Annotated in this window: 38 protein-coding genes and 1 CRISPR repeat array; of the genes, 10 read left to right on the forward strand and 28 right to left on the reverse strand. The window is 44.9% G+C overall.

Annotation, left to right across the window (positions count from 1 at the left end):
• The 4 genes from H5073_RS12765 to H5073_RS12780 all read right to left on the reverse strand — a co-directional run.
• Positions 1-413, reverse strand: a 413-nt coding sequence (locus H5073_RS12765; protein ID WP_182679953.1) for a hypothetical protein, incomplete at its 3' end; no start/stop codon positions are given.
• Entirely contained in the window at positions 394-3,027 is a 2,634-nt protein-coding gene (locus tag H5073_RS12770; RefSeq protein WP_182679954.1) for a hemagglutinin repeat-containing protein, read from the reverse strand. The genes H5073_RS12765 and H5073_RS12770, both read right to left, overlap by 20 nt.
• Positions 3,028-3,118: 91 nt before the next feature.
• On the reverse strand, positions 3,119-4,135 hold the full coding sequence (gene sohB / locus H5073_RS12775; protein ID WP_182679955.1) for a protease SohB: 1,017 nt from the start codon (positions 4,133-4,135) through the stop codon (positions 3,119-3,121).
• Positions 4,136-4,249: 114 nt separating this feature from the next.
• Positions 4,250-6,751, reverse strand: a complete 2,502-nt coding sequence (locus tag H5073_RS12780) for a VolA/Pla-1 family phospholipase (RefSeq protein ID WP_182679956.1) — start codon at positions 6,749-6,751, stop codon at positions 4,250-4,252.
• A 260-nt stretch (positions 6,752-7,011) separates the two neighbouring features.
• On the opposite strand from H5073_RS12780, the gene H5073_RS12785 reads away from it, so the two are divergent.
• Positions 7,012-7,749: a YciK family oxidoreductase gene (locus H5073_RS12785; RefSeq protein WP_182679957.1), complete on the forward strand. Its 738-nt coding sequence runs from the start codon at positions 7,012-7,014 to the stop codon at positions 7,747-7,749.
• A gap of 173 nt (positions 7,750-7,922) precedes the next feature.
• Here the strand turns inward: H5073_RS12785 and H5073_RS18515 are convergent, their stop codons facing one another.
• From H5073_RS18515 to pspA, 6 genes are all read right to left on the reverse strand, one after another.
• Positions 7,923-8,330 (reverse strand): ComEA family DNA-binding protein, encoded by a 408-nt coding sequence (locus tag H5073_RS18515; RefSeq protein ID WP_182679958.1) that lies wholly within the window; start codon positions 8,328-8,330, stop codon positions 7,923-7,925.
• A 191-nt stretch (positions 8,331-8,521) separates the two neighbouring features.
• Positions 8,522-9,715 (reverse strand): TIGR01620 family protein, encoded by a 1,194-nt coding sequence (locus tag H5073_RS12795; protein ID WP_182679959.1) that lies wholly within the window; start codon positions 9,713-9,715, stop codon positions 8,522-8,524.
• Between the two features lies 1 nt (position 9,716).
• Positions 9,717-11,174 (reverse strand): YcjX family protein, encoded by a 1,458-nt coding sequence (locus H5073_RS12800; protein ID WP_182679960.1) that lies wholly within the window; start codon positions 11,172-11,174, stop codon positions 9,717-9,719.
• Positions 11,175-11,289: 115 nt separating this feature from the next.
• Positions 11,290-11,685, reverse strand: coding sequence for an envelope stress response membrane protein PspC (gene pspC, locus H5073_RS12805; protein ID WP_182679961.1), 396 nt, complete (start codon positions 11,683-11,685; stop codon positions 11,290-11,292).
• Positions 11,672-11,911 (reverse strand): envelope stress response membrane protein PspB, encoded by a 240-nt coding sequence (pspB, locus tag H5073_RS12810; RefSeq protein WP_182679962.1) that lies wholly within the window; start codon positions 11,909-11,911, stop codon positions 11,672-11,674. The genes pspC and pspB overlap by 14 nt, the downstream gene beginning before the upstream one ends.
• Positions 11,912-11,927: 16 nt before the next feature.
• A complete protein-coding gene (pspA, locus tag H5073_RS12815; RefSeq protein ID WP_182679963.1) occupies positions 11,928-12,611 on the reverse strand; it encodes a phage shock protein PspA in 684 nt (227 codons plus the stop codon).
• A gap of 176 nt (positions 12,612-12,787) precedes the next feature.
• Between pspA and pspF the strand changes: the two genes are divergently transcribed.
• From pspF to fabV, 7 genes are all read left to right on the forward strand, one after another.
• Entirely contained in the window at positions 12,788-13,903 is a 1,116-nt protein-coding gene (gene pspF, locus H5073_RS12820; protein ID WP_182679964.1) for a phage shock protein operon transcriptional activator, read from the forward strand.
• Between the two features lie 205 nt (positions 13,904-14,108).
• Entirely contained in the window at positions 14,109-15,878 is a 1,770-nt protein-coding gene (locus tag H5073_RS12825; protein WP_182679965.1) for an ABC transporter substrate-binding protein, read from the forward strand.
• Entirely contained in the window at positions 15,878-16,909 is a 1,032-nt protein-coding gene (locus tag H5073_RS12830; protein ID WP_182679966.1) for an ABC transporter permease, read from the forward strand. The genes H5073_RS12825 and H5073_RS12830 overlap by 1 nt, the downstream gene beginning before the upstream one ends.
• Positions 16,896-17,786 carry an ABC transporter permease subunit gene (locus H5073_RS12835; RefSeq protein ID WP_182679967.1) on the forward strand — a complete coding sequence of 297 codons (891 nt, stop codon included), beginning with the start codon at positions 16,896-16,898 and terminating at the stop codon, positions 17,784-17,786. Before H5073_RS12830 ends, H5073_RS12835 begins: the two co-directional genes overlap by 14 nt.
• A 3-nt stretch (positions 17,787-17,789) precedes the next feature.
• A complete protein-coding gene (locus H5073_RS12840) occupies positions 17,790-18,800 on the forward strand; it encodes an oligopeptide/dipeptide ABC transporter ATP-binding protein (protein ID WP_182679968.1) in 1,011 nt (336 codons plus the stop codon).
• Entirely contained in the window at positions 18,781-19,566 is a 786-nt protein-coding gene (locus tag H5073_RS12845; protein WP_182679969.1) for an ATP-binding cassette domain-containing protein, read from the forward strand. The genes H5073_RS12840 and H5073_RS12845 overlap by 20 nt, the downstream gene beginning before the upstream one ends.
• 105 nt (positions 19,567-19,671) lie before the next feature.
• Positions 19,672-20,874, forward strand: a complete 1,203-nt coding sequence (gene fabV, locus H5073_RS12850; protein WP_182679970.1) for an enoyl-ACP reductase FabV — start codon at positions 19,672-19,674, stop codon at positions 20,872-20,874.
• Between the two features lie 588 nt (positions 20,875-21,462).
• On the opposite strand, the gene H5073_RS12855 is transcribed toward fabV, so the two are convergent.
• The 11 genes from H5073_RS12855 to H5073_RS12905 all read right to left on the reverse strand — a co-directional run bounded on the left by H5073_RS12855 (position 21,463) and on the right by H5073_RS12905 (position 38,926).
• Entirely contained in the window at positions 21,463-21,876 is a 414-nt protein-coding gene (locus tag H5073_RS12855) for a GFA family protein (protein ID WP_182679971.1), read from the reverse strand.
• Positions 21,877-21,971: 95 nt separating this feature from the next.
• Positions 21,972-22,385 (reverse strand): GNAT family N-acetyltransferase, encoded by a 414-nt coding sequence (locus tag H5073_RS12860; RefSeq protein WP_182679972.1) that lies wholly within the window; start codon positions 22,383-22,385, stop codon positions 21,972-21,974.
• Between the two features lie 433 nt (positions 22,386-22,818).
• Positions 22,819-28,009: a CRISPR direct-repeat array (repeat unit 28 nt; unit sequence TTTCTGAGCTGCCTGTGCGGCAGTGAAC).
• 163 nt (positions 28,010-28,172) lie between these two features.
• Positions 28,173-28,823 (reverse strand): type I-F CRISPR-associated endoribonuclease Cas6/Csy4, encoded by a 651-nt coding sequence (gene cas6f / locus H5073_RS12865; RefSeq protein ID WP_182679973.1) that lies wholly within the window; start codon positions 28,821-28,823, stop codon positions 28,173-28,175.
• Positions 28,824-28,832: 9 nt separating this feature from the next.
• The gene (csy3, locus tag H5073_RS12870) at positions 28,833-29,828 is read right to left on the reverse strand and encodes a type I-F CRISPR-associated protein Csy3 (protein ID WP_182679974.1); all 996 of its coding nucleotides are present in this window, start codon (positions 29,826-29,828) and stop codon (positions 28,833-28,835) included.
• Between the two features lie 17 nt (positions 29,829-29,845).
• Positions 29,846-30,865, reverse strand: a complete 1,020-nt coding sequence (csy2, locus tag H5073_RS12875; protein ID WP_182679975.1) for a type I-F CRISPR-associated protein Csy2 — start codon at positions 30,863-30,865, stop codon at positions 29,846-29,848.
• A 1-nt stretch (position 30,866) separates the two neighbouring features.
• Positions 30,867-32,219 carry a type I-F CRISPR-associated protein Csy1 gene (gene csy1 / locus H5073_RS12880; protein ID WP_182679976.1) on the reverse strand — a complete coding sequence of 451 codons (1,353 nt, stop codon included), beginning with the start codon at positions 32,217-32,219 and terminating at the stop codon, positions 30,867-30,869.
• Positions 32,210-35,620, reverse strand: coding sequence for a type I-F CRISPR-associated helicase Cas3f (gene cas3f / locus H5073_RS12885; protein WP_182679977.1), 3,411 nt, complete (start codon positions 35,618-35,620; stop codon positions 32,210-32,212). The genes csy1 and cas3f overlap by 10 nt, the downstream gene beginning before the upstream one ends.
• A complete protein-coding gene (cas1f, locus tag H5073_RS12890) occupies positions 35,617-36,621 on the reverse strand; it encodes a type I-F CRISPR-associated endonuclease Cas1f (RefSeq protein WP_182679978.1) in 1,005 nt (334 codons plus the stop codon). The genes cas3f and cas1f overlap by 4 nt, the downstream gene beginning before the upstream one ends.
• 145 nt (positions 36,622-36,766) lie before the next feature.
• Entirely contained in the window at positions 36,767-37,597 is an 831-nt protein-coding gene (locus H5073_RS12895) for a WYL domain-containing protein (RefSeq protein ID WP_182679979.1), read from the reverse strand.
• 65 nt (positions 37,598-37,662) lie between these two features.
• Positions 37,663-38,385, reverse strand: coding sequence for an aspartate/glutamate racemase family protein (locus tag H5073_RS12900; protein WP_182679980.1), 723 nt, complete (start codon positions 38,383-38,385; stop codon positions 37,663-37,665).
• A gap of 91 nt (positions 38,386-38,476) precedes the next feature.
• Positions 38,477-38,926, reverse strand: a complete 450-nt coding sequence (locus H5073_RS12905; protein WP_182679981.1) for a GFA family protein — start codon at positions 38,924-38,926, stop codon at positions 38,477-38,479.
• Between the two features lie 142 nt (positions 38,927-39,068).
• On the opposite strand from H5073_RS12905, the gene H5073_RS12910 reads away from it, so the two are divergent.
• Positions 39,069-39,749: a trans-aconitate 2-methyltransferase gene (locus H5073_RS12910; RefSeq protein WP_182679982.1), complete on the forward strand. Its 681-nt coding sequence runs from the start codon at positions 39,069-39,071 to the stop codon at positions 39,747-39,749.
• 32 nt (positions 39,750-39,781) lie between these two features.
• On the opposite strand, the gene oleD is transcribed toward H5073_RS12910, so the two are convergent.
• The 5 genes from oleD to H5073_RS12935 form a co-directional block, all read right to left on the reverse strand.
• Positions 39,782-40,912, reverse strand: coding sequence for a 2-alkyl-3-oxoalkanoate reductase (gene oleD, locus H5073_RS12915; RefSeq protein ID WP_182679983.1), 1,131 nt, complete (start codon positions 40,910-40,912; stop codon positions 39,782-39,784).
• Positions 40,900-42,612 carry an olefin beta-lactone synthetase gene (gene oleC / locus H5073_RS12920; RefSeq protein ID WP_182679984.1) on the reverse strand — a complete coding sequence of 571 codons (1,713 nt, stop codon included), beginning with the start codon at positions 42,610-42,612 and terminating at the stop codon, positions 40,900-40,902. Before oleC ends, oleD begins: the two co-directional genes overlap by 13 nt.
• A 135-nt stretch (positions 42,613-42,747) precedes the next feature.
• Positions 42,748-43,623 (reverse strand): alpha/beta fold hydrolase, encoded by an 876-nt coding sequence (locus H5073_RS12925; protein ID WP_182679985.1) that lies wholly within the window; start codon positions 43,621-43,623, stop codon positions 42,748-42,750.
• A 28-nt stretch (positions 43,624-43,651) separates the two neighbouring features.
• A complete protein-coding gene (locus H5073_RS12930) occupies positions 43,652-44,701 on the reverse strand; it encodes a 3-oxoacyl-ACP synthase III (protein WP_182679986.1) in 1,050 nt (349 codons plus the stop codon).
• A 310-nt stretch (positions 44,702-45,011) separates the two neighbouring features.
• Positions 45,012-46,370 (reverse strand): methyltransferase, encoded by a 1,359-nt coding sequence (locus H5073_RS12935; protein ID WP_182679987.1) that lies wholly within the window; start codon positions 46,368-46,370, stop codon positions 45,012-45,014.
• Positions 46,371-46,465: 95 nt separating this feature from the next.
• Here H5073_RS12935 and H5073_RS12940 point away from each other — a divergent pair, with 95 nt between their 5' ends.
• Positions 46,466-46,690: a DUF1289 domain-containing protein gene (locus H5073_RS12940; RefSeq protein WP_182679988.1), complete on the forward strand. Its 225-nt coding sequence runs from the start codon at positions 46,466-46,468 to the stop codon at positions 46,688-46,690.
• A 33-nt stretch (positions 46,691-46,723) separates the two neighbouring features.
• Here H5073_RS12940 and H5073_RS12945 read toward each other — a convergent pair whose 3' ends face one another.
• Positions 46,724-47,086 carry a YajD family HNH nuclease gene (locus H5073_RS12945; protein ID WP_182679989.1) on the reverse strand — a complete coding sequence of 121 codons (363 nt, stop codon included), beginning with the start codon at positions 47,084-47,086 and terminating at the stop codon, positions 46,724-46,726.
• A 169-nt stretch (positions 47,087-47,255) separates the two neighbouring features.
• Positions 47,256-49,232: a choline BCCT transporter BetT gene (locus H5073_RS12950; protein ID WP_182679990.1), complete on the reverse strand. Its 1,977-nt coding sequence runs from the start codon at positions 49,230-49,232 to the stop codon at positions 47,256-47,258.
• Positions 49,233-49,830: the final 598 nt, after the last annotated feature.

Genomic DNA, 49,830 nt, shown 5'->3' on the forward strand with positions numbered 1-49,830 from the left:
CATGCATCACTTATATAAACATTCATCATCTTGTCGCTCTTTATTTCTTGCTCAGTTTTTATTCTATAAACCCGTTTTAAATAAGCTTCTTCATCTACCTGCATCTGATTTTGAGCCTTAAAAGATTTAAAACTAACAACAATAGTTGAAAGAGAATCTCTACTTTTTAAGACAATCCACTGGTTTTTCTTATTTTCGCTTTGTGTCCCGTGATATTCATATATCCAGTTAGCATTCATTAAGGCTAGCCAGTTATTCGGTGGACTAAAGCGGCCATACTCATTTTCAAATACGTCTGTGCTATCAACCTCTACAGAGGTAGAGCCACAGCCTACCAAGGCCAACACACACACTAGCAATATCAGCGCCTGTCTGGGCAACAAGGCAATAAACTTAAGGATTTGTTGGGCCACATTGTGCTCCTTTAAGGTCTGAACATTTATAATCACTGTGCGCTGCTCCGCTAAACCCTTTAAATCGATTGAGGTAGCCATCAATGGTATCATTTTGACCTGTGTTGCCACCCCAAATTTGTGCCACAGGATCACCTGGTTGACTATAATTCCCTCTAAATATAAATAGTTTATCATCTTTAAAGATTTTATTGCTTTCCACGCTTGCTGGTGAGCCAAAACCTGCAATCATCGGGCGTTTATCAATTTTCTTATCGCCATTTTTTATCATGAAGTAATCTTGATGTTTAAATCCGCCCGTTTCATAACCGCCTTTATTCGCAATGTACTTATAGCCTTGTAAGGTCAATAGGTTGCCTTGTGAGTGGTTAGCAAAGTTAGACCCTTCACTTCCTCTTGCGGTAGTGACAGTTCGTAAAAATTCGCCAGTATCTTTAGCCATACCTGTGGTGCCTCCGAAGTAGTCAATCATTGACTCCAATCCATCATTGATGCCGCCGCGGGTTGGATTATAATTCAATGATAGTAATACACTACCATAGCCAACTTTATCCTTATTATGGGTTTGCCCTAGTGCACTGAGTAAGCCATCTGCTTCTTGGTTCAACATACCATTGGTTGAATTTTGCAGTGTTGCAGATCCCTTGTTGATAACCACAGGCTCTATGGTTACATATAAGTTGTGACCTTTTAGTTTATCTTGTGTTTCAACCGAAACAGATTTGAAATAATCACTTTCTTCAATTGCTATAAATTCACTCTTCCTTTCTGGTGAAATATTGTCCGCCGTAGCCAGTTGAATCACCTTTTGCTTACTGTCACTTTGCCCTAAAAGCACTGGGATTTGAGCAATCAAGCCGCCATTACCCGCATCACTTGGCAATATCCCGCCAGTATAGGCTCCTAAGGTATCAATGACTGTGCCTAAACCTGCTAGGAATGCATTGTCGTTGAGTGCACTAGGCAATATCTCGTCAACCATTTGCATCACTTCACCTGTCACATCAGCAGCCACTGCGACCTGCTCATGATCCACGGTAATATCAATATTGCCCTGCTGGCGGTCGACGCTATAAAACGTCTTGTCGATATTATCTGTGTCGCGGTTAAGTCCTGCTAAGACGTTACTGGCCGTGCCTTGGGCTGGGTTTATACCATCAACATTTGCACCACTAATGTTTATACCATCAATACTCACGCCGCCCACCAGCACAGTGCCTTGTCCTAGGGTGGCTAAGGTCTTGCTCTTGTCATAGCTTGACTCATTACTGTAGCTATATTGGCTAGAGTTTACATCTAAGCTATTGCTGCTGGTTTCACCGTCACCTGTGACCTTGGTCGCGGGTAAAGTATTGGCTTTAGCATTGGCATCATTAGCCTGAGTCGTTTGTGTCGTGATGCCAATATTGGCACTTATTCCACCACTGACCTGGCTGTTAAAGCGGGTATTGGTGAGATCGGTAAAGCTCAATGAACCTGTGGCTAAGCTGAGCTTGCCATTGTCTTTACCATCGGCGCCTAAACTTGCTAGCAGCGCACCGACAATATTGGTATTGCCCGCAACATTCACGTTCACTTCAGCGCCTGTGAGGCTACTGAGCACAGTTTCTTTATTTTGATAACGCCCCGCGCTGGCATTTAAGCCCCCATTGACGCTGCCAACACCACCGCTGGTGTCGCCTATGTTAGTGGTCGCAACAGTTTTTCCAGCAAGACTTGATAAGGCACCGCCGACTGCACTTGAAACACTGTCCGGTGCTTCATTGCCAGCATTGAAACTAAACCCGCCACTGACGCCAAAGCCTTTATTGCTGCCGCTGGCCCTGTTTTGCTTAGACTCGAGTAATAAGTCACCGCCCACATCCAGATTAAGGCGATTGTCAGCGCTCAGATTAGCGCCTTCAATACGGGTATCCCCTTCGGTGATGATGTTGATATCCGCCGCTGTCAGGGTGGCGTTGTTATAGGTAGTGGTTTTATCCTTGGTTTGATTGCGATCATAACTTGCACTCACGGTTGGGCCACCTGCTGCGCCGCCAATGGTTTGTGCTATGGTGATATGACCGTTCTGGGTTTCACGGCTACTGCTACTGGTATCCCTTGAGGCCAACACGCTCAGTTCACCTGTGCTGATGTTGATGGCATTTTTGGCATTGAGATGACTGCCCTGAATTAAGGTCATCCCTAGCGCCGTACTCACCGCCCCTCGATCTCCACCCTGAGCTAACCCCGTCAGGATATTGATATTATTGCCACTGAGTGTTGAGGCCAGTGAGGTCGTTTGCTCCAACTCGTTCTTGGTATTACTGGCATCGATATCCAGCTGAATGCCGGCATTAAATCCATATACTGCTGCAGTTGTCACTCCTGCTAGCTCCTGCTGAACTAAATTGACGCCCTTCATGGTCGCATCGGCTGTCGCTAAGGCGATGCCCGCGATATACCAGTCCTCATCACTGTTGACATCTGCCAGCAACTCACGCATGTCTATGATATCGGCATAATTCACCCCAGGTGCGCCGCTGTTATAGTCCGCTTCCAATTGAGCAAGCTGGCTTTCAAGCTCACCGCGCTGTTTCTTATAGGTGCGGTAATCTTGCTCAGACTGCTTCACTTTATCAGTGGCTTCTTTGAGTGATTAAAGAAAGGGATATATAAAATAATGGCGGTAATAACAAGGTTATCACCGCCATTGGGGATCATATTTAGTATGAGTTTTTATTCATTTCCATAAGGCGATTAACGATTGAGCTGACAGAGAGTGACACTCCATGAGCCAACTTATCGCTGAGTTTTTTCTTGATTTGGTATTTTACCTTAATAACTCGGTGTTCTTTAGCTAAATTAAGCAACACATCATCACTGGTACTGATGGCATCAATCAAACCTAATTCTATCGCTTGCTGACCATACCAATGCTCACCCGTGGCCACTTTAGCGATATCCATTTCAGGGCGGTATTGACCTACAAAAGATTTAAATAATACATGGGTGTCTTCAAGCTCTTGTTGGAACTTGTCCCTGCCTTCTTGGGTATTTTGACCAAATAGAGTCAAGGTTCGCTTAAAGTCGCCTGCGGTATGCTGCTCATAATCGATATCATGTTTTTGCAATAAACGATGAAAATTGGGTAATTGCGCCACTACGCCAATGGAGCCCACAATCGCGAAGGGGGCTGCATAGATTTTATTCGCCACGCAGGCCATCATGTAACCGCCGCTGGCGGCAACCTTGTCGATACATACACTAAATTTGATATTGGCTTGACGCAGGCGGTCAAGCTGACTTGAAGCAAGGCCATAACCATGCACCATGCCGCCACCACTTTCTACATTAACGATAACTTCATCATCCGCTTCAGCTATGGTTAAAATCGCGGTAATTTCTTCTCGAAGCGAGCTGACTTCATTGGCATCGATACTGCCTTTGAAATCGATAACAAATACTGTTGCTTGTTTGACGTCATCTAGCTTCTCTTTCGCTTTCTCATCAGCCTTTAGCTGTTTCTCGTAGGCTTTAAACTGCTTTTTAGTGAGTAATTCTTGTTTAAGATCGTGCTTGAGCGCGGTAAGTTCTTCAGAAATATGGGTCAAACTTAACTCACCCTTATCTGATTTTTGCCTTACTGCAGTCATCAGCACCATGGTAATTACTGCCAGTACAGACAATAAAATTGTCACAGCTTTGGCTAAAAACAAACCGTATTCGTATAAAAATTCCAAAATTAACTCCAAAAAAAGCACAGGGCGAAATTGCCCGCTATTCTAGCAGGCATTGAATAAATTAAAAAACCCAGCTTGCGCTGGGTTTTTGTATCACTATGTAACTGGAATTAATTAACTACCACAAGAGGCTATTACACTAGGATTTGTAACTGCAATGGTTGGGGTCCCCATACCAGCAGACTGAGCAAAACCTGCCACTTGCATTTGCATTTCCACAGTTGCCGCAGCGGCCATACCATCGGTTGCTGAGGTTTCACTTGGATCCACAATCGAGCTGTGATGCCCTTTAGCGAAACGCACCGCACCTGATCCCTGAGTCGTTTCTGCAACACAGCCTAGACCTAAAGAGCGGATAAAAGGCTCAGTACCAGACAACGGGAAACCTGCTACTGAATTAGGTAAGGTTTGATCAGGCTTATTGTCCGCGCCATCTCCCACCACTTCAATCAAATGAACAGGCAAGCCTAATGATGCTAATTTAGCGCCGTGGTTGACAGGGTCAACTGAATCCACCGCAGTTTGAATCGCAAGCGCAAAGCTTGGAATAAAGCCCGCGTAAACTGCTTGCACCAGGGCTACGTACTCAGGTGTACCCTCGACATAACCTGCGGTGTTTTTCTCTGCCACTAATGCAATAAAGGTCGGGTCCTTAGTCACGTTAGTAAATAATGTTTGTGCAAAACTTGCTGAGCCTGCAAAAGAGCCCGCTAAACCGCCAGCTGGCGCCACTAATGATGCGGCATTTATTGCAAAAGGATTACCTAAATCAGCGCCTGTTGTAGGATCTTTAAGCCCCGTGCTGGCATAAGTTGATAAGGTTGACCCGACTATGCCGCCAAGACTTAAGCCTTGAACACTAATCTTTGACACATCAAAAACTTGTGGCTGTTTAGCATCGCTAAGTTGTTGCGCCATGCCCGTTAATAACAGACGTAAACTTAAGTGATCAAGCGTCGCTTGACGGAAGTTATCACGCACCATCAATGAGCTAGCAATATTGATAAAATCTAAGATAGTGCCTTTGTTAAACGCATCAGGCTTACCGACAACACTGCCGTAATCCTTTAGCGTTGCAGTCACTTCATAGATACCATCGTTATTTGCATCGAATGAGCGCTCACCGTGCAATGGCATATCCATGGCGATAGTCGCAATGCCCGCTGCCGCGTAAGTACCGGCATAAGACAATGCCATTTCCTTACCACCACCTAAGCCGTGCATAGCGATAGTCGTAGGCCAACCGGCAGCCGGCGGTACAAAGGTACCGCCCTTGCCCATAATATAAGCGGCAAGTTTAGGGCCATTTGGCAAGGTGATCTGCACCTTGATATTCTCATAGCCCTTAATCGCAGGAATGGGGTTGAATTTGGTTAAGTGCTTGGTTTTGTCCGCTGCGGTGCCATCATTTAAGGTAAAGGTTTTGCCGGCAAGGAGTGCTGGGTTAGTTTGCGCCTCAACTGGGTCGACCCCTTGTGCTATAGCTTGAGTCGCAAAATGGGCCGTACTCATGGTGCCATTTTGCACAGCAAGCAGCACTGACAAGGGACTATCAAACTGCGCTGCCCAGCGGCTGTTGTTTAAGCGCTTTTTCTGTTCTGGTTCAGCATTATCATCAAGTACACAAGCGGCCGATGAACAATTACCATAAATAGGTAATCGGATTGTGGCTGTGTATAAATCCGCTAAATCCGCAGTCTCATAACTTGGGTGAGCAGACGGTAATTGTAACGCTTGCGCAACCGTTATGCCCATTGGTGTAGGAGCCTGGACGAAAGAGGGTTTATAAGGCTCGCTCGATGCCATTAACAGCTTAGTTGTCTCATAAACATCAGCAACCGATTGCGTCGTAAACAGGCCTGAATAGGTGATTTCACTGGTGTCGACACCATGCTCACTGGCCATGCCTTTCTCATAGCTGTTGACTAAGGTTTGCAGCCCACGTTGAGCAGGCGTAGCAAGATAATTTGTTTCAATATCTAATTTCACTAAGGTATAGGTTTCAGATGGCTCGATAGCACGGCCCTTTGAATCTTGGATTAACTTAGTGGTGGCATAAATATAAGACTGCTTGGCTTTAAGCGGCTTAAGTGGAATGATGGCTATTTTACTGCCCGAGCCAACTGAAATGAAATCGACACCGTATACGAGCTCAGCCCCCACTTTACAAGCGGAAGATGCTGCTGCCGCTTTACACTCTGGATCGCCAGATAACGCACCGCCAACTGTGGCTTCAAATACGCGCACCGCCCCCGCTTGAGCGACCGATGCAGTATCTAATGTTAATACTGTGCCATCGTGATCTTTGGCAAATTTAATATCAATTGAGATGGGAGATGTGGTTGACCACCCATCTAATGCGCCGATAGCAATTTGTGGATTAACATAATTTCCCGCAGCCTCTACATTATTAGGCATGTTTATTGTGCCGTCATTAGTGCCACTAAAGAGTAAATCATTTGGCACTGGCAATTTGCCATTAGCTGGGTCAAACACCATATGCGAAACTGGAATTAACGGCGTAGCCTTTTCAATTAATTCGTTTGTGCTATCTTCACCACAGCCTGTGAGTCCAAGAGCAGATGTGATTGCAACACCCAAAATGAGTCTTTTCATCTTTTTTCCCCAAATCTTGTTGTAATAGTTTTGTTTTCCCCAAAAAATTGGTCACAATAGTCCAAACATATGACCATAAGGACTTATTTCTGTCCTTAACTCGTCTCAAGTTAACGTAAAATTATTGAGTTAGCTACAAATTTGTTACCTCAAAGTGGCTGGCTAGTTAACAAATATGAGTCAATTGTTTAAAACAATCGTTTACTTTAAGAGCGACTCTTGATTTGGTGGGCTTTGGCGCCCAGAGGAACTATTCAATCATGTTGGATTATCAAGCTGGAAAAGATTTACTTATTAACAAGACTATCTTAGTCACAGGCGCTGGTGACGGCATAGGAAAGGCAGCCGCTATAGAGTTTGCAAAATATGGCGCTACCGTCATTTTGCTGGGCAAGACGGTTAAAAAGCTTGAAAGCGTCTACGACATTATTGTCAATGCTGGCTACCCGACACCTGCCATAGTGCCACTGGATCTTAAAGGTGCTACCGAGCAGCATTATATCGACATGGCAGAAACCATAGCCGAGCAATTTACTTATTTAGATGGCCTATTACACAATGCCAGTCAATTAGGCGCACTAGGGCCTTTTGAACATATTGATTTAGCCTCACTTGAAGACATCATGAAGGTCAATGTTACTGCTCAAGTGTTACTAACCAAAGCCATGTTGCCCATCATGCGCAAGGCGCCAACGGCTTCAATCATCTTCACCTCAAGCGGTGTGGGTCGCCAAGGTAAAGCCTACTGGGGGCCTTATGCGTTCTCAAAATTTGCCACCGAAGGCATGATGCAGGTTTTGGCCCATGAATGTGATGGCACCAGTATCAGAGTCAACAGCATAAACCCTGGTGCTACTCGCACCGAAATGCGTGCTAAAGCCTATCCAGGTGAAGATCCTATGAGCCTTAAAACTGCTGAAGAAATTATGCCAAGCTATCTTTTCTTGATGGGTGAAGACTCAGTAAAAACCAATGGCGCTCAATTAAACGCTCAATAGTCAGTGGGTCATCATTGGAGCGCACTTAGCTAAAAATAAACTGCTCAATATAGGTTGAAAAGTTATCTTGAGTACAGTGAGTTGAATAAGGTGCATTCATATAAAAATAGGGAGCCAATGGCTCCCTATTTTTATATGAATGTTTTGACGTTTAACCACTCGGCTTAACCCATTTAAAAACTAACATTATCAGCATTGTGTTCAATAAACTTCTCACCAATGCCTGACACTTGTGTCAGCTCCTCTAAGCTACCAATTTTGCCGTTATTTTCACGGTACTCAATAATAGCCTTCGCTTTAGCAATGCCAATCCCTTTAAGTTGTTGCAACTCTTCAAGCCCCGCACTATTGACATTAACGCGATATGTGTCCGTGGCATCAGGCGTAGCTGCGTTGGCAGTATTGCTTGCTTGAGAGTTAAGCACCTTCTCACTGCTCGAATTGCCCTTAGCGGCGTTCACTTTAGATGATTCAGGCTCTGTGGCATGAAGCGGATTAAGCAGTAATAAAGCCAGTATAAACGTGCCTATAAGACTTGTGAATAGACGCACTTGGGTGGTAACTCTTGATAAAAAACTCATAATGGTTCTCCTTGTTTCCAGTGAATATCCAGCCTGCCTCCTGTTCCTTGGCTGAATAGCTTCTAACCTGCGTATGTGTAACTACACATTTGTTAGACACTAACTTTAGTAAAAAACCATCAGAGTACCAAATTCGCTTAAGCGCTAGAGGCTAGGTTAATGCCAGTGCAGTAACCATTTCATGCCTATATTTATTGACCTTTGCGCTTCACGCCTTGCAGATTATCTGTTTGCTGTTTCACTGGCCCTTGCTGGCTGAAACTTGTCAGGCTTAAATCCTTCAGTTGGCTTAATAGACTTTGATGCAGCTGGCTCAATTTGGGCTTATTGTCTTGATTAAACACCAGCGGCCGGCAAAGACTCATGGCTTGATAGCCTAGGCGCGCCGTTAATAGTCCGCCTCCAAGACCTTGAGCCACCCTAGCCGATAATTTACCAGCCATTTCAAGGGATAAAACTTGAGTACCAAGGTCAGTAATCAGCTCTGCACTACCAGCATAAATAATGTTAGCGACTATGCTGCGTAATAATTTAATCCGACTCCAGTAGCCTAAGTCGATGGCATAAATTTGGGCAACTTGAGTCACCATTTTTTGATTTCGCCACAGAATAATTGCCATATCTAACGCAGCAAGAGGGCTGGCTGAAAGCAATAACGCCGCTTCGGCCGCATAACGACTAATAAGTTTTTTGGCTTCGCTATCCCTTTGACTCAGCACTAAGGTATCAAATAACATCAGCTTTTCAGCATCATTATGTTCAGGGTTTATATGGGTTAAATATTGCCGACTGGCGCTGTCTTCGGGATAGCGCTTCAAAAGCGGCGTGATAAATTTATCCGCCTCACCGATTTGCATACTCAACGCCAAACGTTCGCCAGTCTCTTGAGTGCTAACAACCTGTTTTAACTGGCCAAGCTTGCGCCATTCACTGATAAAGCCCAGGCTTGCAACACCGACAACCACCCCGAGCACTATAGTGTAAAAACCAAATAACCAGGGGCTTTGCTCAAACGCTTGCCATAACCCCAAGCCCGTCTCAACGAACACTAGCGTGCTAAGCGCCAGCAATAATAGCTTAACAGGCCAAGTCATTTTACTGCGGGATTTAAGCTTGATGATGGGATTATTGGCCGTTAAGTCAAAGCCTGCTAACTTTGCATCATGGGCTTGTTCAGTTGTTTTATCAGCGCTTTGCTCAGCCGTTTGTTCAAATCCTGCTTGATGGCTTGGATTAAACTCTTTTTCATCAAAGGCTTGGCTTGCTTTAAATTTGGCGCTATGAGACTGGCTAGCTGTGCTGCCATTGGCTTCACAGCTCAGGCTTGGCAACTCATCAAAAATTTGCTGCTGCTTGAGTTTATTGATTGGCGGTTTTTCTAACATATTAGGTCAGCTTATCGGCAAGTAAAAATTGAAGGAGATGATCGAGGCGAATATGTTCAAATTGTGCCCCACCAGCATGCCTATGGCTGACACCATCAACTTGATGGTCCTTAGGTAAGAAAGACATAAAATCAAACCCTTGCTCACGCCAAAAATCAGCTGTTGGTAACTGCTTGGGCACTTCGCCGGGAAATACCGTAGTCATTTTTCCCGCAAGATTTCGGCCTTTTATCACTTCTTGATTGCCATCAGCCGTGCTAACCATGCCATGCTCTGTCACTTTAATGGCACTGATAGCCATGGTTTCTACATCGCAGCCTTCAAAACTGGCAAAGTGCTGACTTTGCCTGAGCATGTCAGTCAGTAGTTGCAGCACATGACCTTGTTGATCCCGCGTTACCCTATCAACCTGACTGGCGGCAAATAATAACTTATCAATCCGCGGTGAAAATAAACGTTTGATAAGGCTCGACTGACCAAAATGAAAACTTTCCATAATTTGATTCAAGGCAAAACTCATGTCATTAAATTGGCCGTGGCCATGATTAAGGGCATTTAAGCAATCCACCAGCACTAATTGGCGATCGAAACTTGAAAAGTAATCCCGATAAAATGGCTTAACGACTTTTGCCACGTATTGCTGATAGCGAGTTTTTAGTACTTGATAATGGCTATTGTCAGCACTGCTTTCTAGGCGCTTATGATCAGCTTCACTGAGTTCAAGTAACGGGAAAAAAGCGAGTAATGGGGTTGATTCAAATTCTCCTGGCAACAACATGCGCCCAGGCTGAGCTAAGTAATAACCTTGCACTCGAACCAGATCTATCAATAGCGCCTGATAACTGGCGGCGAGCAGCTTTAGTTGTTGCTCATCGGCACTGCTTTCAAGTGATAAGGCGTTAAGCTTGCATGAAAAATCAGCATAAAGCGGCGAGGCTTTAAAGCGCGCAGCAGTGGCTTTTTGGGATAAACACCAGCTGGTAAAATCCATGTTCAGCATAGGTAAATCCAGCAGCCACTCACCGGGATAATCTATAATATCCACATACAAGGTCGCAGTATCAGTTAATTTAGCCAGTAGGCCTTTCTCGGGACGATATTTTACCGCCAATCTAAGTTCGGTAATTTGCCGCGTCGATGCCGGCCAGCGTGCAGGTGTTGAGGTTAAAGCATCCATAGCACCTTGATAATCAAAGCTTGCTACCGCTAAGTCCGGTTGCATGGCACGCTTGACGCCAATCAAGCGCCCTTCTCTGGCCACTTGCCATAAAGGTAAAGGTGACGAAGCAGCTTTAGCATCACAATGAAGCAATTGGTTCACAAGGCCTGTGATAAATGCCGTTTTCCCCGCGCCACTAAGGCCTGTGACCGCTAAACGTACATGCCTGTCAGTGCTGCGCAGCACTAAGGATTGCGTGGCTTGATTAAGCTTATTTACTGAACGTTCTATCAATCCCAAAAAAATGCTTCCTTATTGTGCTAAACCCTTAATTAAATTCTTAACTAAACCCTTCAATAAACCAGCTGCACATTTCCCATAGCAACAAGGGCGGAAAACCGCCCTTTGAATGATGCTATAGATTATCAATTTGTCTTTTCAGATCGAAATTATCTGAAGTGACGTGACGCTCAAGTTGCTGCAAGCGAGTCTCAAGCTTAGTAAACTGACGGTTCACATCGAAGAGCGCTTGCTTGGCAGGCTCTCCAGCTTGCCAGACTTTCTTCTTTACTTCGATATCTTTATGTTCGAACTTATCGTCTAAGTTTTTAGGCTTTTCATCTAAGATCATCCAAAGGGCAATATAAATAACAAAAACAAACCCTGTGCCGCCCAATAAAAATATCGATACTGCTAATACTCTTACCAACCAAGTTTCAAAATTGAAGTACTCTGCGATACCAGCGCAGACACCTGCAATTTTTCCAGCCTTGGCATTACGGTATAAAGTTCGACCATTAGAGGTGTTCATGCTTTGCCCTCCATTCAGGTGATTGAGTATCTAATATTGCCTCCAGCGTCTCAATGCGGCTGCCCATTTTTTCAGCTTTAGCGATGAGATCATTTAGCTGGCTAAACTCTTCCTCTGTGAGTCCTTGGCTCACCTGCCGCTTACTGCGGTAATGAAGCACTAGCCAAATGGGCGCAACAACTAACAAAAAGATAATAATTGGTGCTATTAGTATATCCATGTCCATAACCTACCTCGATTTATTAGGCTTTTGTTTTTGGCTGAGCTTTAGCCTTCACCTTAGCCTTTAATGCCGCTAATTCATCACTCACTGAGTCCTCAGCAGCTAAAGCGGCAAATTCATCGGCTAAGCTATTCTTTTTACCCATATCATAAGACTCAACTTGCGCTTCAATTCCTTCTACGCGACGCTCGTATTGCTCAAACTTCATCATGGCATCATCAATCTTGCTTGAATCTAACTGCTTTTTCACTTCTAGGCGTGAAGTTGCAGTCTGCTTGCGCATGATAATGGTCTTTTGACGAGCACGTGCATCGTTTAGTTTTTCTTGAAGTTGAGCCACTTCATCTTTCAAGCGCGCAATGTGCTCTTCAACCACTTGTAACTCAAGTTCCAATGTATCCAGTAAAGTGCCTGTTTTTTGCTTTTCAATCAAGGCTGCTTTAGCTAAATCTTCCCTGTCTTTGGATAAGGCAAGTTCTGCCTTGTCTTGCCAATCTTGTACTTGTTCCTGTACACGGGCTACACGTCTTAGTAATTCTTTCTTTTCTGCTAAAACCTTGGCAGAAGTTGAACGCACTTCAACTAAGGTGTCCTCCATCTCTTGGATGATAAGGCGTACCATTTTTTCAGGGTCTTCTGCTTTATCTAATAAAGCACTGATGTTGGAGTTAACTATGTCTGCAAAGCGAGAGAAAATTCCCATAATGTGTTCCTCAATTGAACGTTAATGTCGAAGTACATAATACACATAGCATGCCAACTTTTGATAAGCCATATTTATCATGCACTTAGATTAAATCCAAGTTTTTCTTTCTTTTTAAACCTCAGACAACTATTATGATTTTCACCAATAATTAGCGTAAAAGACTAACCAATATCGTGGCGAATTCATACCAACAAGATAATCTCATCGGTCAATCCAATGCCCTATTAGAAGTATTAGAGCATGTGTCTAAAGTGGCCCCGCTGTCTAAACCTGTGCTGATTATTGGTGAGCGAGGCACAGGTAAGGAACTCATTGCCGAGCGTCTACACTACTTATCTGCACGCTGGGATCAAGCATTTATTAAGCTAAATTGCTCATCCTTAAGTGAAAACTTATTAGAAAGTGAACTCTTTGGCCACGACTCTGGGGCATTTACTGGGGCTAAAGGTAAGCATGAAGGTCGTTTCGAGCGCGCCGATGGCGGTACACTGTTTTTAGATGAACTGGCAAATACCTCTGGGCTTATCCAAGAAAAGCTGCTTAGGGTCATAGAATACGGTGAGTTTGAACGGGTGGGTGGCAGTAAAACAGTGCAAACCGATGTCAGACTGATTTGTGCCGCCAATGAAGATTTGCCCACATTAGCCGAACAAGGTGAATTTCGCGCCGATTTACTCGATAGACTGGCATTCGATGTGATCACCTTGCCACCACTGCGTTGTCGCACCGAAGATATCATGCCCCTTGCAGAACATTTTGCCGTCAGTATGGCCAGACAACTAGGTTTAGATTTTTTCCCAGGCTTTAGCCCTATCGCCGTCGAGCAATTAATGATGCACTCATGGCCGGGTAACATTCGTGAACTTAAGAATGCGGTTGAGCGCAGTGTCTACCGCAGCGGTCAAGAAAACGCCATAGAAGAAATCATCCTTGATCCGTTTGCCTCACCTTATCGGCCAACTAATCGAGTTAAAACCTTAAGCCGTCAGCATTCACATGCGAATCATTCAGGGCCAGCAACGATTGAAAGAATGGCTACTGACGCTAATGTCCAAACGCAAAATTTAACTTCAGAAGGACTAGCATCTGACGTATTAGCACCTCAAGTCTTGCAATTAACCTTTCCCATCAGCTTTAAAGAGCATACCGAGCAATTTGAAGTGGATTTAATCAACCAAGCCCTGAGCGAGAGCCAATTTAATCAGAAGAAAACAGCCGAATTGCTCGGCCTGAGTTATCATCAGCTCAGAGGGATCTTAAAGAAGTATAATTTATTGGATAAGGCGTAAACTTGATGAGAAAAGATGCACATTGCCCCAACTTGCTTTCCACTGTTAAAATAGCTATTTAGGCCAATGCTAGCCGATACTTATTGGCTGTTTTCGCGAACTTGGCGTGGTTAGCATCACTAGCAAGTAGGCTATGATGGTGTTAATGCGAAGGGCTCTGCTAGCCCTGATTGGAAATTATAATGACAATATGTTGGGTCTATTCATGATGCGTCAATGGCAACTTACCTTAGTGTGTGCCTGTAGCCTGCTTCTATCTGCCTGCGGTAAAGCACAATTGCCATCAGGGCTAGTGTATTGTAGCGAAGGAAACCCTGAAACCTTCAACCCACAATTGGTGACATCAGGTACGACTATCGATGCCACTTCAAATCAAATTTATAATCGCTTAGTGGATTATGACTCTGCCAGCGCGAGCATAGTGCCAAGTCTTGCCACCCAATGGCAAGTCTCAGATGATGGCCGGGCTTATCGGTTTAATTTGCGCCGCGACGTGCATTACCACCAATCCGAACTTTTTACCCCCAGCCGTTTTTTCAATGCCGATGACGTGCTGTTTTCATTTAACCGCATTATCGACTTACAGCATCCTTACCATGAGATCACTCGTACCGGTTACCCCTTCTTTCAAAGTATTAGCTTTGCAGAATTGGTAACCAATATAGAAAGAGTCAATGATTTTGAAGTGGTATTTCATCTGTCTCGCCCAGATGCCGCCTTTCTTTCCAACTTAGCGACCGATTTTGCGGTGATCTTATCTGCTGAGTACGCTCAGCAGTTACTGGCTCAAAACCAAGCCGATAAACTCGACTTTTTTGCCATAGGCACCGGGCCTTTCAAACTTGATGAATACGTAAAAAACGAGTACATACGTTATAAAAAACATGCTGACTTTTGGGGCGTTATCCCAAAAATTGAAATGCTGGTGTTTGATATTACCCCAAGAAGCTCGGTACGACTGGCTAAACTCATTACCGGCGACTGCAGTGTATCAGCACTACCCAAAGCCACCGAACTTGCCGTGGTCAAGCAGCAAAAGAACCTCATTATCGATACCCAAGCAGGTCTTAATGTGGCCTTTTGGGCATTTAATACTCAAAAAGCCCCCTTTGACGATGTAAGAGTGCGCCAAGCTCTTGCCCATGCTGTAGATAAGGAAAATATTTTACGGGTGGTGTATCACGATACCGCAGTGGCCGCCACTGGGGTGTTACCCCCCTCATCTTGGGCCTATACTCCAAGCGTTATCCCAAATGAATACAACCCCAAAAAAGCTCGACAGCTATTAGATGCCGCAGGTATAAACCAATTAAGCATTGATATTTGGGCCATGCCAGTAGCCCGGGTTTACAACCCAAATGCACTGAAAACCGCAGAACTTATTCAGGCAGATTTAGCGGCAATTGGTGTAAAAGTGAATATTGTCAGTTATGACTGGAGCGTGTTTACTCAAAAACTGGCTTTAGCAGACTATGATTCAGTGCTCATAGGTTGGAACGCTGACAATAGTGACCCAGATAACTTTTTCACCCCACTATTGAGCTGCGCGGCTTTCAACTCAAACAACAACCGTTCACGCTGGTGCCAACCCGCCTTTGATGAACTATTAACCAAAGCTCAGGCAACTACTGATAAACCTGAGCGTAAGGCCCTTTATCAAGCCGCCGAAGCCATTATTGCCGCTCAGGTACCTATGGTTAATTTAGCCCACGCCCAAAAAGTGGTGCTGCGTAAAAAACAACTCACGTCAACCCACAGTGCCCCCTATGGCGGTATTTCTTTTGCACCGATAATATTAGCTGAAAAAAACCTTGCCACGCCTGCAGCTGAAACTCAACAAGCTGATCTTTATGGTGATAGTGATATTAGCCACGATAGTGGTACTAAACACTCTGACAGCGAGTCAAATCCCACCAAGGTGTCTCATAATCCAGCAGATAAGCCTTCAGACGCCCCAACACAGGAGCAGCACTAATGTGGCGCTATATAATTAGACGAGTGGTACTGTTTTTTGCCACATCCCTAGTGATGATGGCGGTGCTGTTTATTGCTGCAAGCCTTTTCCCGGTTGAGAAAAGTTATTCACTCAGCGGTATTGAGTTTCCAACCCCCATACAGCAAATCGAGCTTACGCAAACCTATCAACTGAATGGTAATTTATTTAACCAATTTACCGCTTATTTGCGCGAGCGACTCTCTGGTAATTTAGGCATTTCCAGTAACTCACAACAAAGTGTTGCCGATGAGTTAATGAGCGTACTGCCAGCCTCTTTTGAACTGTCCCTGTTTGCTGGCGCCTTAGCTTTGATTTTTGGCGTGCCTTTAGGCGTTATTGCTACCCTAACCAAGAATAAAATCGTCGAGACCAGTATTTTAGCCCTGACCTTAACAGGCTATTCAGTACCCGTGTTTTGGCTGGGGTTAACGCTGTCATTGTGGTTTGGGGTTAACTTAGGCTGGTTGCCCATCGCTGGGCAGATTAATTTACTCTATGAAATCGAAAATATCACTGGCTTTATGCTTATCGATACCTTGTTATCCGACTCAGCGTTTGCCATGGCCGCTTTTGAAGATGCCTTGCTGCATATCATTCTCCCCGGTGTCACCTTAGCTGTGCTGCCTTTTACCACAGTAATACGCATTACCCGTCAGGCGCTGCAAGATGTTATGACCCAAACCTATATTCAAGCAGCTGAAGCTCGCGGTCTCAGCAGCAGAAAAATCCTATTACGCCACGCACTGCCTAATGCGCTCATTCCTGTACTAAAAAGCTTTGGCTTAATGCTGGGCTCATTTGCAGGTTACGCTATAGTGGTTGAAGTTATTTTCGCTTGGCCTGGTGTCGGGGCATGGTTGGTATCTGGTATCTATCAACGCGATTATACTGTGATCCAAGGCGGAATATTGTCCGTGTCACTGCTAATTATATTCTTAAGCATTATCATAGATTTAATTTATACAGCCATTAACCCCATGAGTAAGAAGGAGCTGTATGCCGCGCATTAAAATTTATCAAGAAGACAATATCGCTTCACCGTCACTGCGAGTCTGGCAATCGTTTTCAGCAAACCCAGCTTCACTTATCTCCCTTTGGGTGGTGCTGTTTTTATTGCTGCTCATTGGTTTCGGGCCGCTACTGGCGCCATTCTCCCCTGAAGCCCAGCAAGCGCATACGATATTGATGCCACCCTCTTGGGATCTCGATGGCCATGTGGAATACTTTTTTGGTACTGACGATCTAGGTCGAGATATCTTTAGCCGCATCCTTCATGGAGTCAGACTCACCTTCGGCATGTCACTGCTTATCGTTAGCGCCGCGTTAACCGCAGGCTTTATCATCGGCGCCCTCTCTGGGATGATGAAAGGCATAAAGTCGAGCATCTTAGGTCACTTACTCGATGCTTTAATGTCCATCCCCTCTTTGCTAATGGCAATTTTAGTGGTCGCCATTACCGGGCCAGGTCTTTATAACGTCTTCTGGGCCGTGGGCATTGCCATGACGCCGCAATTTGTCCGTGCTATCCATCAAGCCGTGCATGAAGAGCTACAAAAGGAATACGTCACTGCAGCTCGCCTTGATGGTGCCAACAATTGGCAGATTTTCTGGTTTGTTATTATGCCGAATGTCTGGGATGTGGTGATAGTGCAAACCACGCTAGCGATTTCAGCAGCGATCCTTGATATTGCTGCACTGGGCTTTTTAAATTTAGGCGCGCAAGCCCCAAGCGCTGAATGGGGCTCCATGGTGTTGCAAGGTTTAGATAATTTACTGGTTGCCCCTTGGACAGTAACCATTCCTGGCGCAGCTATTTTATTTAGCGTACTGTCCATTAATCTGGTGGGTGACGGTTTGCGCTCAGCCCTCGCAGCCATAAGAAACTAACCTATGCCATTACTCGACATTCGCAACCTCACCATAGAGCTAAACACTAACAACACCAAAGTGAAGGTGCTTGAGAAAGTGAGTTTAACCCTCAATGCTGGTGAGATCCATGGCCTTGTGGGTGAATCAGGTTCAGGGCGCAGCTTATTGGCAAAAGCCATTTTAGGCGCCCTTGGGCCACAATGGACTGTCATCGCTGACAGATTAATGCTGGATGGTAAAAACTTGCTCGACATGAGCCCCAAACAGCGCCGCTGCTTGATGGGCTGTGATATAGCGATGATTTTCCAAGATCCTTCAGGCAGTTTAGATCCAGTAAAAACCATTGGCAGTCAGCTTATTGAGTCCATGACTCCCAACAAAGCTGTGCCTTTTTGGCGTAGAGGTAAAGACACCTATTTAAATGCCCAAAAATGGCTGCATAAAGTCGGCATTAAAAATCCAAAATCTCTGATGTCTTGCTACCCATGGGAGCTCTCTGAAGGCGAATGTCAGAAGGTCATGATTGCGATGGCCGTGGCGAACCGGCCTAAATTATTGATCGCCGATGAACCGACAAACTCAGTTGAGCTTAACGCTCAAGCGCAGATTTTTAGATTATTGTCTCAGCTTAATCAATTGCAAAATGTCTCTATCTTACTCATCAGCCATGAGCTGGAAACCTTAGTGCAATGGTGTGATCATTTAACCGTACTTTATAGCGGCCAAGTGATGGAGTCCGGACCAACCCAAGAGATGATAGCCCAGCCGTTTCACCCTTATACCAAGGCGCTGTTGAAAAACTTACCCGATTACACAGGTAAGATGCGCCATAAATCTTATTTGCCAACATTGCAAGGTTCAGCGCCATCCTTACATAATATGCCAGCGGGCTGCCGCTTAGGGCCACGATGTCCTGAAGCCCAGCGGAATTGTGTCAAACAACCCGCACTTGAGCACCAAAAAGACCGCTACTTTGCGTGTCATTTCCCCTATCAAAATGAGCAGGAAGCCGATGACGACGCCTTTGCTTAAAGTCACACAGCTGAGTAAACAGTACCTCACGGGCTACAAGCGGTTTAAGCCGCAATATTATCAGGCACTCTCGCCAGTATCGTTCGAGCTTGAACGCGGCCAGACCTTAGCAATTGTTGGAGAAGTCGGCTCAGGTAAAAGTACCTTAGCGCGTATTCTTGTTGGTGCAGAGCAGCGCACCACAGGGGAGATTTTTTTCGAAGGCGAAGCCCTAGAGACCCGTAATTTGAAGCAGCGTTGCCGGCTTATTCGGATGATTTTTCAAGATCCAAACACCTCGCTCAACCCTAAGCTCACCATCGGCGAGCTGCTAAATGAGCCATTGCGTTTTAGCAGTAACCTCAGCGTCAGTGAACGTAAACAACAAGTGGTTGAAACCTTACGTAAGGTAGGTTTATTGCCAGAACACGCAGACTTTTACCCCAATATGGTCTCTGATGGTCAAAAACAACGGGTAGCAGTGGCAAGAGCATTAATGTTAAACCCTAAGATCATTATTGCAGATGAAGCATTAACGGCACTGGATTTATCAGTCCGCTCTCAAATCATTAACCTATTGCTTAAACTACAAAAAGAGATGGGGTTGTCTTACATATTTGTGTCCCACAACCTCAATATTGTCCGCCATGTGAGCGATAAAATCATGGTGCTCCACCGCGGGGAAATGGTGGAGCATGCCACCACAGAAAACTTATTTAACTCGCCACAACACGAGTACACCCAAAGGCTCATTCAAGAGCAGAGTCAGTTTATGCAAAAGCGTTAAACTGCTCCAACCACTGGGGTTTATCCACCATTTTGATAAAAATCAGTGCCATTTAGGCGATGAACTATTTATCCTAGAGCCAATATTAAAGGAAGATACTGAAATATGATTATTAAACCAAAAATTCGTGGCTTTATTTGTACCACCACTCACCCTGTTGGCTGTGAAGCCAACGTTAAAGAACAAATCGAACTCACCAAAGCCAAAGGCAAGATAGCCAATGGCCCTAAGCGTGTGTTAGTCGTGGGTTCTTCTAGCGGTTATGGCCTGTCATCACGCATCGCTGCAGCCTTTGGCTCAGATGCGGCCACCTTAGGGGTATTCTTCGAAAAACCAAGCTCAGAGACTAAGCCTGGCACTGCGGGCTGGTACAACACTGCCGCTTTTGACAAATTTGCTAAAGCTGAAGGCCTGTATTCTAAGAGTATCAATTGCGATGCCTTTAGTCATGAAGCCAAGCAAAAAGCCATCGAACTTATCAAGAAAGACTTAGGTCAAGTGGACATGGTGGTCTATTCACTGGCTTCACCGGTGCGTAAATTACCCGATTCTGGCGAACTTATTCGCTCATCCCTCAAGCCTATTGGTGAAACCTATACCGCCACAGCGGTAGACACCAACAAGGATTGCATAATCCAAACCAGCGTAGAGCCCGCCACTGAGCAAGAAATTGCCGACACTGTGACTGTAATGGGCGGTGAAGATTGGGAATTATGGATCAATGCCTTAAGCGATGCTGGCGTATTAAGTGACAACTGCAAAACCGTGGCTTACAGCTATATAGGCACAGAGCTCACTTGGCCGATTTACTGGCATGGCGCCTTAGGCAAAGCCAAGATGGACCTTGACCGCGCCGCACACGCATTAAACGATAAACTTGCGGTTAAAGGTGGCTCAGCCAACGTTGCCGTGCTTAAAAGTGTTGTCACCCAAGCAAGTTCAGCCATCCCTGTGATGCCGCTTTATATCGCTATGGTATTTAAGAAAATGCGTCAAGAAGGCCTGCACGAAGGCTGTATGGAGCAAATTTACCGCATGTTCAGTGAGCGCTTATATCGCACCGATGGCGCGGATCCAGCAACGGATGACCAACAGCGTTTGCGACTCGATGACTGGGAACTGCGTGAAGATATCCAGCAGCATTGCCGCGATTTGTGGCCACAAGTAACCACAGAGAACTTAAGCGAACTTGCCGATTACATGGAATACAAAGCTGAATTCCTTAAATTATTTGGCTTTGGCATCGAAGGCATAGATTATGACGCCGACGTTAACCCCAATGTCAATTTTGATGTGATTGAGCTTTAATTCGCTGGTCATTAGCTCCCAAAGCCACAGTTACTCACCCCGCCATCGCGCAGTGACATAAAACATGAAAGCCGCATCTAATGCGGCTTTTTTATATCAAGCTGGCTGATAAATGACAATCAAGCCGTTAATGTTAAGAGGATTAGTCAATACCGTTATGGCATGCTCAATGATGTTCCAGACATCATACTGACATTCTCCATATCCTTATGGGTCAGAGGCCAAAGGTGAAACCTCGTTGGGATTAACCCTATCATTGACGCATTCACTATAAGTCCACAAGTGTCATATCACTACTCTGACTTGTGGTATTACGAGATTTGTGAACATAATCAAAACTGATAGTCTAATCAGTCGACCTAATACTTATTTGGTCGTCTTTTATATTATAAAAACTTGAAAGCTTAATTCACAAAAGTTAACCTCTCTTTCTATATTTTAATATGTTGAGCGACAGTATTATCTTTGTTCAAAAAGCGAATTTAGATGAAAATATTCAGATACTTATTACATTCTTAATGATAAGCACATGCTTGATAGCGTTAAAATAAGTACTTAAGTTATTGACCACATTATCTCGACATGACCTCAAGTTTCGCTTCTATCGACAGGATGGTTGACGCCATCGTATGTGGGTATCTGTTGTATCGTAAGTGGGTTAATCCCTTCCAAGCAAGCTACGTTGAAACCAAATTGAGTAGGGTTTGAGCGCCGTTGGTGATGGGTGTAAATACCGCAATGACGGCAAAAATAGTGCTTAGCCGTATTGGTATTAAACTGATACAAAGTTAGTGCTTGCTCACCTTGAATAAATTCAATCTCATCAAGTGATACTGAGGCTGCAATGGCGCCGCGCCTGCGGCAAAGTGAGCAATCGCAGCGGCGTACATCCACCAGCCCTTTGGGTAGAGTCAGCTCCATTTCAACTGCGCCGCAATGGCAAGTTAACTTGTGCTTCACCTTAATCATAACGCCATCTACTTGGGTTAAATTTATCGACATTTTTCTTCACTTCCTGTGTTCACGCTCAGCTATACATACCTATGCCTGATTCATCATCGAATTCAACGAGCGTTTAAGATAACCTTAAGCTCAATTTAATACCTTTTCATCAGAAAAAAACGCGCGGGGATATCGTCAATCTGAGGCACCTGGCCGACGATTTCAAAACCTAACTGCTGATAAAAAAGCGGCGCTTGAAAGGATAAAGTATCCACCTGAGCCAATAGGCAACCTCTTTCCTTGGCTGCAACTTCAGCCAATTGCATCAATTCACGCCCAAGGCCTGTCCCGCGAGCCTGCTTATCGACCCACACTACATTGATGAGAAAGTTTTTGTAAATAGTGCGCCCGGAAACGCCACCTAACAGCTTGCCGCCTTTATCATGAGCAACCACAGTCAAGGGTTTAGAGGTCTCTTGCCCCATATTGTCGAAATTATGCTGACGCACGCCGGCAACCAAAATATCAACAAGCTCAGTGGCTTCTTCATTTATGACTTTAATATCCACAACACTCTATCCTTGCATGCTCAATTTAGAGATATAAGTAGTACTGCCAAGTACAGCAAAATACAACTCAACCAACACATAAAACACTATGGCCCAACTTTTGTTTTTAAAAGCGGCTCTTATTATATAAATATTTATAAAAATTAAGCAGATGGGTACAAAAATCATATACTTCACACTCTTGTGAAACAAAAACATCAGTCATTCTAGATTAAACCGTTAAAATGACAACACTAATACCAGTAACCTGTACTGAGCTGCCTCGGCTTTAGCGTCCTGCGTCGCCCTAACTTCTGCATCCATGCAGTCGTGTGCGGCAGTGAACTTGAGTCATGGTTCATTCTGCCATGACAATCCATCCATGGAGCCTGTTCACATCGGTCATCCATGACCTCACTTCCTCGAACTGCGAAACTCCGTTTCGGTTCCTCGTCACCTGAGCTGCCTGTGCGGCAGTGAACCCAACCTTCCTGCTTACATCACTGTTGCTAACTTTCTGAGCTGCCTGTGCGGCAGTGAACACGCCGTCTTGGTGCATTTTTGCTGTTCGACCTTTCTGAGCTGCCTGTGCGGCAGTGAACCATATTCGCTGTAAACTAACCCAGTATCAATTTTTCTGAGCTGCCTGTGCGGCAGTGAACCTGCAATCACATTAAGTAGTTACTTCTTTAAGTTTCTGAGCTGCCTGTGCGGCAGTGAACGCCGCCTTCGAAAGAGGGCGATTAACGATATTTTTCTGAGCTGCCTGTGCGGCAGTGAACTACCAAGTCAGCGATTCACCATCCCGCTGGGCTTTCTGAGCTGCCTGTGCGGCAGTGAACTTCACTATCAGCATTAATACTCTGACCTACATTTTCTGAGCTGCCTGTGCGGCAGTGAACGAGGATATGCTGAATATCTGGGAGGCTTTGATTTTCTGAGCTGCCTGTGCGGCAGTGAACCATCGGCCACCAGCGTGACTATCACTATGCGATTTCTGAGCTGCCTGTGCGGCAGTGAACGCAATAGCAACTGTGGAAACGGTTCACGCAATTTTCTGAGCTGCCTGTGCGGCAGTGAACTTACCAGACGACTTAACACAAGCGCAATACATTTTCTGAGCTGCCTGTGCGGCAGTGAACGATCCAAACGCTGTTGGTGCGCATGACAATATCTTTCTGAGCTGCCTGTGCGGCAGTGAACTGTAAAGGTATTTGGTGCGATTGGTGATTATCTTTCTGAGCTGCCTGTGCGGCAGTGAACGAGTATCCTGAATTGTTACCAGGTGCTGTTTTTTTCTGAGCTGCCTGTGCGGCAGTGAACTCAAGCTCTATTCTGCCACAATGGCGGGATTATTTCTAAGCTGCCTGTGCGGCAGTGAACGGCTTCGCTCGGTGTTATCCCAATTCCTTGTATTTCTAAGCTGCCTGTGCGGCAGTGAACTACTTAAAATCGGTTAATCAAACCTTTGCAAATTTCTAAGCTGCCTGTGCGGCAGTGAACCTTGTGGGACATCGCGATAGTTTATATTGTCATTTCTAAGCTGCCTGTGCGGCAGTGAACCGCCACCACCGTTAGCAACGGTGATGTAAGCATTTCTAAGCTGCCTGTGCGGCAGTGAACATTGATTTTGGATGGTCTGAAGGCATGAAAAATTTCTAAGCTGCCTGTGCGGCAGTGAACCTAACGGCGTGGCAATGGACCAATCATGTTCATTTCTAAGCTGCCTGTGCGGCAGTGAACCTGAGCAAGTTGGTGAAAGATTGGTTAGTTATTTTCTAAGCTGCCTGTGCGGCAGTGAACTCTCTGCTGTATATAAGTTGGAAGGTGTTAACTTTCTAAGCTGCCTGTGCGGCAGTGAACATAGAATCATTTTATGAACCTGAATATCCAAATTTTCTGAGCTGCCTGTGCGGCAGTGAACCTATTTTTACAGCGAAAATGCAATAGAAGTTGTTTCTGAGCTGCCTGTGCGGCAGTGAACTAAATCCAGCCCTGCACCTCATGATCTCGTCTTTTCTGAGCTGCCTGTGCGGCAGTGAACTGGCATCCCAAGGGCGAACCGTGCAGACCAGCTTTCTGAGCTGCCTGTGCGGCAGTGAACTCCTTGGTGGCATGTACCAGCTTGGTGTCTAGTTTCTGAGCTGCCTGTGCGGCAGTGAACAATAAAATAAGATCTCAACACCGCATCATATATTTCTGAGCTGCCTGTGCGGCAGTGAACTTTTGCCAATTGTCAGCATATCGCCTACGAATTTTCTGAGCTGCCTGTGCGGCAGTGAACAAATTAATGCAGTTTCAATGCTCATTATTCTATTTCTGAGCTGCCTGTGCGGCAGTGAACGGCTCACAGGTTGTTTGATGCAATCACGGGGATTTCTGAGCTGCCTGTGCGGCAGTGAACGCAAAACCAAAATCGGTTACGTGCCTTCAAGTTTTCTGAGCTGCCTGTGCGGCAGTGAACAAGCGCGAACACTTTGCAGCTATGGCTATGCATTTCTGAGCTGCCTGTGCGGCAGTGAACTAAATAGCTCATACCAATACTCTTGCCAACCATTTCTGAGCTGCCTGTGCGGCAGTGAACGAATAACACCTTTCAAGCATTCCGCACCACTTTTTCTGAGCTGCCTGTGCGGCAGTGAACCTTTCGCAAAACCCTACGCTGACCATCTAGGTTTTCTGAGCTGCCTGTGCGGCAGTGAACTCACCAAAGAATGAGGCGCCAAAGAAGTCATATTTCTGAGCTGCCTGTGCGGCAGTGAACAAACCCGTGTATTCCTCTATGCAATAACCAAATTTCTGAGCTGCCTGTGCGGCAGTGAACCTTAAAGCAGCATCAACCGCCTTTTCTTTGTCTTTCTGAGCTGCCTGTGCGGCAGTGAACAAGCACCAAATCTGATAAGGCGTCATGTCATTTTTCTGAGCTGCCTGTGCGGCAGTGAACATATATACATGGGGTCATTCCCAACACGATCTTTTCTGAGCTGCCTGTGCGGCAGTGAACGCCAGCCACCAGTCGCCGCCTATTTTTTGCTTGTTTCTGAGCTGCCTGTGCGGCAGTGAACTCAATAACCCACAGCAGACGGCCAAGCTTAAATTTCTGAGCTGCCTGTGCGGCAGTGAACTTACTGCTGCGACCGCGACCATTGGTACTGATTTTCTGAGCTGCCTGTGCGGCAGTGAACATCAAATACAACTGCTTTGTATGCTCTTCAATTTTCTGAGCTGCCTGTGCGGCAGTGAACTTAGCGGTTGAGTCTTAATTGGGTTTCCTGCTTTTCTGAGCTGCCTGTGCGGCAGTGAACGATAATGCTGATGAATCGAGCATTCCTGACACTTTCTGAGCTGCCTGTGCGGCAGTGAACCTTGCTACCCTGTTAATGACGGGCGCAATGAATTTCTGAGCTGCCTGTGCGGCAGTGAACATGTAACCTTTACCATACAGGTGTTGCCTCAATTTCTGAGCTGCCTGTGCGGCAGTGAACATACGACCTAGTGGGCAGCAGGATGGTGGTCATTTCTGAGCTGCCTGTGCGGCAGTGAACAAGATGATGGAACGGGCGCGGCGTTTGCGTATTTTCTGAGCTGCCTGTGCGGCAGTGAACGCAGGCGTTACCGCGCAAATCGCTGTTAGCATTTTCTGAGCTGCCTGTGCGGCAGTGAACGCGTTACCACTGTAACCGATGGCACTGGATTGTTTCTGAGCTGCCTGTGCGGCAGTGAACTCTTTATGCTTCACGTTAAGCGCAATGATATTTTTCTGAGCTGCCTGTGCGGCAGTGAACTGGGGGTTCAATCTGTTGGTGGATTCTACGCTTTTCTGAGCTGCCTGTGCGGCAGTGAACAAGCGATAATGAAACCAAGAATATACATTGCATTTCTGAGCTGCCTGTGCGGCAGTGAACCATGCCGCTAATTATAAAGCCTAACGGTGATTTTTCTGAGCTGCCTGTGCGGCAGTGAACGGTTTCGCCTGCGTCATTGGTAACTGGCAAAATTTCTGAGCTGCCTGTGCGGCAGTGAACAGTCTGTAGCTATAAAACTGTCCGCACCATCTTTTCTGAGCTGCCTGTGCGGCAGTGAACGAAGAGTTCTTTGGTGAACCGTTCTCTCAACATTTCTGAGCTGCCTGTGCGGCAGTGAACTGGGCAGGTCGAGAGCAGTGCACCGCCGGCAATTTCTGAGCTGCCTGTGCGGCAGTGAACAAAGATATTTCATAACAGGAGAAGTTGCTAATTTTCTGAGCTGCCTGTGCGGCAGTGAACATCAACTCGATCTAACGCCTTCTTGCCAATCTTTTCTGAGCTGCCTGTGCGGCAGTGAACATCAGCTGACCTACTTGCCGTAGCAACGCCTATTTCTGAGCTGCCTGTGCGGCAGTGAAGGGGATTGTGTGTAAGTTACTGTTCCCGCAGAATTTCTGAGCTGCCTGTGCGGCAGTGAACCATTGTGCCATACACAAACAATATTGAGGCTATTTCTGAGCTGCCTGTGCGGCAGTGAACACAGGATGCAGCCAGCAGATGTCACATTTAGCTTTCTGAGCTGCCTGTGCGGCAGTGAACTAATAGTTGACGCTAAATAACTCATGGTGTAATTTCTGAGCTGCCTGTGCGGCAGTGAACTATAACCGTTTCTTGACTCTGAATAAACCCTATTTCTGAGCTGCCTGTGCGGCAGTGAACAAGCACCCCACTGCCCGATTACCTTCTTTAAATTTCTGAGCTGCCTGTGCGGCAGTGAACCCCAAGTTGACGCCCGTATTCAAGCGGTGGTTTTTCTGAGCTGCCTGTGCGGCAGTGAACGAGTTAGAGCAGATGCTAAGGGCCGCCGCCATTTTCTGAGCTGCCTGTGCGGCAGTGAACATCAGGCTATTGAGTGCCTAGGCGTTGCCACTTTTCTGAGCTGCCTGTGCGGCAGTGAACACGGCGAGCCACTAACACCACGCCGTTGTCTATTTCTGAGCTGCCTGTGCGGCAGTGAACTGCCATTCCAATTCCAGCCGGCGGCTGGGACTTTTCTGAGCTGCCTGTGCGGCAGTGAACATCAGATTGTCGAATCAGCTGTTTTTGCTGATTTTCTGAGCTGCCTGTGCGGCAGTGAACGGCTAGATAATGATGGCGTGTGGCTTATTAGCTTTCTGAGCTGCCTGTGCGGCAGTGAACATGTATACATGGACGCCTATGTTTTTTGACTGTTTCTGAGCTGCCTGTGCGGCAGTGAACGAGTAAAAGTGATTCGGGTTATCGGCGCTGACTTTCTGAGCTGCCTGTGCGGCAGTGAACTCCAAGCCTAACTGAATTCACCGATTTTACAGTTTCTGAGCTGCCTGTGCGGCAGTGAACTTGCAAGAATGGAAGAGTACGATTGTATCACTTTTCTGAGCTGCCTGTGCGGCAGTGAACTATACAAACTCTTGCGCCTGCTTCATGCCGATTTTCTGAGCTGCCTGTGCGGCAGTGAACATAAATTTCAGCTGGTTTAACATTGCAAGAATTTTCTGAGCTGCCTGTGCGGCAGTGAACAACTGGGCCGAGCGGCTCAGTCTACAGGTGCATTTCTGAGCTGCCTGTGCGGCAGTGAACGCAAGAAGCGAGCCGTAACCACTCAACAACAATTTCTGAGCTGCCTGTGCGGCAGTGAACTATAGAATACAGCCAATAAAATAAGTTACAACAAGTTGTTAGGTTAAAAACCCTCTTTTAACCTTGTTAAAAACGACCTGCTGTAACTTATTGTTTAAATAGCTAATTTTTAAAGAGCAAAAATAAAGGGTTAAAACCATCCTTTATTGGTGATTACTAGGGGTTAAAACTGCGGCACGCACCCTAAGTTATCCTCACGATTTACTTTCGAACTCAGTCCATAACAGTCAAAACTACCGTTTTGCTTAACGCCTTGTTTACCATCAACTGTCACACTGCTTATAAACAATGGGAACTTACTGCTTTCATTGGGCGATCGGCGCTTAGTTTCTTGGCTGTGTAAAAAGATAAACGGCAGCTCGCTATGCCCTGTCGGTTTGGTCTTTTCAAGATCCTTTAAACATTCAGTTAAAGGCTTGCCACTTTTTACCGACCAACGCTGGGCTTTTTGGTGCATTTCCCGCTCAATGCGCTCGGTCGATTTAACCTGTTTTCGAGTAAAAGACACAAAATTAGCCTCTGCTGGCACAGGTTTAATGCCTTTAACGTGAACATAATCTTCAAGCCGAGATAACCAGTTAGATATCGCTAACTTTTCGAGCTGTTCTTGTTTTTGAGCAAATAAACGCAGTTTGCTGCCAAGTGGAAAGCGTCCTTGTTTATAGTCAGGAAAACCCACCGCGATAGCCGATTGGTTAGGCCCAATCTTGTTTTCAACAAGCGCAATGTGCACCTGTTGAAATACATTTTGCCAAATAAACCCCAAGGAGATTTCAACATCAGGCAATAAGGTGATTTCTTGATAGTAATTCATGGTTTTTCCTTATTCGCCAAACACACCACCGCGAATTAACATGGCCATTATGTAATGCTGCTGTTCTAGCTCTGGTTCTTTTCCTTTTAACATCCAAGCATCGAGTAATTTATAAAAATCCATGCCCTCTTTTGGCTGACGGTAAGCCGCCCCGCGGTTGGTTACTGAACCGTAGGGTTCAATGGCAATGGCACCTATTTCAGCAGCTTCAGGATGCCATGTATCTATGGTTCGCAGCGCATTACCAATTTTTTGTGAGTGCATGGCGGCTTGGCCATCTAATTGATACAAAAACTTACTCTTATCGCCTTTACCGCCCCCCATGACTAACTCTTGAGATGGATAAACCGCCTGTCCTTGACCTAATTGGCTATAGGCTTCCACTTTGATTAAGGCATGCTGCTCAATGAGGCCCAATTGAATGATTTTCGCTAATTCGTTTACTTGCGCATTATCTTCAAAATCCCTCAGGCTGAATTCATAGCTGTCAAATATGAATTGCTTTCTCTGATCCTTACTGCCTGCGGTTACTACAATTTTAACGGTTTCTGCACCTACACGGTTGCGCCACAAAAAACGACCGTTAGCAATATTATGCGCGTAGCGCTTGGCTAATTCTTTAAATTCTGTTGAAATTTGGTATTGCTTTACTTTTTCAGCTAATGCACTTTGGTAAGCGGGATCGTTACAGGTTGAAGGAACATGCAAGTTACTTAACACACGAAGGGTAAATACTAATTTTAAGGTATCAGCACTATGAGGTAATGCTGCAATATCAACCGTTTGTAAATTTGCTTTTGATACTTCTGCATCAAGTTTTGCAGGGTCATTTGCAATAGCCGTTTTAAGTCTATTAGAAATGGTGCCTCTTACCGCCTTCTCACCCACCATAATAGGTTGCCATGTGTTTTCATTAACATTACCGGCAAACATTAATCCATCTGACGGGATCAATTTTGCTTCAAAAGCTAATACTGAAGGGGTTTTAAGTTTTACGTCTGCCATGATTAAATCTCCATTTATTATAAAAAGTCAGGGTCAAATACAACATCGCTTTCAAGTGCTATATCTGGCTCTACAATAGGGGCGGTAATTGATTGCGTTTTAGCCAGATACCAAGGGTGTTGATAGGTATATCGCCATATGCCAGCATTAATTTCTTTCAATCTGTGCACACTTTGCCACTCGCCAACGCTATAGGCGGTTTCCGCAAATGCTACGGGCACATTTTTATCACGTACATTATCGACCTCGCCCGCAGGATACAGCTCAGAGATCGCGTAATAACCTGCCGCGATAGGTACTAAATAACCTGATTCAGGCTTTGGCAGGTAATCCCATGTGGCTTTCATTTTTACGCCATCATCATGATCTTGATCTTGCTCAGTGATGACTTGAGCATCTTCTGACTGTTGATCCTCAATTGGCGTTGCTTGGTATTTTAATTTGGCAAAGTCGCACCATGCATCAAAGAAACTAGCGTCTTGCTGGCTACTTTTTAACGTAGCAAAATGCGTTTCAAGGTAATGACTTCTGTCTAGTAAGACAAAACCAGGCATTAATCTGCGGAGGGCTTTTTGTTGTGTCAGCTCGTCATTCAACACTTCACAACGGTCAAGCTCTGTTATCTGTCCACCAGCTAAACGCATGGTAGGAATAATGTGTAGGACTTGTTGGATTAAAGCTTGCTCAGTGCCTCTATCTCCAGCAGTTAAGCCTTCCAACTCAATCAATAAAGAGATTTGCATATTCATACGCCCTTCTTCATTAATCGGTGCTGTCGTGCTTTGTTGGGTTAATGGGTTACGAGTTAGCGCAAACACGTAATCGCCCCAGCCTTTTGGTTGACGGGCATGGACGATACTTTTATGGCTAATCACCGCCACACCACCGAGCTTAACCGCCAACGACTCTGGTAATTTACGTGACAGCGCATGGGCAAAACCTAAAAAGTTTGTGATCGCAGGAAAACCATAAGTTAAGCCCGCAATGGCGTTAGCATTTTGGATGTTGAGCTTTTTAAGCAAAATATATTGCTGCATATTAATGTTCCCCAAGCTTGGGTGTATGGCGTTCAAAGGCTTTTAATTCGTGAAGGCAAAGCTTTTTAAAGTACTTTTGCTCCACATCGCCCAGCAAATACTGTTGTTTATTTTCAAGCTTGCGCAAAAGCCAAAGTGAAAAGTCATGGGCTACAACTTCTAACCAATCACCTTTCTCACGCTCTGATTGAAATGATGGCTGTGGGTTGTATGCATCCAACCAAAGTGCATGTTGATGCTTCATTTGGCAGTCTTGATCATTTGACCAGCCAGCATGCTCGGTTAGGCTTTGAATTTGCGCCGCATGATTAAATAAGCTGTCCAGTAGCGGCTGCACAAAGGAGTAATCACGTTTATAGCGAGTTTTAAAGTTTCTATCTTGAACTGTAAGCCCTGCTAAGAAGGCTTTAAACTCACGTATAAGTGCTGAAGTTTTAAAACTAAAGTCACGGTTGAAAACCGAAGTACTAGCAAGGGGCGGTTTACTCTGTGCTTGATAAGTGGGTGGTGCACAATTTAGTAGAAAACTTTGCCCATAACGTTCACTGTTTAGCTGCGAGATATTTTGAGGTTTCGAGCCGCCAAAATTTTGCACCGCAGTAGCAGGAAAGCTCTCGGATAATTCAGTATGAAAATGGCCTTTTTTACGAGCATCTCGAATTTCTTTAGCCTCACCAAAGCGGGTTTTAGTGATTTGTTTATGCAATTCATGCGCAAGAGAAGATGAAAATAATGGGCACAATAAATGATATTGCGGTTCACTCATCGCATCTGAGTGGATTGGATAATAAAGCTGTTTGATAAGTGTATGCCCAGATAACTTTTCATCACCTAGTGCTTTTTCAAAGCCAGCCTGCCATTCATTGAGTAATATCTCGTCATCAGTAAACGCTTTTAATGCATTGATATGTTTGTCTTGTAGCTGGGTAATCAAACTCTCGTTATTGACGCTAATTTTTAATAACTTTGCCACATCAAGCGCTGCGGCATTACCGACCGCATCAATGGCTTTATTACTTAGGCTAGCAGTCGTGATATATCCACAGCTGTCTGTATGGGTATCTGTTACCAACATACTGCTGGCTTTAGCATCACTGTGGGTAAACTTTGCCGCATGGGTTGCTAAACTAATTTGTTTAGCACGCTTGGCGGCATCGGTTAACCAATCCACGGGGTTAAATGCTGCCTCAATTGGTGCTGCTGCTTCATTATATTGTGCTGTAGCAATACTTCTTTGGGTAAGATCATCAATATTTTCAAATAGTTTATCCCGTGCTTTTTGCAGCGGCTCTAGCTTGGCTTGTTTGCGTTGCTCAATATAGTCGGCAATCGCATCACTTAAGGTCAGTTCCATTGGTTCTCCTTAGTTTTTAATTGTTCATAAACACCTAATTGTTGATGCCATGTCCAGGTGATCACTTGCTCATCTTTTTCTGCACGTAAATTTATTTCCCCTAATTGCTCACTGGCTTTTTGCCCACAGCAGTTAAGCGCTTCTGCGAAATATTGATAAATATCCTCTGTCGTTGCTGTAAACCACCAAAAGCAGCCTGGTGCCATCGGGATATCTTCAGTGTTAAATCGCGTATTCTTTGGGGTATATGCGTAAGGTTTACTAGTGGTATCTAACTGGCACCAAGTAAGTTCATCGTCTTCATTTAACCGCAAGACAAAGGCTTCTTGCATTTGTGATTTTCTAAATTCTGTTTGGCGAATAAATTCAGCATTCCAACTGGCGTGCACAGCGGTATGTTCATCCCACCAAATATTGGCTTCTTTGAAATTACGGTAAAACTTATCAATGTATTTATCGCCCCCTGTTTTCTCTAAATGAAAACGCATTGCCCGGTGCTCTTGAACCATAAAGTCAGCAACTGCGTTTGCTGGGCCGAATTTTTGTTGCACTTCAAAATCAGTCGAACGGAATTCAGGTTCTTCTACGCGAGAAATAGCTGAAATATGACCCAACTCGCTAGTGATGAGATCATTAAGATCGTGAGATGCTAAGGGCAATGCCTTACTTTCAAATCCTGGCTTGCAATAGGCAGGCATTTCATTTTTTAATGCACGGATATTTTTATTTAAAACAAGCACGTTACTCGTTTTAGGTACTTGTTGCCTATGACGCTGCACTCGCCCCGCTAGCTGAATAATTGATCGCATTGAGCTAGGTTCGACTACCGCCCAGTCATAATCATGATCTCGGCCCACTTCCACAACCGAGGTGCCAAGCACCACAAAAAGGTGATTATTTATATCGCTATTTTGTAAGGCTTGCTGGATTTCGGCTTGTTGCCATAACTGCTGCTCGTCGTGGCGGCTAAGCGCCTTGTCCAAACGACTTTCTTTGAATGAACGCAATGCCAATGGCAATTGAGAATGATAGACACAAAAGTGGATATGGTGATCTTGATGAGGTGACATATTAACTAAGTATTTAGTCACTTCAATCATAGGGTTAATATTGGCCATACGCACCACACCTAATGAGACTTTTTTCCCCGATGGATGCGTCACATGATGAGTACTATGAAGTTGGTGCATACTCTCAAAAATGGTGTGCGCGGTTTGTACATATTCAGCTGAAGCAGTACTGCCATGTGGGAATATGAAATCGACAGGTTTAACATTGATGACTTCCCCTTTTCGCAATACTTTGCTTTCATCGGTTAAGCATTTAACGCGTTTTTTCACAAAGGCTTTATGGGTTTGCATGTAGTCCTGTGTGATCGCTATTTCCACTGTTTGATTGTTAAACTCATCAAACCAGCCGCACCAAACTGGCTGCTGTTTCCCTTCGGGGAATTGCGCTTGGTTGAAATGTTTTCGGCCTGCTGTATATGCATCAAATAAGGCTTTGATTAACGAAGGCGGTAAGGTAGCAGAAGAAAGCAGCACCCTTGAACCCAGCATACCGGCCCAATTAACTAAACGGCATAATGCGGGTAGATCTTCTAGGCCAAAGTCATCGGGTTCATCGAGCACTAGATCAGACGTCAACAAACGCAGCATAGGTGCAATTTGTTTGCCGCCACGCTTACTCTCAGTCGCTGGCATTAAATGATCTATGGTACTCACTAACACAGGCGCACTAATTAGCTGCTCAAGCTTTGGACTAGTGCTAAGCCAATGCTTAAGGCGGCCATCGTAAATTTGACCAGCGTAACTGACAAACAATTGCTCAAACAGCTCATCTGCTGATTCGCTTCCTGAGTTTATTCTGTCTGGCTCGTTATTAATTTGGTGCAGTGTTTTAACCGCTTGCGAACCAATTAGCACTGCTAACTCATCATCACCAAGCTTCAATAACTCACGGTAGGCATCACCCGTTTGTAACGTGAGCGTTCGCAAACCTAGTGCTACAGAAAAACGACAGCCTTCTCTTTCATCTGCAAGTCCGTACATAACGCGGGCATTAGCGATTGTTTTACCGCACCCCGTTGACGCCATATTGACGCCAAAAAAGCCCTGCTTTTCAGTCGCTTTTGCAATTGCCTTCGCATGAGAAAATGCTTTGTCTTGCCACTGATATTTTTGATCTTCAGCGCGTTTAGTGAATAATTTATGCTGGGTTATTGAGGGTAAGGTGTATTTAAGCGCCGGTAAATTATGCGCAAATCGCTGAGCATTTGATGCAACGCCAATATTATGCTCATCAAGTTGCTGCTTGGGCTTATGGCTCGTTTGCTTTGCACTTTGCCTGTCAGTATTCGCAACCGCCTTATATTGCAGATCTCGCCATGCCGCTGTTGATTGTTCAATTGGCAAAGAAGAGTAGTAATGATCAGCTAACATCAACGACAGTCTTCCCATATGACTGACAAAACGCTGTTCAAACCATTGTATATTTTCAGTAAATAATAATGGGGTATTCAAAGCCCGCTTCGCTAATCGACTTGCTTTGTGCTGCCAAGGCTTGCTTAAAAATGGCGTTCCATGACTAAATCGCCAATTATCCTTAATCGTTTTTGCATCGTACTTTGAAAGTTCTATCGCATTTGGTGAGTTCCAATGACAGTCAAAACATTTTGACAGCCACGCTTCAATCTCTTCAATCTTAACAACATCAGCATTAGACATAGGCAAGCGATGGTGAGATACAATCAACCATGCAACTAGCTTGGCAAAAGGCGCTAACCCTTCAAATGCGTTTTGATTGCCTTTTCCATCAATAAAAAGGTGACTCAGTACCTGTTTTTCAACAATAGCCCCCTGCTCTTTGTCATAAATTTTTTCGAGTTGACTTAACCAATCATGATCGGTTCTTCCCTTAGCAAATGACTCAAATAAACGCAGTGATACCCACTCATGACGATAAGGCTCACCCTGCAAAGCGGTTAAACCTTTTAACTTTTGTTGAAACAAATCGTTAGCTTTACCAAAATCATGAAAGAGCCCTGCAATACTTGAAGCTAAAACCACAATCTCATTTAAGTACCAACCCTGTTCCCATTCCTTGTGCTCTAAATTAAGTGACGTAGTATTCACAGGCACTATGCCCTGCTCATTAAATTTCAATCTATTCCCTACCACCCACAATAACTGGCTGCGTGAACGGCTTCTTATCCAGTGACAACTGACAGCAGTGCTACGACTGGCGGTTTTTCGGAGCATTTTTTTGACCGTTAATAAACCGTCTTCCGTGATTAACGTTTGCCAAGTATTGTCGCCAATGCGGTTGGCGAAGGCATCCAGTACTCGACGGGTTTTCTTGAGGGCGTTTTTCTCGCATTGGGACACAAAGGTGACCATCATAGATTTTGTGCCTCAATCTGCTGCGCACTGTGATCTTTCAAGGCATTTTGCTTGACGGTATTAAACATAAACTCAAGGGCTTTATGATCGGTAAAGGCTTGCAGTATTTGCTGGCGAAATTCTTGTTCGGTGGCATTTTCTTTGGCACAAATAAAGGCCCAGGGTAGTACTAGCGCATCTTTTATTAAGTCGGCGACATCGAAGACTAACGCACCGCGGCGGGTTTTACCGTGCATGACTGCAAACCCATGGGGGATCCCTAGTACCCATAAACAACTGGCAGCAAGGCCATAAGCTAAGTAATTACCGTGGTTTAAAAAGTCATTGGCTTTATTGCTACAATCTTTTGCGGGTTGATGCTGACGGGTAAACTCAGCGGCATTGGTATTGTGGGCAGCAAATTTATACAAGGCTTTGGTCAACTGTGCCTCAGTTAACAATAAATCAGCTTGTTTTTTGGCTGCATCAGTACGGGCGTGAAATGGCACTAAAGCCGTTTGTATTTGCGGATTAGTAAAATCGAAACCTTCGGCTTTTAAGTCGCGATCGTTTTGCCATACTTTTTCTAGGAAGCTGATACGTGCCTGCTGAAAAGCCTTTGCTGTAGCAAGCCTTTTTTCATCATCAAACCAAAATTGCATCCAGCCATGTAAATATTCTGTTGGCCGATATTCACTCTGTGGGGTAAACCATTCAATTTCACAGGCCATATACAGTGGTGTGCCACCTCCTCCACAAAATCCGACCAACACTCCGGCTTGTGCCAACATTCGCATAGCGGCCTGAGTAATTGAGGTGCCGTTGCCTAACAGTAAGACTGTGGTATTAGCGATGGGAATATTAAAATACTGGTTCTCACGGCTCGTGCTGGTTGAGAGTGCTTCAGTCAGGTAGAGCACGCGGCCATCTTTTTGCATTACCCGGCAATACTCCAAGTAATACATGTTGGCACGTTTTGAGTGCAATATTGTTTTTAAATCTGAAGGCGAAAAATCGTCCATTACTCACTCCCTGTTTATCTGGCTTTACTTTACTCAATCCATTTAGGTATGCACATTACTGGTCAAAAACACAGGTAAAGTGACTTTACACTGTCGGTGTTTTTAAGGTAGCCGTTGCACAATTTCCATTGAAAAAATTGTTAGTTTAGCCATTGAATAACCAGGGTTTTACCTCATTAATATTAACAAGGACTAATTGCTGGGCTTCGGGAGTGCCGTCGAGCATCTTGGTATTGATGTGAAGTTCTTGCAGTAGATAATTGGCCAGTGCAGCGCGGGTGTTGATGATGAGTTGCCCACCTTCCATTTGATAGTCGTTAGCGAGTACCGCTTGTTGAGCGGCACTAAGGCGTGGATCGGCTTGTATTATCAGAAGGATAAAGGTTTGCCAAGCCTTATCGTCTTCAACCTTATGCTCTGAGTCGCCTAAGATATCTCCCTCGCCACTGAAGCGGCTTAAGACGAGATCTCGGTAATCACGGGATTTTTCGCAGTAACCGCGCACATGCCAGCGAAGACCTGTGTTAACAAACGTATGGGGGTGAAATATACGGCCATCATTTTCAGGGTTTGATAAGGAAACATAATCTACTTCTAATCTTTGTTGATACCTGATGGCTTTAATGAGTTGACGCATGACAACAACTGATACTGAGCGTTTGGGAATGGATAACAATGAGGTTAGCGGATTAACCTGCTGGGCCAACATTAAGCTGCCAGTAGAAAACCACTGTAGGTATTGTGCTACATCTAATGAGAGGTAGTTAGCGCTAAACTGTGGGCTTACTTGATAGCCACCATTAACCGCGATTAGGTTGTCAGGGCAGTGCTGTTGATAGTCCTTAAGATCTTGATAGGCTTGCTGGCGGCTGATAGCAAACTCATCTTGCAATTGCTTATTGCTGACGCTGCCTTCCCACCATGCAAGTAATTCGATACACAATAATCGTTTAATGCGTTGTTCAGAACTATTCATCCATCATTCCCTTCCTTAGGTACAATGAACGAATCTAGCACATATATTTCATTTTAAACATGGCCTTAACCACATTTATCAGTTGCTTTATAATGATCTTCAAGGGCGAAATTAACCGCACTTTGGCCGTGTATGGCGGTGGTGTCATACAGAGGGACCGAAGTATGCTCTTGCTGCACCAGCAAGGCGATTTCTGTGCAACCGAGGATCACAGCTTGGGCACCTTGTTGGTGCAGCTTCTCGATAATCTCTACATATTGCTGCCTAGACTCCGGACAAATGATGCCCTGACAAAGCTCAGTGTAAATGATCTTATGCACCACTTGCTGCGCAAGCTCATCAGGAATAAGTACCTCTATATCAAACTGCTCCCTAAGCCTACCTTTATAGAAATCTTCCGCCATAGTGAATTGAGTGCCCAGTAGTCCGACCCGTGTAACGCCATCCTTGATGAGTTGTTGCGCGGTCGCATCTGCAATATGAATAAGGGGAATGTTAATCGCCGCACTAATTTGCGGCGCGAGCTTGTGCATGGTATTAGTGCAAATCAGCAGACAATCGGCGCCAGCGGCCTCAACGGACTGGGCCACAGCGGTAAGAATATCCGCAGTTTGCTGCCACTTCCCTTGATGTTGCAACTGCTCAATTTCAGCAAAGTCGACACTGTTTAAGCATATCTTTGCCGAATGCAGCCCGCCTAACTCACGATTGATGCCTTGATTAATCAATTTATAATAGCTAAGGGTCGACTCCCAGCTCATGCCGCCCAATAATCCTATGGTTTTCATAATTCAATCCCTTGCTATTTTCTATTGGTTATTTGTGATTTGTTATTTGTTATTTGTTATTTGTTAATAGTTAATAGTTAATAGTGAGTGGTTAATCATACACGTCATTAATGCCAGATAAGCTCACCCAAGGTAAGGCCCTGACTTGATATACACTAACGCTTGGATGAGGAAAGGTCTGGGCGGCGCTTTTATGATCGCCCTGTGAGCCCAATTGCGGTACTGTGTTAAAGGTCAAGCAAGCAAAGTTCCCCACAGGAATAGCAATAACATCAGGCATAGATACGGTGGAGAAATACACAGTTGCACCACATTGCGGACAAAAATGAAAATCAATCACCCCACCACTTTCGCCCGTTCGTTGGTAAATCTTAGTTTCGCCGCTTATTTTGGTGTGATCCACATTAAACCTAGCTTGCACCCCAAAGGCACTTCCTGTTCGTTTTTGACAAGCGATACAATGACACACAGAGACTCTTAATGGCTCACCTTTAGTCGTGATTGACACTTGACCGCAGTTACAGCTGGCTCTTCTTTCCATGGTGACTCCTGTGGACGTTTTTGTGAATGTGTCTGTGAATATTCAAAATATATCTGCAATGAGTATGGCGTTTTATTTGTTGATAATGCAATCTATCTTAGGCATTTATCACTAAATTAACTCATGTTTTAAATAGGGAAAAATGGATACAAATCGCCAAGCCGTCTCGTTATTTAATCAATTAGCCCAAGGCTATCAAGACAAGTACATGGATGTAAGCCTTTATGCCTGCGCGCTCGATAAATTCTGTAGCCTGCTTGTACCTAATGCCGCAGTCTTGGATATGGCCTGTGGCCCTGGCAATCTTAGTCGTTATTTGCTGGATAAACGCCCAGATATCAACCTATTAGGGTTAGATTTAGCGCCTAATATGCTAGAGCTTGCCAAGCTTAATAATCCAGAAGCTGCGTTTATGCGGATGGATTGCCGCGACATTGATTTCAATCAGTTATCAAATAAAGCATTCGCGACAAGATTAATGGGAAAACATATTCAAGCATTCGATGCCTTGGTTTGCGGCTTTGTGTTGCCCTATTTAACCTCTGCTGAAGTGCTAGCATTATTTAATGATATACATAGGTTAATTAAAGATAATGGCATTATTTACCTAAGCACAATGACTGGGAGTCTCACGGATTCAGGGGGACAAATCTCAAGCTCTGGCCAAGAGATGTATATTCATTATCATGAAGAACCACAGCTTATACAGGCCTTAATCACAACGGGTTTTGAACTGATAAGCCATAGCAAGCAAGCCATCACCAATCCATCCCTTGAACGTCAAGTTGTAGACAGTCTCTTTATAGCAAAAAAGCGCCCTTAGACGCCTATTCTATACTGGCTAAATGTAATCTATTAACTGTCCGTAAGTGATAGCTTAAGCTTTACCATTCCTTCAGCTATGCTCACCTGTGGCTGATAACCTAAATCTTTTTTAGCGGCGCTAATATCAAAATAATGACTGGTAGAGAGCTGTTTAGCCACAAAACGCGTCATCACAGGCTCACTTCGTAATCGCAAAAGACCATAAGTAAGCTCTAGAAAATAACCAACATAAAAGGCTAATGTCGCTGGTACTCGCTTGCTGATAGGCGCCATGTTTGCACTGGCTAAAATACTGTTTAACATCGCCGCCATGGTAATGGGTTCATCATTACTAAGAAAATACGCTTTACCGGCACTGTTTGCCGCTTGGCATAAATCTAATCCTGCCAATAAATGCCCATAGGCGGCATTATCAATAAAAATGCTATCGACTAGTTTATCCTCTTTACCCACAAGTTTAAGCTTGCCTGCTTTGGCTCTGGCGAGGACCCTTGGCACTAAGTGAGGATCCCCAGGCCCCCAAATAAGGTGCGGTCTTAAGGCCACTGTTTTCACTTTTTCGCCATTAGCGGCAAGGATCATCTTCTCGGCGCATGCCTTAGATTGGGCATAAAAATTCAGGAACTTAACCGCGTAGGGTGCAGACTCATTGATACCATTTTCATCTTCACCTTTAAACGTCACACTGGGGGTACTGGTATACACAAGCTTTTTGATCTTAAGCTTTTTACAAGCACGAATAACATTGGCAGCGCCATTCACATTAGGCATAAAATAGCTATCTTCACTGCCCCACACTCCAGCTTTTGAGGCCACATGAAATACCAAATCACAACCCTTCATTGCCTCAAGCAGGTTGTCATAATCGCAGATATCCCCTTGGTACATATCGACCCCAAGACGTACTAGCTCTGGATAAGCGCTTCTGGCAAAACCAGTCACTTTTATACCCGCAGCGATTAAGCGCTTACAAATAGCTTTACCCAAAAATCCGCCAGCCCCTGTGACAAATACCTTGCTGCACTGACTTTTTAGGGCGGTAAGCACCGCCTGTTCAGCTTGAGTCAAGGAAGAAAAATCAAGCTGTTTTATGCTGTTGATGTTTGACCCTTGATGTTTTAATCCAGTTTTTTTTGAGGCTAACACTGTTATTCCTTCCATTTAGCTTGGGCCCAAATGGCAAGCTTCTCGCGAAATATTTTGGCATTATGGCGCACATCCATAGGGAAACTGGGATGAATTAAAAAGCGCTCAATGCCTTGAGTATGGGAATGTGACGCAGCTATGTCTTTTAAGCTTTGATACAAGGCTTTAGTGTCGCTGCAGGCTAAACTTTTATCTAATTCTAGGCATAATAATGGCACAAGCTGGTCATTAAGCTTAATCCCCACCAACGCCGAGCGCAGCACCTGAGGATGAGTGTTAAATACCCGCTCGCAAGGGATAGACAAGTAGCGCTTAGGTGATGCTGAACCATCGGGTATTTTAGTGTCAACTCTGTGGGCTTTACGGCCACACATCCATAAATTGCCCGCATCATCTAAATAGCCTAAATCCCCCATGCGATGACGTATGCCGCCCTCAGCGTCGTTGATTTTGCCTAAGACATTGGCCTTGTCATTGCGATAATAACTTTGGCTGACCACAGGGCCTTTGACCACAATTTCACCGACTTGATCCGCCTTGAGGGCTAGTTCTGGCTGCCAAGAGGCCATCGGTTCATCACTAATGGCAATAATACTTATCTGAACCCCATTAATGGCTTTACCGACACAAATACCTGCGCCCTTGTCGGTTAACTCTTTAGTGGGGAGCAAGTCTTGGCTTGAAATAAAGCTGATGGGTAAAGATTCGGTTGCGCCGTAGGAATTAAGTACTGGCACTTGTGGGTTAAGCAGCTTAGTAAAACGGGCAATAGAGTCGATACTGGCCGGTGCCCCCGCCGAAATAACCCGCTTAACGCTGGTGAGTTTATGCTTCATTGCCTCACCAGCTTGTCCTAAGCGCTCAAGCAGCGCGGGATTAACAAATAGATTGCTGCACTGGTATTGCTCAATGGCGGCAAATAAATACTCTGGCTTGGCAGTAATGGGTTTACTGGCGTCCATATCTGGCACGATTGAAGCCATGCCAAGGGCTGGGCCAAATAATGAAAATAGCGGAAAAGTGGCTAGATCGCGCTCACCGGGTTGAATGCCATAATCGCATCTTAATGCCTCGATTTGCGCCTCAAACATACTGTGACTATAGACAACCCCCTTGGGCAAGCCTGTGCTGCCGCTGGTAAACAAGATGGCCGCCATGTCATGGTCATTGAGTTTGACCATAGGGTATTGCTTCACTTTGCGTTTAACACTTTCCTCAAGCAATTCATCAAGACTTGGTGCACCTGAGAGTAGTCTTGCCAGCGAACCGCCACCCACATTAATACAATGACGCACACTGCCTTTACCCCAGCCAAGTAGTTGCCTGGCAATATGAGCCTTGGGTATACCGATAAATACTTGTGGCTCGGCGTCCTCGAAACATTGCTTAAGGTTTGCCGTCCCCATACCTGGGTCCACCAAAATAGGGATAATGCCCGCTTTAAATAGTGCGAAAGTTAATGCGAAAAATTCAATACTTGGGGTCACCATCAATACGGCTTTCATGCCAGCAACAATACCCTGTTGATTGAGCGCAAAGGCGATATCATCAGAGCGTTTATCAAGCTGGGCGAAGTTGATTTCTTGGTAGCTAAAACGGGCTTTGCTAGACAACAGCCCTCTATGAGCCTGTTGCACAGCGACGGCTAATGCCGTTGGGGTGTCTTTTGCTGCATTATACAGGTGTCGACATAGGTTAGCGCTTGGCGTAGTCATAGCTAGGGCACTCTTTTAATAATGAAGAAAGCCGTCATAATCATAGGCTAAAGCTTAGATTGTAACGGCCATGATATCAGTACGTTAACTGTAAAACACCGCTAAACTGCTATTCTATCAATGTGTTTTTTCAGACTATTTTCCTGTCAAAAAGTCTTTCACTAACCCTATAACTTCTTTAGGAGCATCTTCAAGAATATAGTGACCGCAATCAGCAAACTCATGCACCTTGGCATGGGGCAAACGCTCGCGCCATTCTTGCAAGAAATGCTTATCAAACACAAAATCCTGCATACCAAAGCAAATTAGTGCAGGGGTTTTATTAAACTGAGTGAGGCTTTGCGCGATATCAGTCACCAATTGGTAATTTCTATCACTGGGCTTTAATGGAATATCCTGCACAAAACGCAGCGTCGATATACGGTTAGCCCAAGAATTAAATGGCGCCACATAAGCTTCACGCACAGCTTTATCCATAGGTTTGCGCTTAACGCCAACGAAAGATGCCGCCGCCGAAAACGCATTGAAACCACGCACTAACAAGGTGCCTAAAAAGGTTTCGCGGCATAGCCACAGCGCCCAAGGAAAAGGCTTACTCTGCGGCAGATGAAACGCGGCAGTGTTGAGTAAGACTAAGCGCTTTATGCGCTCAGGGTAGCGCGCAGCATAGCCCATGCCTATCATGCCGCCCCAATCGTGCAGCACTAAGGTGATGTTTTCACGCACGTCGAGATGCTCAAGTAACGCTTCAAGATCGTCAATGCGGCTTGTTAAGGTGTAATCATATTGTGGGTCATCAGGCTTATCCGACAGGCCGCAACCTATGTGATCAGGCACGATGCACTGAAAATCCCCTTTAAGTTCTGCCACCAAATTACGGTAGTAATAACTCCAGCTGGGATTGCCGTGCACCATAACCACAGGCTCGCCCTGACCTTCATTGAGATAATGCAACTGCTGGCCATTGCGTGACAAAAAATGGCTCTTAAAAGGCAATAGGGACTCTAACATTGTATTTCCTAGCTGTTATTCTAATTATTTACCACTTAATGCCTAGCATCATGCAGTTAAGGCCGCTGCCAATACCCAGAAAACTCACCTGATCGCCCACTTTTAAGAAGCCTTGATCGTGCGCCATAGCTGCGGTCACAGGTAACGACACAGTGCCCATGTTGCCTAAGGTTTGGTAAGTTGGGTATTCTTTTTCATGGGGGATATTAAGCGCATTAAGCACCTGTCTGCGGTTAGAAGCGCCCACTTGGTGACAAATCACCTTGTCGACTTGTTCTACCAGCCAATCACGCTGAGACAAAAAATGCTCCCAGGTATGCTTGGCCAAATCTACGCCTTCTTTAAGTAAGGTCACCGCATCGGTTCGCATAAACTCGCGGTACAACAAGTGCCCAGCTTCTTGGAGGCCCCATTGACACAGCTGATGATGCTCTGGCGCAGACAAGTGACTAGCGCCTAATAATTGGTGCTGGCGGGCAGTTTTTAACGGCAAGCTGCCATCGGTTAGAATCACCGCAATAGCGCCTGAACCGCCAGTTAAGGTGGCTAAGGACTGAGCAAAGTTTTGCATGGTGGGATCGGCAAGCATATTGTCGATTGTCGCTTCGACGATATCGCGTGCTGATTCGCAAGACACCACCATACCGGCTTTAATCTGCCCAAGTTCGATACGGTTTGCGATATCCAAAATCCCTGATAACACCCCAAGGCAAGCGTTGCTGATGTCATAAATGGCGGTGTCTTTAGACACCCCTAGTTCGGCTGCTATGCGGCATGCTGTGGCAGGTTCGTGCTGATCGCGGCACACGCCAGTGTAAACCACTGCGCCTAAATCACTCACGGCGATGCCAGTTTCATCTATGGCTTTATGGGCGGCACTAATAGCACCGTCAGAGAGACGAAAGCCTTTAGGCCACCAGCGGCGCTCTGTAATTCCAGTTAAGGCGGCAAGCTGGCCCATAGGAATACGGAACTTTTGATATAAAGGCGCTAGGCGTGATTCTAGATCTAGGCTGGACACCACTAGGGGGGCAAGCTCATAGGCTAAACTATTGATAAAGACGCGGGAATATTTCATGAAACCGTATTAATCACTCATTATGATAGCCGTTATGGCACGACTCAATTTATTGTTATTCGTTTGGGCAGCTTATCTCTGGCTCATTTCACAAGCAAAATGCGAGATAAAAACTCCCTAAGCAGCCATTTGAGCAAGAATAGCCTAAATATTCAATCAAAAACCGCCTTTAAGCCCTAAGCTGCCACTACACTTTACCTACAAATTAGTCATTATCATTCGACTAGCTGCTTGATTTAATCAAAAAAATTATAAATAAAATAACTTAAACAAAGGCTTAAATACCCATTTGATACTTAAGCCTAGATTTTCAATATTTAATGCCTTGAATAAAGCCATTTCTTGGAGTGATACTGTTTGCACAAAATTCACTCAGCCCTACCTGATAACCTGACTCCTGTAAATAAATGGCACGGTCCAGTAATAACCAAGTCTCTAATACGCTGCGAAATAAATGACTGACCAAATCTATCCGTAAGGTCAGTGCGTGCCTTTTCTGGCCTTGGCGTAAAAAGGCCGCAAAATCTACCCCTTTTGGTAATAATAATTGTTTGGCACTGGCGGCCCAGTGACAAAAATCGACAAAACTGCCACTCAGCTGACTCTGTTTTAGCGTCGGTACGGGTAAATAATGTTGCTTGCCAGTGATTTCACGCTGCAAACTGTCAAACCCTAAACGCCACACAACCTCTTGGTGACGTAAAGCTTGCTGCTTGGAACTTGCTATCACGCTTTGCTGCAAGGGTAGCTGTAAATGATGCCGAGTAAGACCCAATCCCCTGCCGTTCGCCGCCAATAATTGTGCCTTGCTCGATAACGGCTGATATACCTGCTCTCGAATAAGGTGATAACAACAGGGGGAGATGGAAATCATCTTTGTATTGGCAGCGGTTGCAAGCTGTAATAAACGCACATGTAAATCGCCGCAGGCATGTAAAGCGATAGCGTGCTGCTTTGCCTTAATAGGGCTATTCTCTGCGTGAATATCTATGTCTTCAAAGGCATCCGCGCAAATAAAATCTTGCGCAACGTGCCATTTATCGGCAAGTGTCTGGCCTTGTTCACACAAGCTCTGCTGCCACTCAAGACTGGTCACCGCCACCTGTTGAGTTTTTGCCACTAAGCGGCCAAGGTGACCTTTACCCGCACACCACTCAAGCACAGGCAAGTCATTAACACCTTGCAGAAAACTCATCTGGGTAAATGCGGTAATTTGCTGCCATTTACGGCCCTTTATGCCAGCGCTAAAGTGGCTCAAATCCTGATGGCTAAAGGCATCAGTCGCGGCTGGGTCCTTATCAGCTAAGCTTTGCTCATCCACTCGCGGTTCATCGATGCGCAGCGCGGAAAAAGCATTATCGAGTAATGGCAGCAAGTCAATTAAAGATTGAATTTCAGGGGCATGATGCGCGGCCTTTGCAAGATCCAATCTAAGGCTTGGCAGTAAGGTGGCGACTAAGGCCGTTTGATTTTTATCTATTGTATCAATGTTCTCATCATCAAGGGCGGTTACTGCAGTAGCTAAATGGGGAAAGCGAACAGCCCAAGGCAAATCATGACATTCAAAGGCCTGCAATTGCCACAGCGGGGCTAATCCAAGCAATAACTGATTAAGACGTTCAAAATGCTGCCCATACCCAGAGGGGGGAATTTGTTGCTCAATGGCCATTAATTAACTGCACTCGACATGCTATGCTTTGCACCACTAACAGCTTACCGAAGTTACCGGTAAGCGTATGAAATAGATAACTGAGATTGTAAACCATGCATTCACCTTGTGTCGCCCGCTGCGGCTTAAATGATGACGATTATTGTATGGGCTGTTTTCGCCACATCGATGAAATTGTTTCTTGGTCATCAACCACAGAAATTGAACAACAAGTGATTTGGGATAAATTGCCTGCGCGAAAAATTGCGTTTGAGGGAGACAGTAATAACCAAACCATCAGCCGCGCCAAATGGCTTGCCACAGAAGCTAAACAAGGCTAATACCGGTATTCTCCAAGCGTTTAATCTTGCAGTTTACTTTTTCATTCTCGCTTTCAGATCGGCGAAAGGGTTATAAGTCGCAGTTGCTTGTTTGGTTTCAGTGGTGCTGCCATAGCGAATAAGCTCTTCAAAACGTGAATGCTCATTATCGTGACAATACAGGCATAGCAGTTCCCAATTACTGCCATCTGAAGGGTTATTATCGTGATTGTGATCCCTGTGATGCACAGTGAGCTCAGACAAATTTTTATGAGTAAATTCACGAGTACAGCGACCACATACCCAAGGGTAAAGCTTTAACGCTTGCTCACGGTAACCCTTCTCACGACTGGCTTTATACTCATTGGCTTCGGCCAATACTTTATCTAACTTGCTTTGACCCTGATTTGCTGACATTGCCTTTCTCACACTCAAAAAAATTGCCCCTAGGATAATAAGGCTTATCACTGGGGGCAATCTATTTATTCAGCGCTAGCCATTAAAGCGCTAATGCGGGTCATTGGCAACCTAACCCGAGTGACATCTCTAACCTATGTATTTTTGATACACAGCGATGCAATACGGCTTACAGTTCATTGCCCACGGGAGCGTAATTGGACAAGTGCAGATAATGTAAATAACGTTCGTATTGACTAACAATATCTGCAATGATCTGTTCTTGGGTATAACCCATCACATCATATTGCTGACCACCATGCTCAAGAAAAACTTCTACCCGATAGAAGGTCTTTTCTTCTTTATCTGCATGCTCCACCCGACCAGACATAGTAAAGGCTTGAATACGCATACCATAGACGAAAGCTAAAGGCTCGTCGGCACCGATAATCAAACGGGCTCTGTGATCCAAGTGTACAATTTGTGCTTGCACCCCTTTTTGCACAAAGATACTTTGCACTTCAACTAATGCGGGCCTGGCGACTTTGGCAATAAACACCTGAGCTTCATCAAAACTAGGTTGAGAAACCAAGACGCCAATTCTGTCTTGCCAGCTCATACTCGTCTGAGCGTACTGCACACTAGTATTGTGTGACTGAACATTACTGAGTTTAAGCCAGTCATCTTTTAAGGCTCGATATAAACCTAAACACATCAATAACATTACCAGCAGAAATGGCATGGCACTGGCAATCGCCGCGGTTTGCAAGGCTTGCAAGCCACCAGCGACAAGTAATACAGCAGCGACAACACCTTGTAGCGTCGCCCAGAAAATACGTTGCCACACAGGGGCATTACTATCGCCACCAGAGGTCAGGTTATCAATCACCAAAGAACCTGAATCAGATGATGTCACAAAGAAAGTCACCACCAAACACAGGGCAATAATCGATAAAAAATTAGACATAGGAAAATGTTCAAAGAACTTGAACAAGGCCACTGAAACATCAGTGGAAACCGCTTCAGACAAATAGCTGGCACCATGATTCATGATGGCATCAATCGCGCTATTGCCAAATATTGTCATCCATAAAAATGTCAGCGCACTTGGGACAAATAATACCCCGATTAAAAACTCACGAATGGTACGACCACGGCTTACTCTGGCGATAAAGGTACCCACAAAAGGTGACCATGAAATCCACCAGCCCCAATAAAGTAACGTCCAGCCACCAATCCAATCATCTTTTTGCTGATAGGCATAAAGATTAAAGGTTTTCTCAACTAGCTCACTTAAGTAACTGCCAGTGTTTTGCACAAAGGCTTGCATCAACATCACTGTTGGCCCAAGTAAAAGTACCGCAAACATGAGCAAACAGGCTAAGCCTAAATTAAGTTCACTTAAACGTTTAACGCCTTTATCTAAACCAGAAAAGACAGACAAGGTTGCAATAGCAGTAATAATGGCAATTAAGCCCACCTGCATCCAAGCATTATTAGGGAAGCCATCAATTAAATAACTTAAACCTGAATTGACCTGCAACACCCCAAAACCTAAGGACGTTGCCACACCAAACATGGTACCCAGCACCGCAAATGTATCAACAGCATGGCCTATGGGGCCATAAATACGTTCGCCAATTAACGGGTATAACGCAGAGCGAGGCAGCAAAGGAAGTTTATGACGATAAGAAAAATACGCCAAGCTTAACGCCACTACGGCATAAATTGCCCAGGCATGCAGCCCCCAATGGAAGAAAGTGATCTTCATGGCATCTTTTGCGGCAGCAATGGATTCTGGGGTTGCATCAGGCGGTGCTAAATAATGCATCACAGGCTCTGCGACACCAAAAAACATTAATCCTATGCCCATGCCTGCAGAAAACAGCATGGCTATCCAGCTTTTGTAACTGTAATCGGGCACCGCATGATCTGGCCCCAGCTTAATGTCACCAAAACGGCTCATCATCACAAACAAAACAAACAGCAAAAAAATAGCCACGGCTAAAATATATAACCAGCCAGCTTTCTGCTCTATGCCACCTTGTACCGATTTAAAGAAATGACTCGCCTCTTGTGGCCAAAGCGCACACAAAAATACCATCAGAGCAATTAAAACCACAGATGAGAAAAACACTGCTGGGTTGATACTTGTCTTAATCGACATACTCTCTCCCAAGAATATAAATAGATAACCTATCATCAAAAATTAATTATAGATCCAGATACAAAGCATATCACAGCTAGTGCTTGCAAATGTATGCTAGTTAAAATTCAGTTTTATAAATCAACTAATTAACGGGGATTTTATGAAAGAGTGACTTGACCATCAGATCAAGATAGTTGATTATGTACACACTTGTTAAATAAAAGCACCGAGAGTTGCGCCACAGAGGTCAAATTGTTGCAAATTGTTGCAAAAAAATGATTTTTTGCTATTTATTTTCAACAAATTAATGAGTAGAATGCTCGCGCAAATAAGCTTAAATATAAAGGATTGGTCAGCAAAGATCACACATGGCAGTGAAAATATAAAAAATAGCTCATTGTTGTTGATGTTCTTTTAGACACTTTCCCCAAATGTTCCCCCTTCAATCTAGGTAACAATAAAAACACCTGAATATGAAAATAAACTCAACAGTGTATTTCTGTTGATTTAATAACTTAAGTTTAATCGCTAAACCAAAGTCGCAATGTAACAAGGATATTACATGAATTTTGATAAAAATAAATTACTTCTATCGGCCTTGATGGCATTGGCCTTA

The sequence above is a fragment of the Shewanella sp. SR44-3 genome, from assembly GCF_014163735.1.
GTDB lineage: Bacteria > Pseudomonadota > Gammaproteobacteria > Enterobacterales > Shewanellaceae > Shewanella.

Excerpts from the sequence above, each read along its gene's own strand:
- H5073_RS12780 (WP_182679956.1), bottom strand. The coding sequence starts at position 6,751 with ATGAAAAGACTCATTTTGGGTGTTGCAATCACATCTGCTCTTGGACTC.
- H5073_RS12785 (WP_182679957.1), top strand. The coding sequence starts at position 7,012 with ATGTTGGATTATCAAGCTGGAAAAGATTTACTTATTAACAAGACTATC.
- H5073_RS18515 (WP_182679958.1), bottom strand. The coding sequence starts at position 8,330 with ATGAGTTTTTTATCAAGAGTTACCACCCAAGTGCGTCTATTCACAAGT.
- H5073_RS12795 (WP_182679959.1), bottom strand. The coding sequence starts at position 9,715 with ATGTTAGAAAAACCGCCAATCAATAAACTCAAGCAGCAGCAAATTTTT.
- pspC (WP_182679961.1), bottom strand. The coding sequence starts at position 11,685 with ATGAACACCTCTAATGGTCGAACTTTATACCGTAATGCCAAGGCTGGA.
- pspB (WP_182679962.1), bottom strand. The coding sequence starts at position 11,911 with ATGGACATGGATATACTAATAGCACCAATTATTATCTTTTTGTTAGTT.
- pspA (WP_182679963.1), bottom strand. The coding sequence starts at position 12,611 with ATGGGAATTTTCTCTCGCTTTGCAGACATAGTTAACTCCAACATCAGT.
- H5073_RS12825 (WP_182679965.1), top strand. The coding sequence starts at position 14,109 with ATGATGCGTCAATGGCAACTTACCTTAGTGTGTGCCTGTAGCCTGCTT.
- H5073_RS12830 (WP_182679966.1), top strand. The coding sequence starts at position 15,878 with ATGTGGCGCTATATAATTAGACGAGTGGTACTGTTTTTTGCCACATCC.
- H5073_RS12835 (WP_182679967.1), top strand. The coding sequence starts at position 16,896 with ATGCCGCGCATTAAAATTTATCAAGAAGACAATATCGCTTCACCGTCA.
- H5073_RS12840 (WP_182679968.1), top strand. The coding sequence starts at position 17,790 with ATGCCATTACTCGACATTCGCAACCTCACCATAGAGCTAAACACTAAC.
- H5073_RS12845 (WP_182679969.1), top strand. The coding sequence starts at position 18,781 with ATGACGACGCCTTTGCTTAAAGTCACACAGCTGAGTAAACAGTACCTC.
- fabV (WP_182679970.1), top strand. The coding sequence starts at position 19,672 with ATGATTATTAAACCAAAAATTCGTGGCTTTATTTGTACCACCACTCAC.
- H5073_RS12855 (WP_182679971.1), bottom strand. The coding sequence starts at position 21,876 with ATGTCGATAAATTTAACCCAAGTAGATGGCGTTATGATTAAGGTGAAG.
- cas6f (WP_182679973.1), bottom strand. The coding sequence starts at position 28,823 with ATGAATTACTATCAAGAAATCACCTTATTGCCTGATGTTGAAATCTCC.
- csy3 (WP_182679974.1), bottom strand. The coding sequence starts at position 29,828 with ATGGCAGACGTAAAACTTAAAACCCCTTCAGTATTAGCTTTTGAAGCA.
- csy2 (WP_182679975.1), bottom strand. The coding sequence starts at position 30,865 with ATGCAGCAATATATTTTGCTTAAAAAGCTCAACATCCAAAATGCTAAC.
- csy1 (WP_182679976.1), bottom strand. The coding sequence starts at position 32,219 with ATGGAACTGACCTTAAGTGATGCGATTGCCGACTATATTGAGCAACGC.
- cas3f (WP_182679977.1), bottom strand. The coding sequence starts at position 35,620 with ATGATGGTCACCTTTGTGTCCCAATGCGAGAAAAACGCCCTCAAGAAA.
- cas1f (WP_182679978.1), bottom strand. The coding sequence starts at position 36,621 with ATGGACGATTTTTCGCCTTCAGATTTAAAAACAATATTGCACTCAAAA.
- H5073_RS12895 (WP_182679979.1), bottom strand. The coding sequence starts at position 37,597 with ATGAATAGTTCTGAACAACGCATTAAACGATTATTGTGTATCGAATTA.
- H5073_RS12900 (WP_182679980.1), bottom strand. The coding sequence starts at position 38,385 with ATGAAAACCATAGGATTATTGGGCGGCATGAGCTGGGAGTCGACCCTT.
- H5073_RS12905 (WP_182679981.1), bottom strand. The coding sequence starts at position 38,926 with ATGGAAAGAAGAGCCAGCTGTAACTGCGGTCAAGTGTCAATCACGACT.
- H5073_RS12910 (WP_182679982.1), top strand. The coding sequence starts at position 39,069 with ATGGATACAAATCGCCAAGCCGTCTCGTTATTTAATCAATTAGCCCAA.
- oleD (WP_182679983.1), bottom strand. The coding sequence starts at position 40,912 with ATGGAAGGAATAACAGTGTTAGCCTCAAAAAAAACTGGATTAAAACAT.
- oleC (WP_182679984.1), bottom strand. The coding sequence starts at position 42,612 with ATGACTACGCCAAGCGCTAACCTATGTCGACACCTGTATAATGCAGCA.
- H5073_RS12925 (WP_182679985.1), bottom strand. The coding sequence starts at position 43,623 with ATGTTAGAGTCCCTATTGCCTTTTAAGAGCCATTTTTTGTCACGCAAT.
- H5073_RS12930 (WP_182679986.1), bottom strand. The coding sequence starts at position 44,701 with ATGAAATATTCCCGCGTCTTTATCAATAGTTTAGCCTATGAGCTTGCC.
- H5073_RS12935 (WP_182679987.1), bottom strand. The coding sequence starts at position 46,370 with ATGGCCATTGAGCAACAAATTCCCCCCTCTGGGTATGGGCAGCATTTT.
- H5073_RS12940 (WP_182679988.1), top strand. The coding sequence starts at position 46,466 with ATGCATTCACCTTGTGTCGCCCGCTGCGGCTTAAATGATGACGATTAT.
- H5073_RS12945 (WP_182679989.1), bottom strand. The coding sequence starts at position 47,086 with ATGTCAGCAAATCAGGGTCAAAGCAAGTTAGATAAAGTATTGGCCGAA.
- H5073_RS12950 (WP_182679990.1), bottom strand. The coding sequence starts at position 49,232 with ATGTCGATTAAGACAAGTATCAACCCAGCAGTGTTTTTCTCATCTGTG.